The organism is Muricauda sp. MAR_2010_75, from assembly GCF_000745185.1.
In the GTDB taxonomy this organism is placed as follows: Bacteria; Bacteroidota; Bacteroidia; order Flavobacteriales; family Flavobacteriaceae; genus Flagellimonas.
Genome location: NZ_JQNJ01000001.1, coordinates 1 through 57,671, shown reverse-complemented (window position 1 = coordinate 57,671; position 57,671 = coordinate 1). Strand labels below are relative to the sequence as shown.

General features: G+C 43.4%; 64 protein-coding genes and 1 pseudogene (1 of these 65 running past the window's edge). 19 read left to right on the top strand and 46 right to left on the bottom strand.

Translation table 11 applies throughout. The features are described from left to right. Positions 1-870, bottom strand: the 5' portion of a protein-coding gene (locus FG28_RS19945; protein ID WP_081894154.1) for a helix-turn-helix domain-containing protein. 57 nt of this gene lie to the left of the window's left edge; 870 of the gene's 927 nt are visible here — the first part of the coding sequence; the start codon lies at positions 868-870; its stop codon lies beyond the left edge, outside the window. 18 nt (positions 871-888) lie between these two features. Then, on the bottom strand, positions 889-1,275 hold the full coding sequence (locus FG28_RS00310; RefSeq protein WP_036379027.1) for a hypothetical protein: 387 nt from the start codon (positions 1,273-1,275) through the stop codon (positions 889-891). Between the two features lie 198 nt (positions 1,276-1,473). On the opposite strand from FG28_RS00310, the gene FG28_RS00305 reads away from it, so the two are divergent. From FG28_RS00305 to FG28_RS00210, 19 genes are all read left to right on the top strand, one after another. Then, a complete protein-coding gene (locus FG28_RS00305) occupies positions 1,474-3,879 on the top strand; it encodes an aminotransferase class I/II-fold pyridoxal phosphate-dependent enzyme (RefSeq protein WP_036379026.1) in 2,406 nt (801 codons plus the stop codon). A 12-nt stretch (positions 3,880-3,891) separates the two neighbouring features. Continuing rightward, the gene (locus tag FG28_RS00300; RefSeq protein ID WP_036379025.1) at positions 3,892-4,731 is read left to right on the top strand and encodes an RteC domain-containing protein; all 840 of its coding nucleotides are present in this window, start codon (positions 3,892-3,894) and stop codon (positions 4,729-4,731) included. Between the two features lie 284 nt (positions 4,732-5,015). Beyond that, a complete protein-coding gene (locus FG28_RS00290; RefSeq protein ID WP_036379020.1) occupies positions 5,016-5,294 on the top strand; it encodes a helix-turn-helix domain-containing protein in 279 nt (92 codons plus the stop codon). After that, entirely contained in the window at positions 5,245-5,835 is a 591-nt protein-coding gene (locus FG28_RS00285) for a hypothetical protein (protein WP_231562580.1), read from the top strand. Before FG28_RS00290 ends, FG28_RS00285 begins: the two co-directional genes overlap by 50 nt. Further along, on the top strand, positions 5,832-6,494 hold the full coding sequence (locus tag FG28_RS00280; RefSeq protein WP_036379016.1) for an ATPase: 663 nt from the start codon (positions 5,832-5,834) through the stop codon (positions 6,492-6,494). The genes FG28_RS00285 and FG28_RS00280 overlap by 4 nt, the downstream gene beginning before the upstream one ends. A 291-nt stretch (positions 6,495-6,785) precedes the next feature. After that, complete coding sequence (locus tag FG28_RS00275; protein WP_036379014.1) at positions 6,786-7,073, top strand: hypothetical protein; 288 nt, start codon at positions 6,786-6,788, stop codon at positions 7,071-7,073. Further along, positions 7,073-7,351 carry a hypothetical protein gene (locus FG28_RS00270; protein WP_036379012.1) on the top strand — a complete coding sequence of 93 codons (279 nt, stop codon included), beginning with the start codon at positions 7,073-7,075 and terminating at the stop codon, positions 7,349-7,351. The genes FG28_RS00275 and FG28_RS00270 overlap by 1 nt, the downstream gene beginning before the upstream one ends. Continuing rightward, a complete protein-coding gene (locus tag FG28_RS00265; protein WP_036379009.1) occupies positions 7,344-9,755 on the top strand; it encodes a TraG family conjugative transposon ATPase in 2,412 nt (803 codons plus the stop codon). The genes FG28_RS00270 and FG28_RS00265 overlap by 8 nt, the downstream gene beginning before the upstream one ends. Beyond that, positions 9,752-10,357 (top strand): conjugal transfer protein, encoded by a 606-nt coding sequence (locus FG28_RS00260; protein ID WP_036379007.1) that lies wholly within the window; start codon positions 9,752-9,754, stop codon positions 10,355-10,357. The genes FG28_RS00265 and FG28_RS00260 overlap by 4 nt, the downstream gene beginning before the upstream one ends. Beyond that, positions 10,357-11,196 carry a hypothetical protein gene (locus FG28_RS00255; protein WP_036379004.1) on the top strand — a complete coding sequence of 280 codons (840 nt, stop codon included), beginning with the start codon at positions 10,357-10,359 and terminating at the stop codon, positions 11,194-11,196. The genes FG28_RS00260 and FG28_RS00255 overlap by 1 nt, the downstream gene beginning before the upstream one ends. Positions 11,197-11,206: 10 nt before the next feature. Further along, positions 11,207-11,833 carry a conjugal transfer protein TraK gene (locus FG28_RS00250; RefSeq protein WP_036379002.1) on the top strand — a complete coding sequence of 209 codons (627 nt, stop codon included), beginning with the start codon at positions 11,207-11,209 and terminating at the stop codon, positions 11,831-11,833. Next, positions 11,814-12,746 carry a conjugative transposon protein TraM gene (gene traM, locus FG28_RS00245; protein ID WP_036379001.1) on the top strand — a complete coding sequence of 311 codons (933 nt, stop codon included), beginning with the start codon at positions 11,814-11,816 and terminating at the stop codon, positions 12,744-12,746. The genes FG28_RS00250 and traM overlap by 20 nt, the downstream gene beginning before the upstream one ends. Beyond that, positions 12,743-13,528 carry a DUF4138 domain-containing protein gene (locus tag FG28_RS00240; RefSeq protein WP_036379000.1) on the top strand — a complete coding sequence of 262 codons (786 nt, stop codon included), beginning with the start codon at positions 12,743-12,745 and terminating at the stop codon, positions 13,526-13,528. The genes traM and FG28_RS00240 overlap by 4 nt, the downstream gene beginning before the upstream one ends. A 339-nt stretch (positions 13,529-13,867) precedes the next feature. Next, positions 13,868-14,542 carry a response regulator transcription factor gene (locus FG28_RS00235; protein WP_036378998.1) on the top strand — a complete coding sequence of 225 codons (675 nt, stop codon included), beginning with the start codon at positions 13,868-13,870 and terminating at the stop codon, positions 14,540-14,542. 30 nt (positions 14,543-14,572) lie between these two features. Beyond that, complete coding sequence (locus FG28_RS19940) at positions 14,573-16,252, top strand: efflux RND transporter permease subunit (protein ID WP_226789937.1); 1,680 nt, start codon at positions 14,573-14,575, stop codon at positions 16,250-16,252. Positions 16,253-16,272: 20 nt separating this feature from the next. Continuing rightward, entirely contained in the window at positions 16,273-16,518 is a 246-nt protein-coding gene (locus tag FG28_RS00225) for a patatin-like phospholipase family protein (protein WP_036378995.1), read from the top strand. Positions 16,519-16,525: 7 nt separating this feature from the next. Next, entirely contained in the window at positions 16,526-17,299 is a 774-nt protein-coding gene (locus tag FG28_RS00220) for a zinc-dependent peptidase (RefSeq protein ID WP_036378992.1), read from the top strand. 106 nt (positions 17,300-17,405) lie between these two features. Continuing rightward, entirely contained in the window at positions 17,406-17,672 is a 267-nt protein-coding gene (locus FG28_RS20745; RefSeq protein WP_036378989.1) for a transposase, read from the top strand. 20 nt (positions 17,673-17,692) lie between these two features. Beyond that, on the top strand, positions 17,693-18,523 hold the full coding sequence (locus FG28_RS00210; protein WP_231562579.1) for an IS3 family transposase: 831 nt from the start codon (positions 17,693-17,695) through the stop codon (positions 18,521-18,523). Between the two features lie 489 nt (positions 18,524-19,012). Here FG28_RS00210 and FG28_RS00205 read toward each other — a convergent pair whose 3' ends face one another. The 44 genes and pseudogenes from FG28_RS00205 to FG28_RS20730 all read right to left on the bottom strand — a co-directional run. Next, positions 19,013-19,465: a pyridoxamine 5'-phosphate oxidase family protein gene (locus FG28_RS00205; RefSeq protein WP_036378982.1), complete on the bottom strand. Its 453-nt coding sequence runs from the start codon at positions 19,463-19,465 to the stop codon at positions 19,013-19,015. Positions 19,466-19,643: 178 nt separating this feature from the next. Continuing rightward, positions 19,644-20,825 (bottom strand): phosphatidylserine/phosphatidylglycerophosphate/cardiolipin synthase family protein, encoded by a 1,182-nt coding sequence (locus FG28_RS00200; RefSeq protein ID WP_051947120.1) that lies wholly within the window; start codon positions 20,823-20,825, stop codon positions 19,644-19,646. A 2-nt stretch (positions 20,826-20,827) separates the two neighbouring features. After that, positions 20,828-22,087 (bottom strand): MFS transporter, encoded by a 1,260-nt coding sequence (locus tag FG28_RS00195; protein WP_051947119.1) that lies wholly within the window; start codon positions 22,085-22,087, stop codon positions 20,828-20,830. Then, entirely contained in the window at positions 22,087-24,234 is a 2,148-nt protein-coding gene (locus tag FG28_RS00190) for a copper-translocating P-type ATPase (RefSeq protein WP_036378979.1), read from the bottom strand. The genes FG28_RS00195 and FG28_RS00190 overlap by 1 nt, the downstream gene beginning before the upstream one ends. Before the next feature lie 12 nt (positions 24,235-24,246). Then, a complete protein-coding gene (locus FG28_RS00185) occupies positions 24,247-24,978 on the bottom strand; it encodes a PPK2 family polyphosphate kinase (protein WP_036378977.1) in 732 nt (243 codons plus the stop codon). An 11-nt stretch (positions 24,979-24,989) separates the two neighbouring features. After that, positions 24,990-25,283 (bottom strand): hypothetical protein, encoded by a 294-nt coding sequence (locus FG28_RS00180; protein WP_036378974.1) that lies wholly within the window; start codon positions 25,281-25,283, stop codon positions 24,990-24,992. A gap of 3 nt (positions 25,284-25,286) precedes the next feature. After that, entirely contained in the window at positions 25,287-25,940 is a 654-nt protein-coding gene (locus FG28_RS00175; RefSeq protein WP_051947118.1) for a hypothetical protein, read from the bottom strand. Beyond that, positions 25,937-26,830 carry a ribose-phosphate pyrophosphokinase gene (locus FG28_RS00170; protein ID WP_036378972.1) on the bottom strand — a complete coding sequence of 298 codons (894 nt, stop codon included), beginning with the start codon at positions 26,828-26,830 and terminating at the stop codon, positions 25,937-25,939. Before FG28_RS00170 ends, FG28_RS00175 begins: the two co-directional genes overlap by 4 nt. Before the next feature lie 8 nt (positions 26,831-26,838). After that, a complete protein-coding gene (locus FG28_RS00165; protein ID WP_036378969.1) occupies positions 26,839-28,341 on the bottom strand; it encodes a thymidine phosphorylase family protein in 1,503 nt (500 codons plus the stop codon). Positions 28,342-28,344: 3 nt separating this feature from the next. After that, a complete protein-coding gene (locus tag FG28_RS00160) occupies positions 28,345-29,721 on the bottom strand; it encodes an MBL fold metallo-hydrolase RNA specificity domain-containing protein (protein ID WP_036378967.1) in 1,377 nt (458 codons plus the stop codon). A gap of 15 nt (positions 29,722-29,736) precedes the next feature. Beyond that, positions 29,737-29,991, bottom strand: a complete 255-nt coding sequence (locus FG28_RS00155; RefSeq protein ID WP_036378966.1) for a hypothetical protein — start codon at positions 29,989-29,991, stop codon at positions 29,737-29,739. A gap of 27 nt (positions 29,992-30,018) precedes the next feature. After that, positions 30,019-30,858 carry an ATP cone domain-containing protein gene (locus FG28_RS00150; protein WP_036378964.1) on the bottom strand — a complete coding sequence of 280 codons (840 nt, stop codon included), beginning with the start codon at positions 30,856-30,858 and terminating at the stop codon, positions 30,019-30,021. Next, the gene (locus FG28_RS00145) at positions 30,851-31,405 is read right to left on the bottom strand and encodes a potassium channel family protein (RefSeq protein WP_051947117.1); all 555 of its coding nucleotides are present in this window, start codon (positions 31,403-31,405) and stop codon (positions 30,851-30,853) included. Before FG28_RS00145 ends, FG28_RS00150 begins: the two co-directional genes overlap by 8 nt. A gap of 13 nt (positions 31,406-31,418) precedes the next feature. Then, entirely contained in the window at positions 31,419-32,249 is an 831-nt protein-coding gene (locus tag FG28_RS00140) for a universal stress protein (protein WP_036378961.1), read from the bottom strand. A 25-nt stretch (positions 32,250-32,274) separates the two neighbouring features. Further along, on the bottom strand, positions 32,275-33,270 hold the full coding sequence (locus FG28_RS00135; RefSeq protein ID WP_036378959.1) for a 2-hydroxyacid dehydrogenase: 996 nt from the start codon (positions 33,268-33,270) through the stop codon (positions 32,275-32,277). Positions 33,271-33,292: 22 nt separating this feature from the next. Continuing rightward, entirely contained in the window at positions 33,293-34,573 is a 1,281-nt protein-coding gene (locus FG28_RS00130) for an MgtC/SapB family protein (protein ID WP_036378956.1), read from the bottom strand. Beyond that, complete coding sequence (locus FG28_RS00125; RefSeq protein ID WP_036378954.1) at positions 34,573-35,655, bottom strand: site-2 protease family protein; 1,083 nt, start codon at positions 35,653-35,655, stop codon at positions 34,573-34,575. The genes FG28_RS00130 and FG28_RS00125 overlap by 1 nt, the downstream gene beginning before the upstream one ends. Next, entirely contained in the window at positions 35,652-38,009 is a 2,358-nt protein-coding gene (locus FG28_RS00120) for a hypothetical protein (protein ID WP_147378302.1), read from the bottom strand. Before FG28_RS00120 ends, FG28_RS00125 begins: the two co-directional genes overlap by 4 nt. 7 nt (positions 38,010-38,016) lie before the next feature. Then, on the bottom strand, positions 38,017-38,985 hold the full coding sequence (locus tag FG28_RS00115) for a 6-phosphofructokinase (protein WP_036385910.1): 969 nt from the start codon (positions 38,983-38,985) through the stop codon (positions 38,017-38,019). Between the two features lie 126 nt (positions 38,986-39,111). Continuing rightward, on the bottom strand, positions 39,112-40,410 hold the full coding sequence (locus FG28_RS00110) for an acetate/propionate family kinase (protein WP_051947116.1): 1,299 nt from the start codon (positions 40,408-40,410) through the stop codon (positions 39,112-39,114). 14 nt (positions 40,411-40,424) lie between these two features. Further along, complete coding sequence (locus FG28_RS00105) at positions 40,425-40,646, bottom strand: hypothetical protein (protein WP_036378951.1); 222 nt, start codon at positions 40,644-40,646, stop codon at positions 40,425-40,427. Positions 40,647-40,670: 24 nt separating this feature from the next. Continuing rightward, positions 40,671-43,211, bottom strand: a complete 2,541-nt coding sequence (gene glgP / locus FG28_RS00100) for an alpha-glucan family phosphorylase (RefSeq protein ID WP_036385906.1) — start codon at positions 43,209-43,211, stop codon at positions 40,671-40,673. Between the two features lie 43 nt (positions 43,212-43,254). After that, positions 43,255-44,148: an alpha/beta fold hydrolase gene (locus FG28_RS00095; protein WP_036385904.1), complete on the bottom strand. Its 894-nt coding sequence runs from the start codon at positions 44,146-44,148 to the stop codon at positions 43,255-43,257. A 46-nt stretch (positions 44,149-44,194) separates the two neighbouring features. Next, positions 44,195-45,886: an alpha-amylase family glycosyl hydrolase gene (locus FG28_RS00090; RefSeq protein WP_036385900.1), complete on the bottom strand. Its 1,692-nt coding sequence runs from the start codon at positions 45,884-45,886 to the stop codon at positions 44,195-44,197. 10 nt (positions 45,887-45,896) lie between these two features. Further along, positions 45,897-47,267 (bottom strand): dicarboxylate/amino acid:cation symporter, encoded by a 1,371-nt coding sequence (locus tag FG28_RS00085; RefSeq protein ID WP_036378947.1) that lies wholly within the window; start codon positions 47,265-47,267, stop codon positions 45,897-45,899. 16 nt (positions 47,268-47,283) lie between these two features. After that, the gene (locus FG28_RS00080) at positions 47,284-48,345 is read right to left on the bottom strand and encodes a class I fructose-bisphosphate aldolase (protein ID WP_036378945.1); all 1,062 of its coding nucleotides are present in this window, start codon (positions 48,343-48,345) and stop codon (positions 47,284-47,286) included. A 9-nt stretch (positions 48,346-48,354) separates the two neighbouring features. Further along, complete coding sequence (locus FG28_RS00075; RefSeq protein WP_036378943.1) at positions 48,355-49,368, bottom strand: type II glyceraldehyde-3-phosphate dehydrogenase; 1,014 nt, start codon at positions 49,366-49,368, stop codon at positions 48,355-48,357. Further along, entirely contained in the window at positions 49,365-50,675 is a 1,311-nt protein-coding gene (nhaA, locus tag FG28_RS00070; protein WP_231562577.1) for a Na+/H+ antiporter NhaA, read from the bottom strand. Before nhaA ends, FG28_RS00075 begins: the two co-directional genes overlap by 4 nt. A 22-nt stretch (positions 50,676-50,697) precedes the next feature. After that, positions 50,698-52,062 (bottom strand): NAD(P)/FAD-dependent oxidoreductase, encoded by a 1,365-nt coding sequence (locus FG28_RS00065; RefSeq protein WP_051947539.1) that lies wholly within the window; start codon positions 52,060-52,062, stop codon positions 50,698-50,700. A 119-nt stretch (positions 52,063-52,181) separates the two neighbouring features. Beyond that, positions 52,182-52,640 (bottom strand): universal stress protein, encoded by a 459-nt coding sequence (locus tag FG28_RS00060; RefSeq protein ID WP_036378941.1) that lies wholly within the window; start codon positions 52,638-52,640, stop codon positions 52,182-52,184. Between the two features lie 28 nt (positions 52,641-52,668). Next, complete coding sequence (locus FG28_RS00055; protein WP_036378939.1) at positions 52,669-53,382, bottom strand: lycopene cyclase domain-containing protein; 714 nt, start codon at positions 53,380-53,382, stop codon at positions 52,669-52,671. Between the two features lie 4 nt (positions 53,383-53,386). After that, positions 53,387-54,181, bottom strand: coding sequence for a helix-turn-helix domain-containing protein (locus FG28_RS00050; protein ID WP_051947114.1), 795 nt, complete (start codon positions 54,179-54,181; stop codon positions 53,387-53,389). A gap of 145 nt (positions 54,182-54,326) precedes the next feature. Next, complete coding sequence (locus tag FG28_RS00045; RefSeq protein ID WP_036378938.1) at positions 54,327-54,602, bottom strand: DUF5676 family membrane protein; 276 nt, start codon at positions 54,600-54,602, stop codon at positions 54,327-54,329. A 156-nt stretch (positions 54,603-54,758) separates the two neighbouring features. Continuing rightward, the gene (locus FG28_RS20535) at positions 54,759-54,926 is read right to left on the bottom strand and encodes a hypothetical protein (RefSeq protein ID WP_156102165.1); all 168 of its coding nucleotides are present in this window, start codon (positions 54,924-54,926) and stop codon (positions 54,759-54,761) included. An 11-nt stretch (positions 54,927-54,937) separates the two neighbouring features. Continuing rightward, on the bottom strand, positions 54,938-55,126 hold the full coding sequence (locus tag FG28_RS20530) for a hypothetical protein (RefSeq protein ID WP_156102164.1): 189 nt from the start codon (positions 55,124-55,126) through the stop codon (positions 54,938-54,940). 39 nt (positions 55,127-55,165) lie between these two features. Next, entirely contained in the window at positions 55,166-55,270 is a 105-nt protein-coding gene (locus FG28_RS20895; RefSeq protein ID WP_231562665.1) for an SHOCT domain-containing protein, read from the bottom strand. A gap of 174 nt (positions 55,271-55,444) precedes the next feature. Next, positions 55,445-55,624, bottom strand: a complete 180-nt coding sequence (locus FG28_RS00040; protein ID WP_231562576.1) for an SHOCT domain-containing protein — start codon at positions 55,622-55,624, stop codon at positions 55,445-55,447. A 45-nt stretch (positions 55,625-55,669) separates the two neighbouring features. Continuing rightward, complete coding sequence (locus FG28_RS00035; RefSeq protein ID WP_231562575.1) at positions 55,670-55,846, bottom strand: hypothetical protein; 177 nt, start codon at positions 55,844-55,846, stop codon at positions 55,670-55,672. Positions 55,847-55,897: 51 nt separating this feature from the next. Further along, a complete protein-coding gene (locus FG28_RS20350) occupies positions 55,898-56,161 on the bottom strand; it encodes a hypothetical protein (protein ID WP_081894146.1) in 264 nt (87 codons plus the stop codon). Positions 56,162-56,191: 30 nt separating this feature from the next. Continuing rightward, positions 56,192-56,704 carry a hypothetical protein gene (locus FG28_RS00025; protein ID WP_036378936.1) on the bottom strand — a complete coding sequence of 171 codons (513 nt, stop codon included), beginning with the start codon at positions 56,702-56,704 and terminating at the stop codon, positions 56,192-56,194. 24 nt (positions 56,705-56,728) lie between these two features. Further along, entirely contained in the window at positions 56,729-56,905 is a 177-nt protein-coding gene (locus tag FG28_RS00020; RefSeq protein ID WP_156102163.1) for a hypothetical protein, read from the bottom strand. Between the two features lie 14 nt (positions 56,906-56,919). Then, the gene (locus tag FG28_RS20890; RefSeq protein ID WP_036378934.1) at positions 56,920-57,123 is read right to left on the bottom strand and encodes a hypothetical protein; all 204 of its coding nucleotides are present in this window, start codon (positions 57,121-57,123) and stop codon (positions 56,920-56,922) included. Continuing rightward, the gene (locus tag FG28_RS20885) at positions 57,120-57,287 is read right to left on the bottom strand and encodes a hypothetical protein (RefSeq protein WP_231562574.1); all 168 of its coding nucleotides are present in this window, start codon (positions 57,285-57,287) and stop codon (positions 57,120-57,122) included. The genes FG28_RS20890 and FG28_RS20885 overlap by 4 nt, the downstream gene beginning before the upstream one ends. A 176-nt stretch (positions 57,288-57,463) precedes the next feature. Further along, a pseudogene (locus FG28_RS20730) lies at positions 57,464-57,671 on the bottom strand (hypothetical protein); the annotation flags it as partial.

Here is a 57,671-nt window from a genome sequence, read left to right as displayed (position 1 = left end):
ATGGGTCTTGCTCTTAAAGCCGGTCATTTGGATGATTTGCTTTATCGTCAGGGTGCTGTGCTGGATTAGGGTCCTTGCCATTCGAAGACGTTCCCTGATCAGAAATCTAAAAATGGTCGTACCATAGATCTGTTTGAAGCCATATTTCAGTTTGTACTCGTTGGTGCCCTTCTGACGGGCAAGATCCTGCAAGGTGGGAAGATCCTTGTCCAGATTGTTGATGATCATATCATGGACGTCCCTGATGATTTGGATATCCTCTGGCGTCAATGTGACCTTATGCTCCTTGATGCCCTTGGTCACTTTGAGTTTATTTTTGGGCAGCCCTGTTTCAAAAGGTTCCCCCTTGGAAAAGAATACGGAGTTCAACAGGGTTTTTTGACCGCTCCCATCCAAGGCCTGGTACACCGATATTTGGCAATCCTTGGCCAGCAAAAGACCATCGTTGGTAATGAATTCCAGGAACAATACCGTTTCAGACCGCTCCCGTTTCAAATGTTTTGACATCTTCTTGTTCCATCTTTCACGGGACCTTTCCGTCATGAATTCAGAGATATGTTTTCCGAAAAGATCCTTAGGGGGATAGGACAATAGGGAGCAGGTGCCATTGGTGAGCAATTCAATGTGACCATTCCCATCTAAGATCATGGATAGTTGGATGACACATTGTGGGGTGTTGTGTGCGTTTGCAAAACCCTGATGGATAAAGGCCGCCCCTATTTCCTCATTGACCATGTTCAACATGACCACCAAAGAAGCAATATTGTCATTTTTATCGGAAGGCTCAATGGAATAGAAGAAATTGCCCTTGGCCATTTCCAAGAGCATCTTTTGTATCCGTTTTACCCTAAAGTCATCGCTGTTCGGCATATCCTTTCATTAAATTGGTTAGTTTTCATCGGTTTCCTTAATGCCCAAATAGGCCAAGGCCTCCGCTTTTCTGGTAAAGGATCGTGTAGGCACTTTCTGGGAATGGGTGTCCAAATAAATGGAGCTGATCATATCCGTAACCGGTGGATCGATCAAAAAGGCCAGTTTCTCGATCCAAAGGGAACCTTCCAAAGCCAAATAGTCCCTTGCGGCCTTATCGATATTTCTGACTTCCCGTATATCGCATAGCACCGGCATCGATTTACCTTCTTGTAATTCCATCCGATCCTTGACTATGAGTTGTGCCGCCTTACGGTTGATACACGGCACTTTCTTGTAGATAATATGTAAAAGATCATCAGTCAACAGATATATGGCATAGCTGTTTTCATGTGTTTTTTTCATCTCCGGAAAACTGGTTAGCGCAATCAATTTACAAAATTACTGCAATTGATTTTTTTACAGGAGAGCTATTGACGTTAATAAAAGGATTTTGGTTATCTGAAAAGGAGTATTTGTTATCTGAAAGGGATTAAATAGAATAAGTATGATTTATCAACTTACAAAATCCGTTTCTTTTTATCACAAATAATATCAAATAAAATGGCCAAGATCAAACACCACAATTTTTTGAACACTGTACATGAGGTATTCACTGATGCAAAACAAGCTGGGGTATTGCACCTTTATGCCGGCGGAAAGTCTTTTTCGGGAAGGACGATAGAAGTCGGGGGTAGGGAACTGTACCATTTTGGGACCACGGGTTATTTAGGGCTGGAACAGGATTCCAGATTGAAAAAGGCCGCCAAGGAGGCCATTGATAGCTATGGGACGCAATTTCCCTTATCCAAATCCTATATCTCCAATCCGTTATATGAGGAATTGGAAAACTCGATTTCCGAAATGTATGGCTATCCCATTGTCATTACCAAAAACAGTACCCTTGGGCACTTAGGTGTCATTCCAAGTGCCGTGGATGATGACGACGTAATCATTCTGGACCACCAGGTCCATTGGAGTGTACAGAATGCGGCCAAAATGCTAAAAACCCGGAGTGTTCCCATCGAAATGATCCGGCATAACCATTTGGAAATGTTGGAGGACAAGATTAAAAAGTACCAACATTCCAAAGGCAGGATTTGGTATATGGCCGATGGCATTTATTCCATGTACGGGGATTATGCCCCGGTTAAGGAACTGATGGGGTTGGCAAAGAAATATTCCCAATTGCATTTTTATTTCGATGATGTTCATGGCATGAGTTGGGTGGGAAGGAATGGTACCGGATATGTGTTGGACCAATTGGGGGAATTGCCCGAAAATGTATTGCTCTTCGGTACCCTGAGCAAGACTTTTGGGGCCAGTGGTGCAGTATTGGCCTGTTCCAACCCACAACTATATGATAAGATCAAGACCTTTGGTGGACCGTTGACCTTTTCTGCCCAATTGGAACCAGCCTCGGTAGCTGCTGCCATGGCCTCGGCACAAATCCATCTATCCCCGGAGATTTATGTGCTTCAACAAGAATTGAGGGAACGTATCGATTATTTCAATGATTGCCTTTTGATAACGGAACTTCCCTTGATCGATAGAAATGAATCACCGGTGTTCTATATCGGGACCGGTATGCCCAAGACCGGGTACAATTTTGTGAACCGTTTGATGGGGGAGGGCTTCTTTGTCAACCTCGGGATCTTTCCTGCTGTACCTGTAAAGAATACTGGTGTAAGGATTACGATTTCAAGGCATAACCAAAAAATGGAAATCCAAGCATTGGTGGAGGCCATGGAATATCATTTTCCAAAGGCATTGGAAGATACCCAGACCGATGCCCAAAGGGTATTCCACGCCTTTAATATGGAACCAAAGCCCCTAAATGGGCCGAAAGTATCTTCTGAGCTTACCATTGAAGTATTCGATACCATTGACCAAATTGAAAAGGAAGAATGGAACCAAAGATTAGGTGGGCAGGGGGTCTACGATTGGGAGGGGCTGAAGTTTTTGGAAGAGGTATTCCAGGATAACCCAGAGAGGGAACATAACTGGTTGTTCCGATATGTGGTCATCAAGGATGCTGATGGGATACCTGTATTGATGACCTTTCTGACCGTTTCCCTTTGGAAGGACGATATGCTGGCACAAGCACAAATTTCTGCTGCCATTGAGGAGGAAAGGAAAATCGATCCCTACCATTTGTCATCCATGGTCCTGTCCCTAGGTTGCCTGTTCACGGAAGGAGATCACCTGTATTGGAATGCATCACATGCATTGGGCAAGGAAGCGAGGGACACCCTATTGGAAACCATGGAAAAACTGGAGCAGCAGTTTGGGGCCAAAATGACAGTCCTTCGGGACTTTGGAGAACATTCACCATGGAACGAACCGCTTTACGGTCAGGGATTTTTAAGGGTGCAGATGCCCAACTCCTGTTACGTTGTCTTGAACGGGGTGGATTCCATGGAAGATTATTTGCAAAGATTGTCCTCCAGAAACAGAAGACATTTTCGAAAGGACGTCCAACCCTATCTCGATAGGGCAAAGACCCTAGTTCTTCCCAAGCTATCCAAATCTGAACTTGAACAGGTCAAATCCTTATTTGGGGAAGTACAGTCCCGGAATTTGGGGCTCAATACCTATTCATTTCCGGACTCCCTGTTTGAAAAGATGAACGAAAACCATTTGTGGGAGTTTATTGTCCTTTTTTCATTGGACGAACCTGAAAAGATAGTGGGCGTGATGTTCTGTTATACCAATTTGAACCAGGTCTATGTCCCTGCTTTTGTAGGTATGGATTATGATGGTCTGGAAGAATTTGCCATTTATCGCCAGTTGCTCTATCGGACCATTGAACGGGCCATTGGATTGGGCATTCCCAAAATCGATTTCGGGTTGACCGCAGCCTTTGAGAAACGGAAACTTGGTGCAAAGGTCGAGAAAAAATATGCCTATCTCCAGACCAATGACAATTTCATTTTGGAATTGCTCGGAATCATGGAAGGCCAGTATTAATGGAGAATCGTCATGAAATACCAAAAGCTGCTATCGGAATTTGAAGGGCAATTGGATGCCTTGGAAAGCGGGAACGGGGATATCCTTTTCAAAGCGGAAAAGGGAATCGTTCTCGTGGAGAAAAGTATCCGTAAACTCCAAAAACAGATTACCGGCAAGACCTTCGAGACCCAAGCAGACGAAATCTACTTCTTTAAGCATGTCAAACCCCAAATTTTTAGTAAGCTGATCTATTATGTAAAATTGTTCAATATCGAGAGCAAGCGGCCTAGGGGAAATGATACGGCACAGATCAAGTACCTACAACTTCAGATCGACAAGTTCCAGACCTTTTTTAACGATAATCTGGAGTTTTATAATTATTACCGTCGTGGGGCGATGTCCCTGGACGAACAATATTTTGTTAGGGGGAACCGAGATCTAAGGCTTCCCCTTGAATCCTTCCACTTTTTGATCGATGACCAGTTTTCCACCTGTCAGGATGGTACCGTGGCCACGATTATGGCCTATGACATGCTCATCGTGTACCTGAGAAAGGAGGTGGATGACCTACAAAACAATTTAGAACCCCAAAAGAACATGACCATGGAAAAACCTTCAAAACTCTTCTGGACCGGAAACAAGACCGATTTGATCGAACTTTTATATGCACTCCAATCCAGCAAATGCATCAATAGCGGTACCACGGACATCAAGGAGTTGGCCTCGCATTTTGAACATTTTTACAATGTGGACCTCGGTAACTACTACCACACTTTTATTGATATCCGGTCCCGAAAGACCAGTAAGACCCGCTTTTTGGACAAGCTCATTGAGATGCTCAACCAACGGATGGATTCCCTGGATGAATGAGTTTTAGTTTTTCCCAAGTTGGTACCAACTTGGGAATTTGCATTTTGATGGGCCATAGTGCCAGGATTATGGGTTTTCTGAGGTTTTCAATAGGTTTACAAAGGTCAAATTCAACCAAATACCATCAAATCCTATGCATTGAAAAAAACACCCACCTTGGTACCAACTTGGGAAGTTTTTTCAATTTTGTTTTTGAGTTTTGTCCCAGAAAGTCAAATCAGTGGATGGGTCACCAAATGACATAAAAATCATGCAGTGGCCCTTCCTATTAAAACACAAAACACATGGGAGCGACCATCATTACCACCGAAGATTTAAGGGAGTTCAAGATAGAACTGTTGGAGGACATCAAGGACCTTTTGCAGAACGAAAAGGGACAACGCAACAAAAAATGGCTCAAATCAAATGAGGTGCGGGACCTCTTGGGCATATCCCCGGGCACCCTTCAAAACCTAAGGATCAATGGGACCCTACCCTATACAAAGATAGGAGGGGTGCTCTACTATGAATACCATGAGATCATGGAAGTACTGGAGCAGAACAAGGTCCATAACCGCATCTAAGATGGAGGACATCAATTATATCAAACACCTGAACGGGGTGTTTGCCCAGTTTGCCAAGGACAACCGTTTGAACCCGACCCATATCAGCCTGTATATCGGACTCTTCCAATTGTGGAACCAAAACTATTTTGTGGCCGAGTTCTATATCAGTAGGGAAGAGGCCATGGCTTATGCCAAAATAGGCTCCAAATCGACCTATCACCGCTGCATCCGAGAGCTCAGCCATTGGAACTATATCCTGTACTCTCCATCCCACAATCCCTACAAGGGCAGCCGAATCAAGATGTTCGATTTTGGGACAAGTACTGGACAAGCCCTGGACCAGTACCGTACCAAATTCGGGACAAGCAGTGGACAAGCGTTGGTACCTATAAACAAACTTATACAAACAACTAAAAACATTACAAACGGGAAGAAACGGAAAAAAATGAAAAAGAAAGTTTTTGAGATCGAAGAAAACAATGCCAAACGCACCCCCACTGTCCCATATCTGGACAACTTGCGGACTAGCAAGGACAAGGACTACAACGAACCGCTATGAATTTTAAGGCCCCACATATCATCACTGAAGGTGCCATAAGCTATGAACTGGGCTCCTTGAAGGGCAGGGAGATCAAATACGATTTCGATAAGATCCTGGTCTACCTCGATGCCAAGGGAAAACTCCTGTTTGGCAAGAAGTTCAGGATGCACAGGGAGGACCGGGAGATGCTGTACAAGCTCAGTCTCTACTTTATCAGGGACAGGGAACGTTGCAAACAGTTCGGGATCGATGTGGATAAGGGCCTTCTCCTTTCAGGTCCGGTAGGCTGTGGGAAGACCAGTTTGATGAAACTGTTCAAGTTCATGGTGCCCCACCAAAGGCCTTATGAAGTCATTCCCTCCAGGAACATTGTCTTTGGCTTCAACCATTTGGGCTATAAGATTATTGGGGACTATGGAAACACCCAATCCTTTTGTTTTGACGACCTGGGTGTGGAACCTGATGGGGTCCATTTTGGAAAGGAGTGCAATGTCATGGGGGAGATCTTGCTGTCCCGCTATGAGCTGTTCACTGACCATAAGATCAAGACCCATGCCACCACCAATCTCAATGCACAGGAACTCGAATTAAGGTATGGGAACCGAGTAAGGTCAAGAATGCGGGAACTCTTTAACCTAGTGGGATTCGATAAGGACAGTAAGGACAAAAGAAAATAAGGTTTTGTGGCGGTGTAGCATGTAGCTTTGAATTTTGGCGAATTGCAACACTTTTTGATGGGCCGATCAGCCACTTTTGACGTTTTTCTGCTTTTGTGATGGGAACCAGATGGCACTTATGAACAAGGACTGGTCAAGGAACAATTAAATCTGTACGGATTCCTGACCAATTGAGCTTCTTTCTATGCAGCTAAAATGATATTCACAAATAATTGATAATCAGTTATTTGAATATATATTTATAATACTTTTCACATATCAAAAATCGTCTAACCCTTAAACGTTTACGATATGCGAAAATCTTTCTTCATCACCTTAATGTTGCTTTTTACCTCCAGTGCCCTTTTGGCCCAGATCGGAGGCATCGAGGATTCGGTCAACGATATTTCAGATACCATTCGGGCCATCTTTCCTATCATCCTGGGAGTTATCTTTTTAGTGGGTTTCCTGTTCAATGCCGGACATTTCTTTGGGGAAAATTCTGATCTAAAAAGGGGCATTACCCGGGTCTTGGTCTTTGTTTTGATTGCCGGTGCAGTTGTGGGCATATTTACCTATCTCATTGGAATCGTGGTCTGATGAAACGGTTCGAGGTCTATAGAAATATTAGAAAGCGGGCCATGATCATGGGGCTGTCCATTTCCCTGTTTGCCCTGATGATGGTGTCTATCATCGGTTCGCTTTTGATCATCATTTTTTCGTTTCAATTTGGTGTCATCGTGGGCCTACTGCTCTTCAATGCCCTTCTCTATGGGGCATTGTTGCAGTGGGTGAAGCAACCTTTCCAATGGAGGGTAGTGCAAACCTTTCCCAAGAACATAAGCCTAAAACAGTTAAATCCCATTGACTATGTCTAAGCTCAATTTCAATGCATTTCACCCAATCCTGGATATCCAAAACCATGTGGTCTTTGGGAGCAATGGCAATGTGGTGTTGTGTTATCAAGTGGAATTACCTGAGATATACTCCCTTTCTGAGACGGATTTTGAGGAGCTGCACGGGATGTGGTTCCAAGCTTTTAAATCCTTGCCCGTGGGTGCTATTATCCATAAGCAGGATAGGTATCAAAAGAAAGGTTATGATGCTAGGAACCTTCCAAGGGATACCTTTCTGGCAAAGGCTACCCATGATTATTTTGTAGGTAGGGAGCATTTGGACCATCAGAGTTATCTCTTATTTGTACTTCCTCTTGAGAAGGCATTCAATGCCACCAAATATGTCAATCCCTTTCGAAAAGTGGAGAATGGTCTTCACCGTAAACTGGATGTGCAGGTAGCGGAATTTATTACTTCGGTGAACGATGCGGTATCCTATGTCAACAACTCCAAAAGCGTGACCATGGTTCCCATGGAACCTGAAGCCATATTGAAGCATACCCATAATTATTTCAATGGGTTCAATCTTGATTTTGATACGGATATCCAGCTCGGAAAAGGCCCATTGGAAATTGGTGACCATTATTTCGATGTGATGGCCATCAATAATGAAAAATGTTTTGGAGAAACCGTGCAGAGCAGTGTGCCCAATGGGAAATTCAGTTCGGACGGATTCAGCTTTCATAAGGGTTTTATGGACGATCTGGGACTGGAATTGGGGGAAAACCATATCATCAACCAGATTCTTTTTCTGGACGATACCCATCAATGGCGCAAACGATTGGACAAAAAAATAGAGGAACTCTCCAAGAGCTCCAATTTTGGTTCCCAGAACAAAGTGGTTCGCAACAAGGTCCAACATATCTTGGACAGGATCAATGGGGATGATACCGCACGGATTGTTCGTGGCCATGTGAATATTGTTTTTTGGCATACGGAAGCTGGGGTGTTGAAGCGCATTGCTTCTGGCATCAAGGCGCAATTAAAGGAATTGGATATTCGACCCTATCATCCCAACGGAGAGGAGCGCAAACATTATTTTTTGAACTCCTATCCCAGTCATGCTTCCAACTTTTCCAATGAGGATCTCTTCGTGATGGATCTCAAAGCGGCCCTTTGTCTGTATATCAACAATACCAATTATCGCTCTGATGAAACAGGGATCGTTTTTAATGATAGACAGTACAATATTCCTGTGGTCAAGGATGTATGGGACGAGGGGAAAAGGCGTATCAAGGCCCGGAACTTTGCCATTTTTGCCCCGACCGGGGAGGGGAAATCCTTTTTGGCCAATAATATTCTACGTCAATACTTTGAGGCCGATGTACGACTGGTCATTATCGATCTAGGGGGTTCCTATGCCAAATTTGCCCAATTGTATCCCGATGATCATATCATATTGCGATACGAACAGGGGAAGAATCTGGGCATCAATCCCTTTTACATTTCAGAACAGTCCGATTTGAATCCCGAACGCTTGGAAGATCTGGCCCTGTTCCTTTTGGAGCTCTTGGCGGAAAGCCATGTGACCAAATCCAAGGAAGTGGCCTTGAAAAAAGTGTTGTTGCACTATTATAATAAGATCATGGAGGGGCATTCCTTGGCTTCCCTATATCAGTTCGTTGATAGGAACAAAGATACTTTGATCGAGGATACACGGGTTCAGGAATCGGATTTCAATGTCTATGGATTTTTGCACATCCTTTCCGAATATGTGGACGGGGGACTGTACAGTTTTCTGTTTCATATGGCAGAAGATCAGACCTATAAAATTGAGGACAAGCGTTTAATTGTCTTTGAGTTGGACGAGGTGCGCGACAATAGGGAAATCCTGTCCGTAATGCTCAAATTGATCAAGTCGGCCATCCAACGCACCATTTGGCGAAACCGTTCGGAAAGGGGCATTATTCTTTTCGATGAGTTTGCCAAGCAGCTCAAGTTTCCCAATGTCCTGGAGAGTGTGGAGTTCTATTACCAGGCCATCCGAAAACAGAACGGGGCCATTGGGATCATCCTGCAATCCATCAACCAGTTACCTGAAAATGCCACTTCGGCAAGTATCCTGGAGAATACCCAAGTAATTTATAGCCTGCGGAACGAGAAGGGCTATCATGAATTGGTTAGACGGTTGCACCTCTCCAACCATGATCTCAATCAATTAAAGTCCCTTAGAAACAATCTTACTGGGGAACGCAAATACACCGAGATCTTTGTCAAGATCGGGAAGGAAAGCAATGTCTTTCGCTTGGAGGTACCCCCAGAGGTCTATGCGGCCTATCTCACCGATGGGATGGAACATGGTCAGATCATGGAACTCTTTGCACAGTTCGGGGATATGGAACGGGCCATTACGGAATTTATAAATCAACAAAAGAAAATGATATGAAAATAGATTGGAAACAAACCTTATGGAACAATCCCCGATTGTGGATCTTGGCGCTGATCTTGGCCATTTCCTTGTCCGGCCGTGCTACGGCCCAGGGGATGCCGGTGTATGACAACACGAACTTTATCAGTATGACGAAGTCCTTGTTGGAATCGGCCAAACAGACCTCTGAACTGCTAAAGACCGTGGAGTTTTTAAAGGAACAGAAGGACAATATTGTCAAGGTCAATAACACCATCAAACAACTGAAGGCGCTTCGGGAATTGGCACGTAACAACGAGATTTTATTTCGAACGGTACAGAACGATCTTCGTGATATTCTGAACTCCCCCTATATCAAGGCGGGGGAAGTGGAACAGGTATCCAAAGCCTTTGAGCAGATCATGGATACGGCCATTGATGACCTGGATTTTGTATACCAGATCTTGTCTAGTGATTTTTTGAAGATGACCGATGCGGAGCGTACCGCCATTTTGATGGAAAAGAAAGTCCAGTCCCAGGAAATGGTGGCCGAGCTTGAGGTCAAGACCCGTCGCTATCGAGAGATCATCTCCTTTCGGAGGATGCAGGATATTATCAATAATCGGGAAACGGAATACTGATGGCGGGATACTTTTTGGGCATAGGATTGGAATATGTGGATGCGGTCTTTCAGACCATCAAGGACAGTGATTTCTCCCAATATACCATTGTGGGGATGAAGACCTTGGCCGTCCTGTTCTTTTTGATAAATATATTGAAGAAATACAATGAGGGCATCGCCACCATCGATGGCCATACCTGGGGATTGACCCCAACGGAACTGGCCAAGAATTTTTTGGTGGTGCTGCTGGTCATTTTCTCCACAGAGGTATTGGGAGTCTTCGATGGCATTTTGGTGGCCATTGAGGTCCAATACCGGGACACGGCTCCGGCACTCCTCCCATTGCAGCTGCAGGATGTAGATCTGGAACGGGATGTGGGTGCCTTGGAAGCCGCCAAAAAGGCCATGGCACTGTTGTATGAGGCCCTGGTGACCCCTTTGTACGGTTTGAAGGTCTTGGCCTTTATCATCGGGGTCATTCTTTGGTTGATGGACCTGTTCATCTATCCTTTGTTCCTTGCGGAGCGGTATTTCCTGTTGGGAATCCTACAGGCCTTTTTTCCCTTGGTCATCAGTTTGGCCGTCTTTGAGAAATTCAGGCCCTTGGCCTATCAGTTTTTTAAGTTGTATGCAGCTGTATATATGCTGGTGCCCGCCTTCTTTTTGGTCAATGTCTTCGTCAACAACCTTTATACGGAGATCAGTACCAACTTCTGGGGGAACCTCTTTGGTTTTGATTTTGGGAGTGAATTCTTTGCCCCGATCATTGAACTCGGGACCATTGGCTTTATTGTCTTGCTCAAATTTAAATTGTACCGAAGGGCGACCAGTTTTACCCTTCGATTGTTCACCGGTTAAATTGAAGTCTATGAAAACACCTTTTAAAAGTATTGTTCATGTGCTGCGGCTCAACCGTTTTGTGGTTCTTGCCGTGGTTATCGCCTCGGTTTTGGTCTGTATGGTTGCTATGGTCCTAGTGGGCAGGATATACCGTGAATCGTTGAACGGGGCCTTCGTGGTCAATGGGGAAGGGGAGGTCATACCGCTTTCCTGGGCCGAACAACGGGATCATCTGGAAGTGGAGGCCCTGGCCCATTTGGAACAGTTTCATAGGTGGTTTTATGGGGTGGATGCCGGCAGTTATGAGAAGAACATGGAAAGGGCCCTTTGGTTGGGCAATGCCTCCGTTGGTGCTGTCTTTCAACAGAAAAAGGCAGACGGTTTCTATAACCGGTTGTTGCAATATTCCCTTGTGCAAGAGGTCATCCGAATCGATACAGAGCTGGATTGGGATGGGTCTTCCTTTGCGTTTAGGACCCAATTGCATATACGGATCAATCGGGGAACCGTCACCGATACCTATGAACTGGTGACCTCGGGACATTTGATCCAGGTGGAACGGAATTTTCCCCATAATCCTCATGGATTGTTGATCACTGATTTTTTTGAAAACTCACTTCGTAAACTAGAAACTCATGAAAACACAGAAGAATAAAATAGTTTTTGTGCTGGTACTGGCATGTATGGTACTCTTTATCACCATATATAGCATCGTCACTTTTGGTAAGCCAAAAAAGGAAAGCCTTGATGTAGGGAGGATCCCCATGCCGGATCTGGAGGACACTTCGGTGGAGTTTGAAACCAAACTGGAAGCCGTGGAAGCCATCAAGGTGGAAAAACAATCCACGGCACCCCAAGTGTATCCCGACCACATGGTGGATGATAAAGGGTATTTCAATCCCGATTATATGGAATATGAAAAGCAGCGTATCATAGACAGCGTCTATGATATCAATGCCTTTACTGCAAAAAAAAATTCTGTATCGGATGCAGGTGTAATGCCCAAGTTGGGGACTGTAAAGAAGGTAAAGGTAGACGATGAAAAGTTGACAATGGGTTCCCCAAGGACGGAAACGGAGCTAGGATTGGTACATCAACTGTTCTTTGCCTCCAATCCAAAAAGGAACCGTTCCGATGGAAATTTACCAACTACTGCTGTGGCCAAGGTGTATGTGGATGGGGACCAGACCCTTCGGGATGGACAACGATTGGACTTGCGACTCGCCCATGACTATGTTGTGGATGGGAAAAGGATGCCAGGAGGTACCCGCCTCTATGGCTTTGTAAAGATAAGGCCCAACCGGGTGATGGTGGAACTTACCCGATTGGGGACAACCCTTATGGATATGCAAGCCTATGATGCCCAGGATGGGCAGGAAGGGATTTATGTGAAGAACCATCTGCGGGGTGAAGTGGTGGATCGGTCTTTGGATGAGGGCCTTGGAGAGATCAATGTGCCGGGTGTGCCCCAGTTCAATGGGATCAAACGCATATTTCAGCGTGATCAACGTACCGTTAAAGTTCAGATTTCCGACCATTATCAATTTTTCTTAATACCTAGATCATGAGAACACTAAACGTCATCATTGCAGTAATGCTAATGGCCTATGGGCACACCGTATCGGGCCAAAAGGTTTTGGACACCATCCAAGCCAATTCACAAATGAACGTGGCCCTCTTTTTTCCCAGTCCCATCAAACAGGCTATAACGGGAAACACTAAAGCGATCTTTACCTATAACCGGGAAGAAGCTCAATATTTTGGGCTATTGCAGGCCACAGCCAACACCATTACCAACCTTTTGGTGGTCACCATGGACGGACAAGCATATGAATTTAAGGTGGCCTATAGGGAAAACGTTGCCCAAACCCATTTTTTTGTGGACAAGGCGCACAGCATTGGTCCAGTACAGCCATTACCTGGTAAAAAAGGGGATTCCTTGGCTTCCCACACAGCTCGATTTGCTTTTTTAAGTGGATTGCTATCAAGTGATGGAAATGGTGCCTTGGCATCGGTGCGAAGAAAGGGAATCCGATTGCGGTTGAAAAGGTTGGTCTACCGAAACGCTCAAGTATTTATGGTCGTAGAGGTGCACAACCGATCAGGCATTGATTTTGAAGTAGGCACCCTTGAGGCCCTAAGGATAAATGGCAGCTTGAAACGGAGATCCTCGTATCAAGAAACCAGGTTGGAACCCCACTATATCTTTGAACGACCCAAAATTATTAAAACCGGGACTTCCCAACGATTTGTACTTGTGCTACCCAAATTTGTCCTATCCCATAAGGAGCATCTAAGACTGATTCTCTTGGAAAGCCGTGGAGGCAGAAGGTTGGAGCTCAACTATTGACCTATCGATAAAGAGAAGTGGAATCCCTTATAGGGTATATAATTTAACATGAAAACAAAATTTTGCCATAACAAAGGTTATAGTGTTGGCCAAGAAAGGAAATGAAATAGGAATGGTACACCTCAGGAAAAATGGAACTGGCTTCCAGCTGTATTAAAAGCATTGGCACATCAGCATATCATTGTCATCCAACCGTCCGATTCAAGTCATGGATAGTTTGTTAGTGAAGGAATGAAAGGGACATCAGTCGCAACAACCTGATCCATTGCTGGAAGTGTAGATGGCGACTTTAGAATTCCTAAAGATTTGAGATCTATTTTTATACCATAAATTTATGGTATGAAGATCCTTATTGCAGAAGACGAGACCGAACTCCAGAAATCCATTGCCACCTATTTGGAAAGGGATGGCAATGTCTGTGAAATGGCTTCAGACTACCACGAGGCCCTCTATAAGATTGACCTCTATGAATATGATCTGTTGGTCCTGGACATCAACCTGATCACCGGTAGTGGATTGGATATCCTAAAACTGTTGAAGCGCAACCGTTCGGAGACCCCGACCATCATCATCTCCGCCAACAATTCCTTGGACGATAAACTGGAAGGATTGGATCTGGGTGCCGATGACTATTTGACCAAACCCTTTCATTTGGCCGAACTCAATTCGAGGATAAAGGCGGTTTTGAGAAGGGGCAAGTTTGGGGGCAATGACCGTTTGGAGTTCCACGAGATTTCCATTGATACGCGCTCTAGGACCGCTTATGTCAATGAGCAAGCCCTTTCCTTGACCCGTAAGGAATTCGATCTCTTGCTTTTTTTTGTCACCAATAAGGGACGGGTGCTTTCCAAAGAGATCATCGCCGAACATTTATGGGGGGATCATAGCGATCTTGCGGATAATTTTGATTTTATTTATGTCCATATCAACAACCTGCGCAAAAAATTGACCGAAGCAGGGGCCAAGTATATCAAAACGGCCTACGGAAGTGGGTATAAGTTCGTGGAAGAGTGATCTATGGGGGATACCTTGAAAAAAATACGATTGATCAGAAAGACCTCCAAAACTTTTTTGGGGATCAGTGCCCTGTTGATGTTGGTCAGTACGGTGGCCCTTTATTTCTATCTGAGGAACCTGCTCCAGTCTGAAGTGGAGGAAGAGCTCCGTTCGACAGAGGCACGGATCGAAAGTTCCCTGATCGAAAATCCGGAGCCTTTTCAATTGTCCCCGGTGGTCGAGATCCAAAAGGTATCCCGGTTGGGCAATGAGGTGCTAAAGGATACCATCATCTATGATCCCTCCCAGGATGAAATGGAAGAGTTCAGGGAACTGTCCACCTTCTCCGCCATCAATGGTGAAAATTATAGGATCACGGTCCGCGCACTTGTGGTGGAATCGGAGAATATCCTGATCGCCGTGGTCATTTCCTATTTGGTGATCATCCTTTTGGTATTCCTGTTCCTGTTTTATGTGAATCGTTCGAGGAACCAAAAACTGTGGACCCCTTTTTTCCACAACCTGGAGCAAATGAAACGGTTTTCGCTCAGCTCCGATGCTCCCATCGCCCTGATGGACAGTGGAATCCTGGAGTTCTCCGAATTGAATTCAGAGATCAAGATCTTGACCAATAAGGTCCGTTCGGATTATCGGAACCTGAAACAATATACGGAGGATGTATCCCATGAGATGCAGACCCCCTTGGCCATTATACAGGCAAAGATCGAGAACGTGATCAATATGGAGGAACCATTGGACGACCAGCAGTTCGAACAACTCACTTCCATCCAAAGGGATATACAGCGACTCTCCCAAATGACCAAGCGCTTGACCTTGTTGACCAAGATCGAGAACAACCAGTTCGCCAATATCGAGCAACTGGAAACCCAGATCCAAGGGGTGGTCATCAGTAGTATAATTGAAAGGGAGCAGGTAGTGAATATCCGGTTGGTATTTCCCGGCACCAACACCAATTCGGTTTCCGATATCCAACAAATGACCCTGCAATTGCCCAGTGGGGATATTGTACCCTTACAAAAAGTGGCGAAAATTGAAATAGGGAAGGGAGTGGCAGAGATCAATCGGGAAAACCAAAAATCCATAGGGGTCGTTACGGCTCGCTTGAACAACAGGGACCTTGGGTCTACCTTGACCGATATCCGAAACAATCTGTCCACGAAGATCAGCCTTCCCCCGGGGTATCATATTGAATATGGAGGGGAATACCAGCAACAACAACAGGCTTTTAAGGAATTGATGCTCATTTTGATTGCCGCGGTACTGTTGGTCTTTACCGTCATATTGTTTCTGTTCAGAAAGATCAAGATTGCTCTTGCCATCATATTCATTGCCATTTTAGGGGTTGCAGGTTGTCTGTTGAGTCTATTATTGACAGGAACACCTTTGAATGTAGGAAGTTACACAGGTATCATTATGATAGTTGGGATTATCGGGGAGAATGCCATTTTTACCTATCAACAGTACCAAGAATGTGATGTTTCGTTATCACACCCACAAAAGATCGAATATTCCATAGCGCAACGATTGCGGCCCAAATTAATGACAGCCACTGCCGCAATCATGGCCTTGATCCCCTTGGCCCTGGGTATCGGAGCAGGGGCCCAGTTGCACCAGCCCTTGGCGATTGCCGTCATCGGAGGGTTGGTCTTCGCATTGCCATTGTTATTGGTGGTACTTCCAATTATACTTAAATTGTTGAAGGAGTAAAAACAATTTAAAAGATTCCATTGATTGGAATTGCTTTGTCAGGAGGAGGTGCAAGGGGAGCTGCCCATATAGGGGTCCTTCAGGCCCTTAACGACCACGGGATATTTCCGGAAGATGTTTCCGGATCCAGTGCGGGAAGTATCATCGCGGCATTGTACTGGTTTGGATATACCCCGTTGGAGATTCTAGACCTGTCGCACAAAAAGGAGTTTTTGAAGATCTTTAAATTGGGAATCTTCAATAAGAGATTCACTTTACTGAAGTAACACAAATATGATTTATGTTTTTGTATTAATAGTTATTCTTCTATTTTTTGTTTATAACTATAGAAAGTCGCAACGGCGTAAACCTCGGCCTTTTCCTGGTCACTGGCATGAGCTGGCAATGGCTTATGTGGTTTACTACCGAAATCTTCCTGGAAACAAGCAAATGCTATTTCAACGCAGAATGATGGAATTTCTAAGTGAAGTCTACATTGAAGGTGTGCGATTGGAATTACAAGATCTTGATAAGGTTTTGATTGCGGCAAGTGCAATTATACCTGTTTTTGGATTTGAAGAGTGGCATTATACCAATTTAAGTGGAATCTTGTTATATCCCGATTACTTCAATGCGGACATGCAATTCAATGGTAAGGCAAAAACACGGAATATTGGTGGAATTGTTGGTAACGGACGTTTTGAAAAACAGATGATATTATCAAAAAAGGCATTATACCATGGTTTTGTGAACCAAAGTGATAAAAGCAATACCGGCATACACGAATTTGTACACCTTTTAGATAAGCTTGATGATTTTGCAGATGGTATTCCGGAAAGATTATTAGAGCATCAATATACCATACCTTGGATAAATTTGATCCATAAGGAAATGGAAGCGATAAACAGTGACCATTCTGATATTCGAAAATATGGTGGAACAAACGCTGTTGAATTTTTTGCAGTTGCTTCAGAGTATTTTTTTGAACGTCCAGATTTACTCAAAAAAAAACATCCAGAACTTTATAACATGTTGGTTGTGTGCTTTATGCAGAATCCTGAGGCCTGAATTCATAATTGAATTATATCATTTGCAATTGATCAATTTGTAACCCTCCCAAAAAATCGGACTGGTTTGAATTAGACAAAAAGTTTAATTTTAACAGTCAGATATTATGAAGAGAACCAAGTTTACCGAGAGCCAGATCGTATCCTGCATCAAGCAGTACGAATCAGGGGTCAAAGTGGACCAGATCTGTAGGGAGATGGGCATCCACAAGGCCACATTTTACAATTGGAAGAAACGATATTCGGGGATGGACAGCCTCGAGCTCAAGCGCCTGAAGGAACTTGAGGAGGAGAACCGCAAGCTCAAGCAGATGTATGCGGACATGGCCCTTGACAACAAGATGCTCAAGGACGTGCTCTCAAAAAAGTGGTAGGCCCCGGTGAGAGGAAAAACATGGTGGCCTACCTGAGGGAATATTACAGGGTAAGCATCACCAGGGCCTGCAGGACATTGACGTTCCCAAAATCGATGTACTATTACCGCTCCGTGAAAGATGACAGTGAGGTGATCGACAAGTTGCTGGAGCTTTCCGTGGCCAAGCCAAGGGAAGGACAGGACAAATACTATCAGCGGATAAGACTGGAGGGCCATAAATGGAACAAGAAGCGGGTCAGGCGGGTATACCTGATGCTGGGCCTGAACTTGAGGAGAAAGACCAAAAAGAGGTTGCCCAAGCGGGTCAAGGAGCCCCTGGTGCTGCCCGATGGTCCGAACATGACATGGTCCATGGACTTCATGAGCGATTCATTGGTGCACGGGAGAAGGTTCAGGACGTTCAACATCATCGATGACTTCAACAGGAAGGCCATCGGCGTTGAGGCCGAGTTCAGTTTCCCCGCCATGGGCGTGGTACAGGTACTGAAGAGGGCCATCGGGGAACACGGCAGGCCCGAAAGGGTCAGGGTGGACAACGGGCCCGAGTTCCTTGCACTTGATTTCACAAGATGGTGCGGGGCCCAAGGGATAGACATCCAGTACACCCAGCCGGGAAGGCCCATGCAGAACGGGTTCATTGAACGGTTCAACCGTACCTACAGACAGGATGTACTTGACGCACATCTGTTCGAGGACATTTCACAGGTACGCATATTGACCGAGGAATGGATAAAGGATTACAACATGAAACGGCCACACGAGGCCTTGGGTGGGATCACCCCGGAATGCTACGAAAAGGAATTCTCTTCCAAGCAAGCTTGCTTGGAAGAACAAATAAAAGTCGTCTAACCAATGGTCCGAGAAAAGGGAGGGTTACAAATTTTAAAAGCTGATTCGTAGATGCCCCAATCTTTTTATGCTTACCTCCCAAACCAGGATCGTTTAATAGTATAATAACCTTAATTTTAAGCAGCAAGGGCAAATGTGATTAACAGTTAAGAGTGATTTCTCTAAATTTTGCGTGAATTTGGGTTCTGTTTGTGGTTATGAATCCTTTCAGGAGATAATAGGTCAGATTTGGTGTCGGGATCCAATATAATGTTCCGATCTATTGCTTTAGGGTCATTAAAATGTCCCAGAATGGTTTTGCCACAATACGCCGTGAGCTTAATTTTCTTCAATTATTAGATTAGAGATTACTTAGACCTTAAAAATCGTATTCCAATTTTAAACGAATTTTGGCCTTGTTTAATTTTTTTTAACCACGTTAAAATCTTTTCGTTTCTCATTTCGGAATCCTATGATTCAAAAAGATGGTCTCTTTTTGAAATCTATCTTTTATTTTTTTCTTCTTTTACCCGACATTTCTAGTATTTTGATTTGAAAGACGACTGGAATGCCATTAGCAGATGATTTACTGGAAAATTCATTGATGAACCCTACCTCTCTGTTTTCTTTTCTACGGATAATGTCCTTCACGCCTTCGGTGAATAGATGTAATTTTTGTTTGGCACTACTGCCTCGAATTTCTTCGAATGTACCTTGTAACATGACCGATTCCCAATTGGATATGGATTGCACTTGTTCGACTTGAACGGCAACCGATTTGTTGGCTCGCATCGCATCGATTTTATGGCCTTCCGAGGTATAGCTAATGATCGTATTGTCCGTAGGGTCAAAATAATAGGTAAAGGGAATCACATGGGGCTTCCCTTGCCATAGATAGGCCAAGTGGCCGAGGTAATTGTTCCTGAGTATGCGTTCGATCGCGTTTGGTGTTAAATCTGTCATTATTAATGTATTTCAATATTACTAATCGTTTTATATGTATGGTGCCTAGCGCAGTTACAGTTTGCATTCCGCCACTGATTGTATATTTCCTTATTTTAGGTTCTTGTGCCGTATGGTTTGCTGCTCGGGTCGTAAAGACAGATAAACGAGCCCAACCATTTAACCACTTGCCAACATATTATAACCTATAATTTTTCAAAAACCTTAAATGCGGAAGAAAGGTCAGAAAAAGCATAATCGTTCGTACCATTTGGTAAAAAATCCAATTACCCAACTTATTGAATATACCGGCTCTTTGTCTTAGACTCCCCTTTGTAATTTCGCTACACTCGCTTATAACTATTTCAAAGTCAGCCCGAAGGTTTTCGGCAAATTCTACTGAGTGAACCTCTACGTTCATTTCAATGCTGCCATAGCAACTAAGACTGTTCAAGTTAAATGAGCCTATGGTAGACCATTTGTTATCAACCACCGCAGCTTTACCGTGTACTACGGATCTGTTCCATTCAAAAATTCTCATATGATGGTCCAAAAAGGAGGAGTACAAATGTTCGGTTGCCCGCCGCACCAACGGCACATCGCTAATACCCGCTAAGATCACCGTTGTTCTTATTCCTCTTCTACAGGCCTTTTTCAAAGCCTTTGCCAATCTGCTTCCAGGCAAAAAATACGAGCCCACGATTACTATTTCCTTTTCGGCATGAATGAAGGCGTTCGTGTAGGCATCACAGACTTCTGTTTTTCGCTGCAGCCAGTCGTTTTGTAAAATTCCCACCAGTGCGCTACCGGCCGAATGTAACACTGGCGGTATTTTTTTTGAACTCCCCTTTTTGAAAAAGTAATCGCTACATAATATTTGTAGATTTTCAGCTGCCGGGCAGTTCAACTGAACGGCATAGTCCAACCAAGGTTCCGAACCTGTCGTTCCGTGGTATTTATCGGCAATATTGATTCCGCCTATCAATGCCATTTTTTCATCGGCGACCACAATTTTATGGTGCATCCGCCTACCGATATAAAAATTGTTCAGAGAGAATAAAGGCGAAAAAAAACGAAGTAAAATAGCATGCTGCACCAAATCCTGGGCAAAACTATTGGGTAATGCAGCGCTACCATAGGCATCCAATAAGACATATACCTTTACCTTTCGTTGAGCGGCTTTCTTCAAACAGGAGGCTATACGGTTTCCCGTATCATCGTTTTCAAAAATGTAGGTCTGTATATGGATTTCTTTTTCTGCCTTATCGATTAGCTTTTCCAGCCTTAAAAAATAGTCTTCTCCCGAACGAACCAATTCAACATATTTCGAATTGTCAGCAGCATTTTGAAGTGCTGTTTTACTACATTTTCTATGATCCATCCCTATAGTTTTTTATGCTGGTCAGCCAATAAGGGCGCGTCAATCCCTTTATTTGGTCGCTTCAAAAAGTAAACCAGTCCCATAGCACCAAAAATGGTTGCACCGGCAATAATAAAAGGGTAATAAAACCCACCAGCTATCAGCCAAGTCCCCAGTACCGGGCCCAAAATCTGTCCGATACTGTTCGTGGAACTTTGAATGGATATATTCCTTCCCGTATTATCCCGGGAAATCAAAGAAATTGCCGAAAGCAGGTTTGGTGTCACCATGGCTCCCCCAGCTGCGAAAATTATTATGGTACCGTAAATGTATAGTTCACCGCTCACAAAGGGGAAGACAATTAACGAAACACCGGATATTAATAACCCTAATGTTATTTGCTGTTTTGAGGTCAGCATTTTTTCGCCATAGGTCGCGAACACAGGCTGCAAAATGGCCATTACCGAACCACAGAGCATAAAACCGATACCCACCTGATTGGTTGTAAATGCCAACTCATCCTTCCCATAAATTGAAAACACGGTCTCAAACAGGGTAACCACAAACTGTATCGCAAAGGATAGGAGCAACAAAATGATAAAATAGTTACTCAGGGAAAAACTGAATTTGACCGCCTCAGAAACAATACGTTTTTTTATTTCGGTATTCTTCAGCCATTTTATGATTATCAGCAATACCACAAAGCCCAAAAGAGCAGCCAAAATAAAGGGAACCGAAAAACCGTCTAAGTGGAACACCCCAAAAGAGTATGTATAATGTAGGTTCGTTTGCGACAGAAATCCCCCCAGAACAGGGCCAAATATCACCCCGGAACTGATAGCGACCCCAGACCAGGCCATTATTTTGGTCCTTCGCTTTTCAGAGGTAATATCACTTAAATAGGCATTACTGACCGGAGTGACCGCTGACGTAAAGATGCCCCCTATGATACGGGCTATATATAGCATCGACAGAGAAGTGGAAAGACCGGTTAGCAAGTTCATCACGACAAAACCTACAAGCCCCAATAGTATTATAGGTTTACGGCCGTGTTTATCGGAAAGCTTGCCCCAGACGATAACGAACAAGAGTTGGAACAACGGATAAATACTGGTCAACATTCCGATATGGAAGTTGATAAGGTCCGTATCCAGATTGTCTTTTAAAGCCAGTTTTTCGGTATAATATGGGAGGGTAGGCAATAAAATGCCGTAGCCCAACATCACTACGAACAAACTCAATAAAACTAGAAATATTCTACCGAGTTTTTCTTTCCTGTTCATCAGTTGCTTCCGATTTTTCTTTTTAACAATTGAGCGTTTATGGCAACAATGATGGTACTCAAGCTCATAAATACGGCACCTACTGCTGGCCCCAACACAAATCCAGAAGAATATAAAACCCCAGCCGCCAACGGTATGGCCACAACGTTGTAGCCTGTTGCCCACACCAAATTCTGGATCATTTTGTTATAGGTGGCTTTACCGAACAATATCAGATTGGCGATATCTTTTGGGTTACTGTTTACCAAAATGATATCGGCGGTTTCCGCGGCAACATCGGTACCGGAACCAACAGCAATTCCTACATCAGCTTTTGCCAATGCAGGTGCGTCATTGACCCCATCTCCCGTCATGGCCACAAACTCTCCTTTGCTTTCCAGTTCTTTTACGATTTCCACTTTTTGATGGGGTAGCACCTCGGCATAATACCCATCCAAACCAAGTTTGTCACTCACAGCCTTTGCTGTTTTTTCATTATCGCCCGTAGCCATTAAGACTTTGATGTTATTCTTTTTGAATACTTTGATGGCATCGGCAGATTCTGGCCGTATTTCATCGGCCAGCGCAATATATCCTGCTAATTTTCCATCTATCAGAACAAAAACTACGGTCTCTGCGGCATCACTAAAGGCATCTTCGGTAATTTGGATTTTTTCATCCCGAAGATATCCCGGACTTACTACCTTGACCTTCTTACCCTCTACGATTGCCTCTACACCCTTGCCCGTTATGGCGTTGAAGTTTTTGGTCTTTGGAATCTCGATGTCCTTTTCTTTGACCTTTTTGATGATCCCCACGGCGATGGGGTGTTCGGAGCTTAGTTCCAGAGCACTGGATAACCTCAGAATTTCATCTCTGGTGTACAATTCGTTCACTGATTCAATTCGGGTCACCCCAAAATCACCTTTGGTCAATGTTCCCGTTTTATCAAACAATAAAGCCGATATTTTTCGGGATTCTTCAAAGGCCGTTCTGTTTCGGATCAATAAACCATTTTGGGCAGATACCGCTGTAGATATAGCGACAACCAACGGAATGGCAAGACCGAGCGCGTGTGGACAGGCAATGACCATGACCGTTACCATTCTTTCCAATGCAAAAACAAATGGGAAACCTAAAATCAGCCAAACCGCGAGTGTCCCAAAGCCAATGGCCAATGCAATATAGGTCAGCCATTTGGCCGCCCGATCTGAAAGGTTCTGCATCTTCGATTTCGTGCGCTGTGCCTCATCGACCATCTTGATCACCTTGTTCAGGTAACTGTCCTTTCCAGTATGCTCTACCTTTACCCTTAAGGTACTATTGCCATTTATGGAACCTCCGATGACCTTATCCTGTACTTCTTTTTTTACCGGTTTTGACTCGCCTGTCAGCATCGACTCGTTCAGGTAGCTAGATCCTTCGGTGATGATGCCATCCGCGGGTACTTTCTCGCCGGGTTTAACCAATATGATGTCATCTTTTAATAAATCCTCTAGTTTTACATCTTGAATTTTATCACCCACAACTTTATGGGCCTCAGCGGGCAGCATACTGACCAAAAGTTGGAGTGCCTTGGATGCGCCCAGCACCGATTTCATTTCCAACCAATGTCCCAACAGCATGATGACAATCAAGGTGCTCAGTTCCCAGAAAAAGTCCTCCCCAGGGAGTCCGAAAACTGTAGCGGCACTATAGAAATAGGCCACACTTATAGCCATTGAGATTAGGGCCATCATGCCCGGACCCTTGGATTTTATTTCATTATAAAATCCCTTTAAAAATGGCCAGCCGCCCCAGAAATAGACAAATGTTGATAGTGCAAATAGGATATACGGATTTCCGGGGAGCAATAGGTCATACCCAAAAAACTCCTGTATCATTGGCGATAAGAACAATATTGGGATGGTAACGATTAAAGATATCCAAAACCGTTTTCTAAAATCCTTGACCATCATTTTATGGTGGTCGTGCCCCATTTGTCCGTGAGCGGGGTTATGGCCCGAATGGTCTCCACTTCCGTGATCCATTTTAGAATGGTCTTCTCTTTGGTGTTGCTTTTTGGAGGAGTCCATCTTAGCATGGTCATGGTTACTGTGATCCATTTTTGAGTGATCCATCTTAGAATGGTCCATTTTTTTGTCCTTGTGCTCTTTGTGATTGTCCATAGTGTTCTATTTTTAGGTATTTGGATATGTTAAATTATGTTTTTTAAGGTGTTCCAATACTATTTTGGCAACGCAATAGTTGCGGTACCAACGTTTGTCGGCTGCAATAATGTGCCATTGAGGGTCGTTGCAGTTGTTCATTAACATATTATAAGCCTCTCTGTAAACTTCCCATTGGCTGGCCGCTTTTTCGTCTTCGGCACTATATTTCCAGCGTTTATAAGGTTTGGTCTGTCTTTCTTTGATACGTTCTTTCTGTTCTTCTTTGGAGATATGAAGAAAAAATTTGAGTACATGAATGTTATTTTGCCTAAGATGCTGTTCCATATATTTTAATAGCTTGCAACGGTGTTCAAGTATTTCTTCTTCGAGGGAATTGGTAACCTTGGGTACCAGGATATCTTCATAATACGAGCGGTTAAAAACTTGTATCATGCCCTTTTGGGGAAAGTGCGGATAGACCCTCCACAGAAAGTCGTGCCTGAGCTCCTCTTCGGTCGGCTTTTTGAATGATTTTACATGAACACCCTGTGGATTCATGCCCTTAAGCGCATTACGAATCGTACCGTCTTTTCCAGAAGTATCCATTCCCTGCAAAATAATCAACAAGCCAAAGCGCCCATCGGCATAAAATTTGTTCTGAAGCTCAAAAAGTTCTTCCCGTATCCCTAACAATCTTTTTTTGGATTGTTTTTTTGAGCTACCTGCGGGAGGAAGGGTTGAAATTGTATTTAAGTCTATCATAGGTTACAGTTTTATCGTAATTTTCTTCGCATTGCTTCCGAGATATTTTCAGCATAGACCCCATAGGCATCTACCAAAAGCCCCTTTATACCATCTTTTGATGAAATGGCATAAAGAACACTGTTATCGTCTGTACTGCTCATACCTTCAAAACGATGGGTTTCATCCACATCAAAATCTTCGGGCTGAATTTCCATTTTCAGTGAGGCACATTGCAAGCATTCTGGTTTCAAGTTGAAATCATAGGTATATCCCCTGATCTGTAAATCATTAATTGCTTCTGATAGGGTGTCATAGTTTCTCATAATTTATGGTTTGTATGTCATCGTAAAATAGCTGCCGTCTTTCTCGGTAAATTTCTGGAATGATAACAAGTTCTCATTTGTAAGTTTTTCACTTGCAACATAGTCCAATTGTTTAATTCGTATACCAATGGCGTAGGCTTTAATATTGATTTTGGATTTGATTGTTTTCCCATTACCATTGGATTCCAACACCCGGTCATAAATTTTTATTTTGCTGTTAGAACCAAAGAAATTCAACAATCCGGAGTCGAAACTCATTTCGAGTTCGACACTATCCAAGTTCGACAGATCATAGAGTTCCTTGAAATTTTCAGAGGTCGTACTGATTTCGGTTTCCTTGGATTTTGGGTTCGAAAACGGAAAGGCCATTACCATTATACTGGCTTCATCGGGCTTGCAGCGATACGTCATGGTGTATTTGTCAGTAGATTTTTTGTCCTTGTCAAACAGTTCGGCAACCACTTCAACCTCATAATATCCATCGACTTCTTTTAGCTTTCCCGCCTTAAAGGTCTGCTTGTTCAGAAAGTCTCCATTTTTATTAAAACTTTCCCGTTCCACCCATCTATCGGACAATTGTCCGATCAACATTTTATTCTGTGCATATGCAGAAACGACCATAAAAATGAATACTGTAAAGTGCAATCCTATTTTCATTGATGGTGCATCAGTTCGTTTACTTCCTTGGCTATGGTATCGCTTAAATCAATTTTATTTGACTGATGTGGAATTGTATTGCAGGTAATGATATCCTTGACATGGGCATCCCAGAGATCTTGATAGGCATTCCCTGAAAATACGGCATGAATGCCAATGCATATTGCAGGTTTCATTCCCGTACTCTTCAAATGCTCCGTAGTATCTATCATGGTACGGGCCGTAGAGATGATATCGTCCACCAAAACAGGGGTCGCGTCCTTAAATTTGTCAACTTCAGGCACGGAGACTTCAACATCACGGTCACCATGGCGAGTCTTTTGTAAGACCGTGAAAGGTGCTCCCGCTTTTTTTGCCACATCTGCAACCCACTGCTCGCTTTCCGAATCGGGCCCGATCAGTACCGGATTATGGATATTTTCCTTGATGTATTTTGAGATTTCGTCAGCGGCATGGATGACTCTGTTCGGAATTCTATATACTTCGCCCAACGAATGTATCCGATGCAAATGGGGATCAATGGTGGTGATGCTATCTGCGAAACCCGAAATCAATTTCCCAAAAAAACCAGAAGTTACACCTTCACCTTCATTAAAAATCTTGTCTTGCCGCATATAGGCAAGATAGGGTGCTACCAAACAGGTACACATCGCACCAAGTGATTTTGCTGTTTGGCTTAAAAAATAGAGCGGTAATAGTTTTTCATCTGGTTCGTGTAAGGTACAGACCAAAACTACACATTTATCTTTTACATCGGAAAGTATGCGTGTATAGGATTCACCGTCCGGAAATTTTCTTATGTTGCATTCCCCGATTTCCGCTTTCATTTTTTTAGCCAACAACTCGGTGAGTTCCTGATTTCCGGGAAGACTGAATAATATAGTTTTCATTTTGTTTTTTATTTAATGGTTATGATATCGTTATGGCGATTTTTGTATTCTAAAGCATAGTTTAGCTCACCTTGTGATTCTGCAAAAAGCGTGTATAGTAAGCCGTCTTTTTCAACTTTATCATTTAAATGGACATTCAATGAAATTCCCGCAGATTTAGATTGGGGTGCACCTGAAAGTTTTGCGAGCTTCGCTATCTTTCTATTGTCAATACGCTTCAAAATCCCCGAAGTCTCCGCTCTGATTTCTGTTTTAAAAGGTGCCAAAACAGGTTGTGTAAAACGCCCCTGGGCTTTACAAATGGCAAGAAATTTTTCGTAGGCCTTACCAGATATAAGTACCTCTTTGGCGGTTTCCATTCCTTTTTCTTTTTCGACCTTTCCTGAAAGTTCTAACAGTTCTCCAGCCAACAGCACAACACGTTCCTTTAAGTCTTTGGGTGCATCTTCTTCATTTTTTAGCACATTCAATATGTCGATAGCTTCCAATGTTGGGCCGATGCCATAGCCTACAGGTTGAGAGCCATCTGTTATGATTGCTTTTACCTTCAGGCCGACAGCCTTACCGACATTTTCCAAATGATTTTTCAGCTTTTCAGCCATTTCCATACTACGAACTTTGGCAGTTTCACCTACAGGGATATCGATAACAACGTGAGTAGAACCAGCTGCAGCTTTTTTTGATAGTACGGAAGCTATTAGCTGCCCTTCACTGTCAATATCCAATGCTTTTTCAATTTTAATGAGCACATCATCTGCGGGACTTAGTTGGGCAGTACCGCCCCAAACAAAACAACCACCTTCTTGATTTACTACGTTCTCTATCTCGTCAGCAGAAAGCGCAACGTTGGTGAGAACTTCCATTGTGTCCGCCGTACCTGCTGGTGATGTAATGGCTCGGGACGATGTTTTGGGCATTGTAAGCCCGTAAGCGGCAACTATAGCCACTACCAAGGGGGTGGTTCGGTTTCCAGGCAATCCACCAATACAATGTTTATCCACAACTATTTCTTTGTTCCAGTTTAGTTGCTTTCCTGAAGCAATCATCGCTTTTGTTAGGTCGGATATTTCATCAATATCCATTCGGTCTCCTGCACAGGCTGTGATAAATGCTGAAAGATGGATATTTGAATAATCTCCCTCCACGATGTCTTTTATGATCTGATTATAGGCATCGTAATTGAGCTTTTGATTATAAATTTTTGCCCTTACGTGACTCAACGATTCAATAGGTTCCAAATGGGAAACATACAGCATATCATTTGGGGAAACATTCAGTTTTTTTGCAGCAGCGTCTGATAGACCTATCTCATTGGGCAACAGAATATCTGAATTTATGACATTGAGGCTTGCCACTATTGAACGGGTTACTTTAGCAACCCTTATCCTTGTGAGTGCCTCAAACCCTTCCGAAATACACACGAGGCAATCATCACGCATATATACCACATTTTCGTTTTGGGTATAGATACCAAGATGTTTATATTTTAAAATATTTGAATGTTGTTCCATGGCCTATACTATTTCTTCAATGCTGTATAATTGCGGTATTTCTGCTTTCCAGCTATAAGTTCTCTCAATGTCGTTTTTCAATGCCTTTGCACCTTCATTTTCACCGTGTACAATAAAAATCCGTTCAGGCGTGTTCTGTATCTTACTCATCCAACCCAAAAGTTCTTTATGGTCTGCATGCGCTGAAAGCCCTTCAATTTCAACAACTTCCATGTTAAAAGGAACCCATTTTCCATAAACTTTGAGTTCCTTGTCACCTTCCAGTAACTTCCTGCCACGTGTACCTTCGGCCTGATAACCTACAAATAGAAGGGTATTATTGGAGTTTTGAGCTTGGGTTTCAAGATAGTTAAGCATTCTTCCTCCAGTAAGCATTCCGCTTCCGGCAATGACAATTTTTGGTTTATTATCAGTCCGCAATTCCATAGTTTCACGATAACTGCTTACAACGGTAAAGTGCGAGCACATTTCATCACATTCATTGTCTTCTAATCTGTGCCAATCCCTTGTGCGGTGGAATAGTTCTAGTACATTAGTCCCCATAGGGCTGTCCATTATCATTTGCACTTTTGGTATTTTATTTTCCTTGAGCAATCTCCAAAAAATAAGCATCATAAGTTGGGCACGTTCTACCGAAAAGCTTGGGACAAATAGACTGCCACCTCTATCAAGGGTGTCATTGACCAGTTTTTCAATCTGTGGAATGGCTTCTTCTTCCTCTGGATGAAATCTTCCGCCATAAGTGGATTCAATAAACAGTACATCGGCCTTTTTCGGGTTTAATGGTGGGTATAACAGTAAATCATGGGTTCTACCTATATCTCCTGAAAAGACATAGCGTTTTCCATGTACATCCAAATCGATATAAGTTGCTCCCAAAATATGTCCATTGTATTGGAAACGGGCTTTTACGCCATCAAACAATGGAATCCATTGTGATTGCGGAACGCCCTTAAAATGTGGAACGGTTTTTTCAACATCCTTTAAGTCGTATAGTGGCTCTGCTGGGCTGTGCTTGGAATAACCTTCTTTATTGGCACGTTCGGCTTCCTGTTCCTGTATTTTAGCACTATCGTTCAGAATGATTTTGGCAATATCCAAGGTTGGATTTGTACCGTAAATAAAACCATTAAATCCTTGTTTGACCAATCTTGGTAGATAGCCTGTGTGGTCCATATGGCCGTGTGTGAGCAAAACCACATCAATCTCTGAAACGTTCACAGGGAGATATTCCCAGTTTTTGAGACGTAACTCTTTTAAGCCTTGAAACAATCCACAGTCAATCAGTATTTTTTTGTTTCCAGTATCCACTAAATATTTGGAACCGGTTACTGTACCAACCGCTCCCAAAAAATGGATGTTTATTTTATTATTTTTCATTTTTATAATATTTTTTTAGTGGCCACCACAGCAAGAAGGTGTGTTACTTTTGTCTTGAGTCGATTTGTACAACTCTACTATTTCATTATAAAGATTTCGCGAATCCTCTTTGATAAAAAGGGCTAACTTTTTAATGGATAAAGGTTCAAAGTTTACCATTTCCAATAGTATTTCCAAGGCTTCTTCAAGCAGTTTTGGGTCATCTTCCAATGCTTCGTAAAATGGTTCTAAATCAATACTCTTTTGTTTCTTTAATTCTTCTGTTTTCATGATAGTTATTTTTAAGATTTTATTTTTTTAATGGTTTTTGCACAGTGCTTCGGAATCCTCCAAAATCTTTTTGTGCCTTGTTTTATCTATTCCGATTTCATTTAGCAAAGTAGGTGTTTCGTGAAGCTCTTTGCAGAGCACAATGCCTTTATCCAATAATTTGGATTTCTCGGCCTTCGTCAAGGTTGTTAAAGAGGTTAAGGGATGTAGGCCGGATTTGTCTATGCGTTCTTTCAGACCGTTTCCTTCCGGATAATCCCAACTTGTAAGCATCAGCCCAACACAGGTGCCATATTGTATAGCATCAGTTGTAAAACGGGTGTTGGTGTACACTCCACCCTGATGAAACTTTGTTTTGTGGCCTTGCTGTTTTTCCCATTGTTTTTCGACATCCAAAAATCTTGAATGTATATATAGTGGAATCTTGACATTGCAAAACCTGCCTTGGTCGCTATGGTATTTGCATTCAATCATATAATGTTTCTTATCCTTTTGGGCAATGACATCTACTTCATGGGTCACACAGCTTCCCTGTATGATGCTACTGACTTGTGTCTGAAATCCTTCGTGTTCCAGCAATTTGCCGACAAACTTTTCAAAGGGGTAGCCTGAAGGCCCCAGTTCCATCAGCGCTTTTTTGAGTTTGTATTTTGATGCGCTTACCCGAGATTTCCTTTTCAACATCTTAAAGGCCATTTGATATATCTTCTTGGTGGTCATTCCGTCGAAAACGATGTCCTCAATATTTTTGACAATCTCATTAATTGTTATTTCATTCGCACCGGCCCGTTCCAATGACCGCCTTACTTTTTCCATTTGAAAAGGTGCCTTCTCGCCGCTTGCTTTTATAATTGTTATCTTATCCATTAATGTGTATTTTTTTAATATTGGCCAAAGCAAAGACGACCAAGAAAAAGCTTAGGAATATTTCGAGCATGACAACAAATCTGGCTACGTCTGAAGTAGGAACAATATCGCCGTAGCCCACCGTTGAAAATGTGATCACACTGAAATAAAAAAAGTGATACAAATTGTAGAGATACGAGTTCGAATAATCAGGAACGCCTTCAAATGTGGTATGGTTAAATTGGAAAAGACAAGCATAGTCGGTCGCATAGGAGAAAATGCTAATGATGATAATCAATCCAAAAACCCAAAGCAATCTCTCCAATGAATGACAGATCTTGATCAATTTTGACAAGCGTTTCAGGGTAGTTGCCGTTATCACAATGGTCTTTCCAAGTGCTGCCGCAACGATAATTATGTGGAATGGAAAAGAGGGGTGGTCTATCATCGACATCAAAACGACATACAGGATGCCTATTCCCAAAATGGTAACCAGGGGCAATACCGTTCTGTCCAACAATAATTTGTAGAAGGCTATTTCTCGTATTTGACCTAAGCTATCGGACATAGTGTTATACTTTTCAAATTTTGATAGTCATTACCGGCAGTGATGAATGGTTTGCAACCCCTTCAGCTATACTTTTTGAGAACAAACTCAAAAAACCTGTATTGCCATGTGTGCGCATGGCGATCAGGTCAGCTTTGTTTTGCTTCAAATAAGTGTTGATGCCCGTCTCCACCGTCATTTCGTTATAGACGTTCATAGAGAAATTCTTGAGTTTGGGAAAACCCTCCAAAAACTTTCGAATAGGGTCTAGGCCGAGGGCAATACTGTTACGGTCCGATTCTGTATTGATGCGCAAAAGGTGAATTTTTGCATTGCATTTTACTGCGATGGATAGTACCTCTTTAAAGGCATTGCCCACATCCTCCACAAAATCTGAAACGAAGACGATATCCTTGAAAGGAAACCTTACATCATCTTCTTTTACCACAATGACCGGAACATCAGATCTTCTTACCAAACGTTCGACGTTGCTTCCCAAAAGTTCCCGTACAATGCCCTTGGTGCCACTGCTGCCCGCAATAATGAAATCATGGTCATAATGGCCAGAATGTTTCAGTATGTTTTCCTGGTCCACCTGAAATTGCAAAAAGGTCTGACATTTCAGGTTTTCTTGTTCGGCCTTTTTTTCCAATGCACGTAATGAGGCTTTTGCTGCCCCAATTTTTTTGAGGGTCTCCGGATATCGCTTTTCTTTTTGCTTATCCAATTTTACCCAATCCACCGGTGTTTTCAGCAAATGGAAAAAATGGATTTCTGCCTCGAAGAGCTTGGCCATCTTGATTCCAAACTCCGCCGCCTTATTGCAGTTCTCTGAAAAGTCTGTGGGTACCAATATGTTTTTCATCTTAACTATGATTTTATGGGTTGTTTCACTTCGTTTTTATTTCATTTCCTGAAACGGTTCCATTTTCGAAACAATCAATGTTATAAATGGTGGTTTCAGCAATGTTGGTCAAAGCCGTATTGGTCAAAAAAGCCTGGTGACTGGTAATCAAGACATTGGGAAAGGTCATTAATCGGGCAATTACATCATCTTGTAAAATCTCGTCGGAGTGGTCTTCAAAGAACAGCCCTTCTTCCTCTTCATACACATCAATACCGAAATAGCCGATTTTCCTTGATTTCAGTCCCTCTATGACCGCTTTGGTATCGACCAGCGCGCCCCTGCTCGTATTGATAAGCATTACCCCTTTTTTCATGCGTTCGATTTGTTCGGCACTGATGATATGCCTCGTTTCGGGGGTTAAGGGAACGTGGAGGCTTATGATGTCCGATTCGCTGCAGAGTGTTTGGCAGTCAGTGAATCGTACACCATACATTTCTTTCAATTCCTTATCCTCCTCTAGGTCGTATGCCAGTATCTTACAGCCAAAACCATATAGTATTTTGACCAGGACCGCACCAATTTTTCCCGTGCCCAATACCCCGACCGTTTTGCCGTTCAGGTCGAACCCTGTGAGTCCGTTCAGCGAGAAATTCATATCCCTGACCCTATTGTGGGCCCTAACCAGTTTTCTGTTCAATGCAAGTATCAACGCTATGGTGTGTTCGGCAATGGCATAGGGGGAATAGGCAGGAACCCTAGCTACTTTTATGTCCAATTCGGTAACTGCTGCCAAATCAACATGATTAAAACCAGCCGAACGCAATGCGATATTTTCTACGCCAATGACTTTTAGTTTTTTTAGTACATTCTTTGAGGCATCATCACCTGTAAATAAGCTAACTGTTTTAGAACCTTTAGCTAGAACAGCCGTTTCTTCTGTCAATCGAACATCAAGTAGTATTAATTGATGTTTATTATTATTTGCTTGAATTAGATAATGTTCTTCAAACTTGTGTGTGCTATATACTGTTGTGTTCATTTTGGTTTCTGCTATTAAAATCTCAATTTATCCAAGAATTAAGTACAATATAAAGGATGCCAAGAAGGACGACCGCCCCAAAGGCATAGCCCACTAGTCGCCCTGTTTTTTGAGAGCCTTTGAAAAAGGCAATGCCCAATTTCACGGTCATATTGCTCAGGGTCGCTGCAATGATGACATTCGATGCCAAAATCAGCTTTTCATTCTGCAAGGCAAATTTTGCCATACTGATGGTTATGGCATCGGTATCGGCCAAACCTGCTATCAATGCCGAATAATAAAGACCACTTTCGCCAAAAAATTTGTTTCCATAAAAAACCGAGAACAGGATGGCCACATAGATGCCGCCAAAACCGATCGCATTCCAGATGTTAAGTGGATTTCCCAAATTGATGTCGGTGTTCGGCTGATCGTCATCCTTCCGTATCAAAAGCAGGGAAGCTACGAGACAGACCACCGTAAGCAGGGCAAAGGGAATTGTAAGATAGTTCAGGATAGCAATATTGAAAATATAGGCAAGAGCCGCAAGTCTAGGGAACATAATCGCCGATGCTATAATGATACCCGCTGCGTATTTTTTTGAAAGCTCGGGAGACTCCTTACTTCTGGAGGCATAGATCCAAGCTACCGCCGTACTCGATATTAAACCGCCCAGAATAGCCGTCAACAAGATTCCCTTTTTTGATCCAACATATTTGACCAAAAAGTAGCCGATAAAGTTCAAAAAGGAAACAATGACTATAATAGCCCCTATCTCAAAAGGGTTCAGAAGGCCCTCTGGCCCATAATCCTTATCGGGCAGAAACGGTAATATCAAAAGTGCAATGATTGAGAATTTGATAAAGGCAAACAGTTCTTCGGATGTGATATTCTTTATGAACGAGCGGAAGGTGGTCTTTAGGGATAACAACGTAACCACAATTACGGCCGTGGCAATAGACTCTTTGTACAAATGGCCCGAAACCATAACACCAAGAATAAATGTGGCAATCAAAGCGAGATTTGTGGTATTACCGGTCATGGAATGTTTCTGCACAATGGACAAATGGCTGATGGCAAAGAACAAAATAATGGTCGCCAAACTAACAATGACAAGCCAAGAGGTATAAGTCTCGTTCAAACTGCCCAACATAAAACCGATTATGGCCGTTATCGGAAATGTTCGAATACCGGCAAACCCCTGCTCATCCTTTAGCTTGTCATATTCCCTTTCCAGTCCAAGGATAAGACCTATACCCGTGCTTAGGAGTACCCCCAGAATGTAGGGGCTTAATAGCTCACTTATGTTTTGATGTGTTTGCATTATTTTTTTCTTTCCCTTGTAACTATTATCATTTCATTAATTCCTTTCAGGGTCACAATTCCTTTCAGCTGCCCGTCATCCAAGACCGTGGCAAACTGGGAATTGTTAGACATGAGCTTTTCGTACACCTGCTGTAGGGGCATATTTGTGTCTACTGTTACAAAATCTTTTCTCATAAGATCGGATACATAGGAATCATTGCCATATGAGGAAAGCCCCTTGATCAGGTCCTTTCGTGTCAGCACGCCATGCACATGATTATTTTCTGTGACCAAAAAAACCTCTTCTTGGGTACTTTGCAATATCTGCACCAGGTTTCCCAAGGTTTCCGTGGGCGATAAACAGGTATATTGTGCAATCAAAACATCCTTTACGGTAAATCCGACCAGAGCAGATTTGCCACTTTCGTGCATTTGCTCGACTCCGGCACCTAGATAGATGAACAGGCCAATAAAAACCAACCAGAAATTAGAGAAAAAACCAAGAAAAACGAATACTATGGCTAAAAACTGGCCTACCCGTGCGGCAATGGTCGTTGCTTTCAGCTTATCTAACCTGAATGCCAATAGTGCCCTCAACACTCTTCCACCGTCCATTGGAAAAGCTGGTATCAAATTAAAGACCGCTAGGATCAAATTCGCAGCCATGATGTTAAACCAGAAATCTTCACCGCTCATGTGGTCTATTTTCGAAATTGGCAACAGTTCATCGTTAACGTAGAGAAGAACAAAAAGGGTCCCGGCAATCACAATATTTACTACAGGGCCGGCCAGTGCCACCACCAGTTCCTGGGCAGGTTTATCCGGCATTCTATTGAGACTGGCGACGCCACCAATGGGATAGAGCGTAATATCACGCGTTGGGATATTATATTTTTTGGCCGCGAGCGCATGGCCAAATTCGTGTAGGACAACGCAGGCAAAGAGAACGATGATGAAAAATGCTCCCTTTATGCCTTCTGTCCAACCATGGCCCATTTCAAAATGCATCATGAATATCCATCCGACAATGATCCAAAACGTCCAGTGGACGAAGACCTTGATGCCCGCATAGCTTCCAATAAAGAGGGACCATTTTTTCATGTGTTCTGTATTTTAAGGGTTTTTGATCTGTACGCCAGCACTATCACCAAACCGTATCCTAACAGGGCAAGAAGGAATACAAATCTATAACCGTAAAGGATGGAAATGACAACGGCAAAGATCGAGGCGGCAACGCCTGCCACGCTTGATATACCCAATAAATAGGGAATGCTTTTCTTCTCTTTCAGGGAGGAGGCCTTTTTCAGCAATACCGGAAAAGGGATTCCTATAAAGAAAGACGGAAGCAGCAAAAATAGGGCGATCCAGAATTCAGATAGTTGTTTATACCATATAGGGAGCAGTACGTAAACGGTTAGTAAGGAAACCAAAATAACCAAGACCGTGTATGTGATGAGCTTTCGGGAAAGATTTTTTTTGAAAGCCCCCGTCACAAGGCTGCCCAAGCCATTGCCCAACAAAAATGTAAAAAGCAGCAATGAAAAAGACTGTGATGGATTGGAAAGTTTTAAGTTGAGTACCTGAAAAAGATATCCCTGTACGAGGATATATGAGAACCCCAACAAAAAGGAAACGAGTGCCCAGGCCCTAAATTTTCTTCGTATATATAAAGAGGTGCTTTCTGAAAAAGAGACCGATTTCCATCCGTTCATATGATTGAAAATGAACCACCCGATGATGAACAGACCAAGCCATAAAGGGGTGGTCATGGCATCGGGTAGGCCATTGTTGTAATTAAAAAAATAGGGGGAATCATCGGAAACCGGACTCAAGTTTATGGAAGCGGCTTTCCAAAGTTCATCATACGCATAAGATCCGTTGGAGATATCGTACAACAGTTTGTCGAACATGAACCATTGATAGTTTACGTTCTGCACGATGGTGTCCAAACTTTCCTGTCTGATATACGGAAAATAAAACGGCTCCTTGTCCAATCCATAATAGTGTGCGGTATTATGTGCCTCCTCCATTGTTTTTTGTTCAAAAGGGTTCTTTTTAATGACCAATACAGGGTTCATTTCGTCGGAATAGATATACACCTTTTTTAACGCCTCTATTTGATTGACCCCCATCCGATCCTGGAGCTCCAAAAAGTTCGCCAACATTTTATATACCTCCTGCCTTCCGTGCATCGTAAAATAGATGGCCCCGTCTTCCGTTAAACCATCCAAATAATCGGCAAGTGCCTCCATGGTGAACAGATAGTTCTCGGTAAGTCCATAAAAATCGGTGCCCCTTGAACTTTTGGTCACCGGAATGGTCAATATGATGGCATCAAATTTTCCCTTGTTCTCAATTATGAAATTTCTTCCTTCGTTCACATGTACCTTTATGTTCTCCTTATCGAGGAAGGTAGAGGGATTGTATTTTTCCATCAATGCTACAAAGGAAGGGTTGACCTCTGCTGCCTCGATATATTTAAAGCCCATGAAGTATGTTGTGGCAATATCTATTCCACCACCGGGACCTATTATCAGCACCGAATCCTTTTCCTTTTCGCTTAAAAAGTTCAAAGCAAATACGGCCGGAAATCCGGATAATACTTTTCTCATTTTAACAGTATCCTTTGCAAGTTCATCGATATCGATAACTTTGGTTCCCGCAGCAGCATCTATAAACATTGATTTGGACACGGTACCATCAGGATATGTGAACTTTACAAGATCCGTCTGACCAAAAGCACTCCAGCGGCTTTCGATTTTTTCGCTTTTAAAAGCGGGGTTGGCCATCAATCGGTACAAATCCTTGGACGGGTCTTTGGCAACGGGTATAGTGAAGTTCAGGGCATCTTTTGCAAATCCCATTAGAAAAATAACGCCAAGCACTAAGGGGGCCAGTATTTTTGAATAACGGTTCTTGTGTGCTATCAAGGCTACTACCAGGGCCAGCAGCAGTAACCCTATAGCAATCGCCACCACCTGTGCCAAGCCAAACGTGTTGAGCAAAAAAACGGAGGTGAGTGCACCTGTGGCCGCCCCTATAAGGTCTAAGGCATATAAGGTTGACAAGTGCCGATTATCCGTTTCAAAAATATGGGCATAGACTATTCCGATGGCCATGAACGGAATAGTTGACAAGAATATAAAAATGGGCAGGCCAAAATCAGTGGACGACGAAACGCCCAGTTGTGAAAGGCTGAGCAAAAGGGCAAAACTGAGAAACATCGTGACGGACGGTAGTGCCATCCACCAAAGCCATGAATGATTAATCATCTTGGAATATTTGGCATACGTGATCTGGCCAATACCCAAACCCAGTATGGAAAATGCAATGATAATGAGGACGAAATGAAAACTAAGAAGGTACGAGAACAGTCTTGACAGACTTATCTCGAAGACTATGGTAGCCGCAGTCAGCAAGAAAATAATCGCTATGTTGGTCGACGCTCTTTTCATTGTAATTTTAGCTTCCGAAAATTTTCAAGAGACTCCGCAGTTCATCGTTCACTTGATGTTCCTTTACCACTTGGTCAAACGGGGTAAGGCTCAGTTGGTTGTTCAAGATTCCCGCCATGACATTCTTTCTTCCATGTAAAAGTGCCTCTACGGCAGCAGTGCCGAGCCGTATGCCCAACATTCGATCAAATGCCGAGGCGTTTCCACCGCGTTGTACATGGCCCAGTTTGGCAATGCGCAAGTCCACTTCAGGGTTTATTTCCTTTATCTTTTTGGCTGCCGGCTCGACCCCTAGTTCATCCCCTTCTGAAACAATCACAACAAAGGCCTCTTCACGATCGTAGCTTCCCGCCTTTTCCAACAATTGAGTAAAGTCATGCCCACTTTCAGGTATCAAAATGGCATCTGCACCCGTACCCAATCCGGAATGGATGGCAATATACCCGCAGTCCCTGCCCATTACCTCTATCAGAAATATTCGATTATGGGACTCCGCCGTATCCCTGATCTTATCAATGTTTTCAATTGCGGTGTTCACTGCAGAATCGAAACCGAGTGTAAAATCGGTACCTGCCAGATCATTATCGATGGTGCCGGGAATGCCCAAGAACGGCAGGTCACAGATTTCTGAAAATGCCAATAGCCCTTTGAAGGTGCCATCACCACCAATAGCAATCAGGGCATCGACCTTGTTCGTTTCAAGAATTTGCATAGCTCGTTGTCTTCCCTCCAGCGTCAAAAACCGCTTGCTCCTTGCTGTTTTCAACAATGTGCCGCCTCTGTGAACGTTCTTTTTCAGTTGACTGGAATCCAACTGTACTAGGTCACCGTCGATTAGGCCTTCGTAACCTTTTTTAAAACCGCTGAGCCTTAGGTTGTTCATCTCAGCCGTTTTGGCCACCCCGTGCAAGGCGGCGTTCATTCCCGGGGAATCGCCCCCAGATGTGAATACGCCTATGTGTTTAATAGTCTTCATACTCTTATTCTTCATAATTTTTTACAGGTATATTACAAGAAAATCACCCAGCCCGGTTTTCAACGCTTCGTTCTGACAAACGGATATTTAGCACCGGACCGGAACAGGGAAACCGGAATATTCTTTTTACCCATCCCATATGGTGAATTTGTCAATATTTTTTCGAGTGGAAACCCTTGGCCTTTTTTGCCCTCCCCTCTTTTGGGGTGAAATTACTTTATCATAACTTTTATCTTTAAAATATTGATTGGCCAAGCTCTCTGCAATAACCAATTCTTCATCGGCATGAATTACCATGACCAGCACTTTACTTTGCTCTTTAGAGATTTTAGATGAATTTTTTCTGTTTTGTCCCTCATCGAGCCCAATACCTAAAAAGTCAAGTCCTTGACAAATCCTGGATCGTATTATTGGGGAATTTTCACCGATGTCACCCGAGAAAACCAGCACATCCAAACCGCCCAAGACAGCGGTAAACGCCCCGATCCACTTTCTTACTTGATAGCAGAAGGAAGTTACAGCTTCCGCTGCCCTTCGGTCAACATCTTCTTTTAAAAGTAAATCAAGCATATTCGTACTTGTTTCGGAGATTTTTGGCGAACCGCCCTCATCATCTGTTAAGCTGTTGGGCTGTTTTGACCCCATCCGTTCTTTTTTCAGTAAATGCGCAAAATCGCCAAGATCTAAATCTCCGCTTCTTGTACCCATGACGAACCCCCCCAGTGGTGTAAACCCCATGCCGGCATCTATGCTCTTGCCCTCCTTGACGGCAGTTATACTGGCCTCTTTGCCAAGATGTGCAAGAATGAGCCTTCCATCGGCTTTTTGAATACCTATCCTTTTTTTAAGTTCCATCATGATATGGGAAAACGATTGCCCATGAAAGCCATGCCCGTGCGTGCGTGCCCGTTCAAAATGCCTTGGAATGAAAGGGGGTATCTTGGCAGCCTTGGGCAGGTTCACCAGAAAACTGGTATCAAAAAAAGCTACCTGCTGTAATGCCGGAAATCGCATTGTGAACGTTTCAACAATCTCAATCTCAGTTGAAAGACAGTTAGGAATATTATAGTCGGCAATCTGTTTCAGTTCGTTCAATAGGGCGGTATCGATTACTTTCGGCCCAGGATAGTTCAATCCATATGTTATCTTGTGTCCTATGTAACCAATACGATCGAAGCCGGGTTGGTTTTTTAGCCAACCTATTAAAAAAACGGTCGCTTGATAAAAGCCAGGAGCGTATATCCGTGAATTTTCCCTTTCATTGCCTTTAACATGGGTAACCCTGAAAACCTCTTTGCCGGATCCGAGGTGACGAATATCACCAAAAAGTTCCTTCACGGGATTTTCTGCCATTTCATACATTGTGAACCTAATATTTGATGGTCCGGCACTGATTGTTAAAAGGAGTGGGTTTTGCAGGTACATTTTAACTTGTGATTTTATTGGTTATCGTTATCTTCAAAAGCACAGCTCTTGTTTTCCATAAATTCGGCGGCCATCTTTTTGTATTCCTCGCCAAGGTGCTCTCCGCACCATTCAAGAAGGGCCGGCTGTTCGAAAGACGTGGTATTGCGGACCGCCTTTTTCAGTTCCATCCTCAACAACCTCTTGTCGAAGCTGACTTTTTTTAATATGGTTTCGTGATATTCCAGTGTTTTCATTTGTCCGATTATTTGAAATTTGATTTAATGCTGCCATAATATCAAGTTATTCTCCAACGGTACGGATACACCTTCGTAGTTCGGTGCAATACGAACCGTGTAGTGATCAATTGGCCGGTCAGTAATTACCTGTGCGTAAAAGTTATGTTCCCCTTCTTCGCCCATCCAATCAAATTTCATCGTGTTTCTTTCGGGCGTTTTGCCGTTAACACCTTCTGCGAAAAGTTCTACCTGAATATGCTTGGGGTCAATACCATTCAGCCAAATGGGTGCTCTAACATGATGTTTATGGCGCTCACTTTCAATCTGAACTTTTCCGAATTTTATGGTATCCCATCTTTTCATAAGTTCGTTTTGCGTGTCTAAAATCCTTTTTCCAGCAGCTCCCTTTTTTGCCGCACGCCTCTTGTATTTTTCTGCTGCAGGCAGATAAAATTGTTCTGTGTACTCCCTTACCGTTCGATTGGTCGAAAAACGGGGCGTTAGGGTCGCCATACTTTTTCGCATTCTCCCTACCCACTGTTCAGGGATGCCTTTTTTGTTACGTGAATAAAATTCGGGTACTATTTGTTGCTCCAGAATTTCATATAAAGCTATCGCCTCGGCAGCATCCAAAGCAGGGTCATCACCATGTTCTTGTCCATCACCCAATGCCCAGCCCACTTCTGGGGTGAATGCCTCGGCCCACCAACCGTCCAGTTCCGATAAGTTGAGGCCACCGTTTACAAGTACTTTCATGCCACTGGTACCACTGGCTTCCCAGGGCCGTCTCGGGGTATTGAGCCATACATCAACGCCCTGGACCAAATTTTCCGTCAACAGCATGTCATAATCACTTAGAAAAAGGACATGCCTGTACAAATTATGTTGTTGGATGAACTGCGCCCACTTTTGTATCAACCCTTTTCCCGCTTCATCAAATGGGGGCGCTTTGCCGGCCAAAACCAATTGTAACGGATGTTCCGAATTGGTCAGAATTCGGACCAAACGTTCGGGATCGTACAATAAGAGATCCGGTCTTTTGTAAGGCACAAACCGGCGGGCAAAGCCCAAGGTCAATGTGTCCGGGTCAAGAACTTGGTCGGCGATTTCGACCACTTCAGATGGTAGGCCCGAGACTATTGCCTGTCTCTCAAACCTTTCCCTTATAAAATCGACAAGACGATTTCTGGATTGGTTCCTAAACTCCCAAAGTTTTCCGTCGGATAGCTTAGAAATATGTGCCGAATGGTCATCGAGTTCGCCCCGCCAGCGATCTTTTCCGCAGGCTGCTGTCCATACCTTGTCCGCATATTCAGAATCCCAAGAGGGCATATGAACCCCGTTGGTGACATGGCCAACAGGTATTTCTTGTATCGGCCATCGCTTAAAGAGATTTCGAAAAAGATTTCTGCTAACCTCGCCGTGTAAACGACTGACGCCGTTCACCGCACCGCTACCGCGAATGGCCAGATAGGCCATGTTGAAGCTCTCCCAATGATTATTGGAATCTGCCCTGCCCAAGGCCATCAGGTCATTGAAATCGATACCCAATTCGTTTTTGGCGTATTGGCCAAGAAACTGTTCCATTAGCATTGGACTGAAATGATCAAAACCGGCAGCAACCGCTGTATGGGTGGTAAACAGGTTGCCTGCCCGGGTAACGGCAAGTGCCCGTTCAAAAGAAGTTCCATTCATCTTCATAAAATCGCTGGCACGTTCCAGCACGAGAAAGGCTGCATGGCCTTCGTTCATATGGCACACTTCTGGCTGGATATTCAGGGCCTTAAGTAATTTGTAGCCCCCGATACCCAGAACAATCTCTTGTTTTATGCGATGGTCGGGGCCACCTCCATATAGCTCGTCGGTAATACCACGATGGAGGGGCAAATTGGCGGCATCGTTGCTATCCAATAGATATAGCTTTGACCTTCCTACCTGTACCTGCCATGTCCTTAGCCATAGCGGGTGACCGGGCAACGATACCTTTATGCGAAGCCACTCCCCGTTGGGTAGGCGTAAGGGCGTAACGGGCAATTGCCCTGGGTCATTGTGCGGGAACAAGGCATTTTGTGAGCCAAATTTGTCGATTTCCTGACGGAAATACCCTTTGGCATAGAGTAGCCCCACGGCCACGACCGGTACGCCCAGGTCACTTGCCGATTTCAACTGATCTCCGGCCACGTTGCCCAGGCCGCCTGCATAAATGGGCAGTGCCTCGCTCAGCATATACTCCATGCTGAAATAGGCAACACACTTAAGCTGGGTCTTGGCATAGTTTTGTTGAAACCAGTTCGGGGCCGATAGTGCTTTTTCGTTCTCATTCAAAAGGCTTTTGATTTTCGCCCGGAATTCTGGATCGTTCAAATGCCCCTCAAGCCGGTCGCGTGAAACGGTCTGCAAGATTACCCATGGATTTTGGGTAAGTTTCCAAAGTTCGGGGTCTAATTGTTGCCATAGTTTATCCGAGGCATGGTTCCATGACCAGCGAATGTTCAGGGCAAGTTCCAAAAGGTCATCGATTCCCTCGACATCAGTGTGTATCAATCCGTAGAGTTGATCAATATGATTTTTTTGTTCTTTCATTTTCATTTTGTCCTTACATTTCTTCCAATATTGTTCATTGCGGTTAATGATCAAAAAAATCGCTTATCGCTTTCCAAACCTTAAAGGGCTCTTTTAGAAAGAGTTGGTGGTCACCATTCTCCACACGCATTAACTTACTCTTGGTAAATAGACTTGCAAAATTCTCTACATTTACGTAGGGTGCCAATTTATCGACTGTGCCTTGGATAAAGAGGATCTTCCGGTCACGTATGTTTTTGGCAAGTACAAATAAATTTGTGTTGAGAATTACTTCGTTCAACGAATTGTAATAGCTCTGCCAAGTATGTTTTTTTGAGTCCTTAAAAACGTCATCGGTCAGATTTTCGGGCTTGAACCATTTAACAATGTATAAGGGGTGTAGCATACAGAACAATTTTCCATATCGGCCTACGGCGAGCGTATCAAAATAAGAACCATCGGGCATCTGTTCCAAAAATTGATCCCTGCTTTCAAAGACGGGAAAGCCGATTACGGTCGCTCCCTTAAACCAGTTAGGATGTTTTTCGAATAATGCCAGCGATATTATGGCTCCCATGGAATGACCGACAATAAGGCTCCCTCCTTTGTCAAACCCCTCTGCCGAGATGACCTTTTCAAGGGCCGTAAGTTGAATTTCGAGGGTATATTCGCTTTGGGGCTTGGGAGAGTCGCCAAAGCCCAACAAATCGACCAAAAGAAGTCTATGCGTTCCGGTAATTTGTTCCAAACCCCTTTTCCAATAGTTTTTTGAACCTGCCAGACCATGGATCAAGACCATGTTTTTATCTCCCGAACCCACTATTTCATAGTTCAAGGGCATGGTTTCTGGATCATATTCAGGAGCTACGGCGACCGTAAGGTATTGGTATCCCGCTACCGACATGATGAGTGCCACAATCGCCAATACTGCCCAAAAGGTCTTTTTCGCTATTTTCATCATTGCATGTTTCATTATCCTATGTCGAACCCGACCTCGTTTTTTCTTACACCCAATTGTTCTTGAAGATCAAAAACTCCATGGGTCTTAGTTTTACCTTGATGAAAAGGCGATCGGTTTCTAAAGCTGTGTTTTTTTCGATTTTGACTTTTTTCTTGTTCCCATAGATACATTCCATTAGAAGATTTTCTTTGTTGATAGCGTTATCTATGGTTACGTATCCTTCTTTGGTATTCTTTGGAGAAGAATTATAGACGACAAGTATCTCGCCCTGATAAAGGATCCTTGAAAATGCCAAAAGACATTGTTCACAATCTGGAAACCGAAAATCGAGCCCATTTTCTGAAGTTTCCCTAAAATACATTCTACCGAATTTTAGAATGGCTTCCCTTTGCCTAAGATGTGCCAAGAACGAAATTCTCTTGAATAGCCATGACCCTTGGTTCAATACGTTGGTCTCCTTATCATCGGGATTGAACATGCCCTCCCTGATATACCGATCATCAGTACCGTTGCCCTCAAAACCTTGTTCGGTACCGTAATAAATACATGGAGCGCCAAGGGCACAAATGAGAAAGCCCATGCCCGCAACAATTTGCTCGGGAGCGGCATTGTGGCCAAAGCGGTGCTTAAAATCCATCCCAACCTGGTCGTGGTCGTCGATATAGGTCACCAGAAATTCGCCATACTCGCCACGGTGAAGGGCATTCTTTCGCAGTTCTTCATAGCGCCGTATCAATAGGTTCGGTGATGAATTGCCCTTTATCACTTCCGCCAGGACACTGTGCAGGGGGTGATCTAAGATAGAATCAAGCCCATAATAGATGTTACGGTCTTCAGGCAGTACTTTAGGGCCTATATAGGGATTGCTCATTTCATCGTTGCCGATAATTTCACCGAACAGGAAAAAGTTTCTTTTGCCCAAAGAGTAAGCATATTCCCGAATCCTCGAACAAAAACGGCTGGTATCCTGCCCTTTCATATGTTTGACAGCATCCAAACGAAAACCATCAACATCCACCTCACGTATCCAGTAACAATGGATTTTGGCCAGTAGCTCCTGTAAGTCTTCACTGGCGGGGGAACCATCGTTCCGAAATGTTTTTAAGGTAAAGAAGTCGCCTTCCTGGGTCTCGGGATACGCATCGAAATTCTTGATCTGCCCTTTACGGTTATACATTTCGGGATTTCTCAGTTCAAGGGGTATCGGTCTGTCCTTTTCTCGCCAATCACCCAACGGAAAACGCTCTCCTTTGAAATAATAATAGCTGTAATCAAAGGGATAGGACCAATTATCGCCAGAATGATGCAGAACGATATCCAAAAAGACCCGTATATCAAGCCCGTGTGCCTTGTCAACGAGTTTTTCCAAGTCTTTCTTTGTGCCCAAGCGTTTGTCCACATCCATATAATTCTGAATGGCATAGCCATGGTAGGACTCTGGATTGTTTTCAAACACGGGGCTTAGCCAGATGGCCGTACAGCCCAAGTTTTTGATATAGTCAATGTTGTTGATGATCCCCTTAAGAGTACCGCCAAAGGGCTTTCGCAATTGATCTTCATTCCCGAAACCAGGGTGCCGGATATCGAAATTCTTTGAGTGCCGTGCATTGCTATCATGAAACCGGTCAACCATAAGAAAGTAAATGATCTCCTCACGCCATTCCCTATGGCAGTTTACCCAATATTTCTTGTCTGGGCGTGGTGAAAGTTCTATTTCCTCAATTGATTTTAACATCATCTCGTTTTTAAACATTCACATTGGAATATGGTGTATTTGTAGTTATATCTACCTCTTTGCTTTCTTGTGATCTTGCTCCATAAAAACGGTTGAAAACCATACAGGCCGTTAGGTCACCGGTAACATTGACCGCAGTTCTGAACATGCCGAGCAAGCGCTCCACCCCTATAATTATGATAATGCCTTCAGCCGGTATTCCGGCACTTGACAAAACGGAAGCCAAAATCACCACACCGCCACCGGGTATGGCAGGGGTGCCGATGGAGGCGGCAACTATGGTGACCACGACAACAATAATATTCAGAAGGCCCATTTCAAGGCCATAAGCCTGAGCGATGAACAAAGTCGTTATGGTTTGGTAAAGTGCTGTTCCATCCATGTTCACGGTAGCCCCTATCGGAATAATGAAATTGCTGATGGAGCCGTTCACTTTGAGCTCTTCTTCCGCTGTTTTTAAGGAAAGGGGCATTACTGCGGCAGAACTCGTGGTCGAGAATGCCAATAGTTGAACATCCGTGATCTTTTTCAAAAATTTAAACGGATTGCTCTGGCCCAATAGACTTACCAATAACAGGTAAACACCGACCAAAAGGAATAACCCTATCAGTACCACGAGCACATAAAAGCCCAAACCTGAAAGGGAGTTTAGACCAACACTGGATGTAAGTTGCGCCATTAAACCAAATACTGCGATGGGTACCAACAACATGGCCCATTTGACCACGGTCATGCAGATTTCCTGTACGGCACCCAAGAGCAGCTTGACAGGTTTGAGCAAATCGTCAGGCAGCGACAATACGGCAACCCCGATTATAATGGTAAAAATCACAATGCTCAACATTTCACCACTGACCATCGAGGCCAATGGGTTTTCAGGCAGTAGATCGGTAATGACATTCGGTATATCGTTTATTCCAAACGACAGTTCCGTACTTTCGTCCGTATTGGCCAAAGCATTTGCATGATCGACTTCCGCCTGTTGGTGGAGAAACTTTCCCGGTCTAAAGATCAAGGCCAGAACCGTACCTATGGTTACCGATATAATCGTTGTCGATATAAAATATAAGAGTACGCCCCCGCCCAATCTTTTCAGATTTTCCTTGTCGTTACTCGCTATGCCGGTGATGATGGAGGCCACAATCAGTGGTATCATGATCATCTGGACCAATTTCAAAAAGAGCATGCCCGGCAGGGCCAGCCAATTCCCCAGAACATCGGCGGTGCTTTTGGTGATCCAACCGTTTTGGGGACTTAACAACAGGCCTACTCCAACACCAAGAAACAAAGCAATGATAACTTTGAGCCAAAGCCGGTTCTCAACCAACCTTTGTAGGTAGTGGTTTAATGATTTTAATGATTTTATTTCCGTATCCAGCATTCTTTTATCAGATGACTTATGCTATTGTTATTCTTTCTTCAAGGTAAACGCCCTGCACGGCATGCAATAATTCCACACCGTCCTTAAAAGGTCTTTGAAAGGCCTTTCTCCCTAAGATCAATCCTGCTCCGCCTGCCCTTTTGTTGATGACCGCAGTTCTGACCGCATCCGACATATCTGACTCGCCTTGTGAACCGCCACCTGAGTTTATCAAACCTATTTTGCCCATGTAGCAATTGGCCACCTGCAACCGGCATAGATCTATGGGGTGCTCCGTGGTCAGTGTTTCGTACATGGCATCATCAAACTTGCCGAATTTCAGGTTCTTGAAACCAAAATTGGTCGTGGGCAACTTCTGTTTGATGATATCGGCCTGTATCGTTACCCCTAAATGGTTGGCCTGACCCGTTAAATCCGCGGCGGTGTGATAGTCCTCTTTGTCTGTTTTGAAAGCATCGTTGCGGGTGTAGCACCACAAAATTGTGGCCATACCAAGGCTATGGGCCTCGGCAAAGGCTTCCGCAATCTCCCTTATCTGTCGATTGCTTTCCTGGGACCCAAAATAAATGGTAGCCCCGATTGCAACCGCGCCCATGTTCCACGCTTCCCTGACTTTTCCGAACAGGTTCTGGTCATAAGTGTTGGGATAGGACAATAATTCATTGTGGTTTATCTTGACAATGAAGGGGACTTTATGCGCATATTTCCGAGAACAAAGGCCCAACACCCCAAAAGTGGAGGCCACACCGTTGCAACCGGCTTCGATGGCGAGCTTTACAATGTTCTCGGGATCAAAATAATCGGGGTTCTTGTAAAAAGAAAATAAGGCACTGTGCTCGATTCCCTGATCTACCGGTAAAATGCTGAGATACCCCGTACCTCCCAGATTACCATGGCCATATAATTGCGAAAGGCTTCGGAGTACTTGTTGATTTCGATTACTATTGACGAATACGTTGTCCACAATATTCTTATCGGGCAACTGCAGTTCATCTTTGGTGACCTTCTGGCTTACATGATCTAAATAGAAAGATGCTTTGTCCCCTAAATGCGCGACTATGTTATCATAAGTTTTCATAATGAAATTTTATCCGATTCCTAAACTTGCATTGGTTTTTTCGATGGATCTGTGTGCATCGGTCTCAATACCCGTGAGGGCCCGAATGGCATCAATGGTCTCAGGGATTACAATCGCTTGGTTATCGACCACGTAGGCATAAAAAAGTTCATCGCCCACAACCTTGAGCATGTCTTCCCATAGGGCCACCTCGTACATATCGCCCCAAGGCCTACCCATATCCAAAAACATTTCTTTGATGGTATTGTTGGAGACCAAGCCTTGATCATAGTGAATGAACTTGATTCTACTTGAGGTTTTGAGGGCGTTCAACACCTCTTCCTTTGAGGCTTTTTTTCGTAGCTTAACGTTCCAGTAATGCATATGGCTCAAAGTCTCGGGAACTTTGACCGCAGAAGTAATGACATCCAAATCCGGATCGACACTTTGCGCGTCGGGACCTTGATGGCTCGGGATGTCCTTTTCCGGCACCATGGTGTTCATGATGCCGCCCAAGTGGCTTTCCCATGGGTCGGTCGCCCTTCTTAATAATGTTCCCCGTGCATAATCCAATAGATCTGCCTTTTTTAAAGCGGTCAATGTCCTTAAGATAGATGTGGTGTTACAGGAAACCACCCGGGTAGCATCTAGATTTACCGCAGTGCTATAATTGTTCTCGGCACTAAAGGAGTGGCCTGTGGTCTTGTGTTTTTCACCTCCCTGTACGATAAACTTGATCCCTTGCCCTTTGTATATTTCCACATTTTTCGCGGCGATGTTCTTTGGCGTACAGTCCACTACAAGATCTACTTTTTCTAAAATGTCTTGCATACTTCCTTCAATGGCAATATTGGCTGCTTTCATTTCTTTTTCGGCTTCGGGTGTGGCCGCATAAACTGCATACCCTTTTCGCACCGCATTTTGTATGCGCCAATCGCTGATGACATCACAAACCCCAATAAGGCTCATATCATCTTGTACATTAATGGCATCGGCCACTCTTTTCCCGATAACTCCGTATCCTACTACTGCAATGTTTTTCATGTTCTTTTATGTTTAACTGTTCTTAATTGTTTTCTGTTTCTGTATAATAATAGAGCACCCATTACCCCCGCTGTCAATGAAGCGAATAGGATGCTTACCTTGGCCGTAAATATTAGGGACTCGTCCGTAAAAGCCAGTTCGGTTATAAACAACGACATGGTAAAACCGATACCGCCAAGAAAACCTATACCATAAATCATTTTCCAATTCACGTTTTCCGGAAGCTTGGCGAGTTTAAATGCAACGAGTAGTCTTGAAAAAGCAGTAATACCGATAAACTTGCCAAAAATGAGACCTAGACCAATCCCCAAGCTAACCGGGCTGGATAGTACTTTCAGCAAATCTCCATGAAGATGTATTCCTGCATTTGCCAAAGCGAACAAGGGAAGAATTACAAAGCCCACTATTGGGTTTAAAGTCCTTTCCAATTTTTGGAGTGGAGTTTCGGCCTCGGAACTTGCAGTCTTTATATCCTCCAATATCTCCAATTGCGTTTTTGAGATAAGCGTCCCCTTTATGGACTTGGTTTCTTGAAATCTCTTATGTAAACGGTCTAAACGCTCTAAAAAGGTAGTCTCCTTAATTTTTACCCTACCAGGAATGGCAAATGCGGTCAGAATCCCGGCAATGGTTGGATGTACCCCTGAAAAAAAGAAGGTCAACCAAACACCACCGATGCCAATAATGGCATAGAACCATGTGCTTCTTACTCCCGCATAATTACCAATTATCAAAGCCGCGAAGAACAATAGTCCATGGAGTAGATCCATCTGCGAGATACCTGAGGTATAAAAGAGGGCAATGACCAAGACACCACCTAGATCATCCACAATAGCCAGTGTAATAAGAAAAACCCTCAAGGTCGAAGGAAGTCTTTTTCCGACAAGGGCCAGAACCCCTAATGAAAATGCAATATCCGTGGCCATGGGAATGCCCCAACCATTGGAAGCCTCGCCCGAGTTGTTGAACATAAAATAAATAAGGGCAGGGAGCACCATACCACCTATTGCTGCACCGATGGGCAGTATTGCATCCTTTGGGGACGACAGTTTACCACCGATTATTTCACGTTTCAGCTCTAGACCGACTTGCATAAAAAATAGTGCCATTAAGCCATCGTTGATCCATAACAGTAGCGACTCAGATAGCTGAAATGTACCCACACTAAAGGCAAATTCGGTTTGCATTAGGCCGACATAATATCCCTTCCATGGCGAGTTGGCCCACACCATAGCAATAACAACAGTGATAAAGAGCACAATGCCATAGTTGTGCAGTCTTTTGATCGAGCTGCCGAAGAATTTCATAATACTGTTATTTGAATAATGGCTAGGCATCAATGCTGGATTTTTTGGGATTTACATCCTTTTCCCATTCATTATTGGAACTATATTTTAAGGAGGCTTTCATATAAGCATCACGTTTGAAACTTCTTATGATTACCCGGTTGCTTTTTTCGTAGGTAAAATAACTGATGGCCCAATTGAAGCCCACCAAAAATTTGTTTCGAAACCCGCTGATGGAAAGCAAGTGAACCACGGACCATAAAAGCCAGGCAGCATACCCGCCGAAGTGGAGCTTTCCTAAATCAGCGACCGCTTTTCTTTTACCAACTGTGGCCAATGAACCTTTATCTTTATACCTAAATGGTTTGGAAGGCATTGATTGAACGGTGTTCAATAGCACTTTGGCCAAATGACCGCCCTGTTGAATGGCGGTTTGGGCTACCTGTGGATGGCCCTTAGGGGTCTCGTCGGTGATTACCCCGGCAATGTCCCCAATGGCAAAAACATTATCCATGCCTTCCACTTTTAGATGGGTATCCGTTTTTAGACGGTTCCCATTAATTATATGTTTTTGATTGATGCCCGCTGGAACCTGGCCTGTTACACCTGCCGTCCAAATCAGGTTTTTCGCCATGATTTTCCTTCCACTTTTGGTAGATACCACATTACCGTCGTAACCGCTCACGGCCTCGTTCAACAACACTTGCACATTTAGATTTTTTAGATACCGAAGTGTTTTTGTCGAGGCTTTGTTGGACATTGAGGCTAATAGTTCGTCCGATGCTTCGATCAGGTAGATGTTCATTATGCTATTCGGATACTCGGGATAGTCTTTTGGAAGGATGTACTTACAGAATTCCGCCAAGGCACCTGCCATTTCGACACCGGCCGGGCCACCGCCCACAATCACAAAATTGGTCAGCGCATCGCGTTCTTCATCATCACAGGTTATGGCTGCCTGCTCCAAGTTTTGCAACATCATATGACGTATGTTTAGCGAGTCCTTGATGTCTTTCATACCAAGACTGTTTTGTTCCACCTCTTTCATGCCGAAGAAATTGGTCTTGGTTCCGGTGGCCAAGACCAGATAATCGTAGGTGAGCTTGCCTTTGTCTGTTACAACTGTGTTGGAAGCGGGTTCGATTTGCGTCACTTCGGCAAACCTAAAGCTCACATTACCATAGCCCTTGAACTGTTTTCTGAAGGGAAATACGATACTGTCCGGTTCAAGACCGCTGGTGGCCACTTGATAGAACAAGGGCTGAAATTGATGGAAGTTGTTACGGTCTATCAGCACGACCTGTACCTCCTTGTTTTTAAGGCCTTCTACCAGGGCCAGCCCTGCAAAGCCACCACCCACAACCACTATACGCGGCAAAAATGTTTTGGGCAAACAAACAGACTCCATCACTTCACAGTTGGCATCGGTATTGTTCTTTGATATGCAGGTATTCTGATTTCCCATGATCTGCTCTTTTATTTTTCTACGGACAAAATTTATCCTGTCACATTGTAAGTGGCCATATTTTATTTTTGATGTTTTTTTCTGACAATCAAAACAGAACAATGCGCGTGCATGGCAATGGATTGGGCGACCGAACCAAGCAAAAAGCGCGAGAATGCGCCATGGCCTTGTGATCCCAATACGATAAGATCCACCTCCAAATCAGTTGCCTTTTCCAAGATTGCATTTTTGGGAAACCCTTCTACAATATTGGTCGTTATCGACAACTTGCCGTTCTTTTGTTTTAACGACTTTGCAGCATTGTTAACGATGGTTTCAGCCGATTTTTTCGCATTTGACATGGCTTCTTCTTTATAATGGCCGATACCACTTAAGGGGAAAGCCCCTGGTACAGTTAACATTGGATTTTCATAAACATTTAGAACATGTATTTTAACTAATTTTGGCAGCGACATTGCCGCTAGTTCATCGATGGCATCTTTGCTGAATTCAGAGCCGTCAATTGCGAGTAATACTTTCATCTTCTTCGTTTTTATTTATAGACTTAACTTAAAAATTTTGATTCAAAACAATTGGGTTGATTAATTTTCTCCAATACAAATGCTCATAGAGGCCTGACCAATACATGCCAAAAGTGAAAGCGAACAAAAGCTCTTCGATTGGTATGCCGGCCACTAGAATATCACTCAGGTTTTCCAGATTCCAAAACAATGTTACGTAGTCGGGGTAAAACGGGAGAATACTTCCAAAATAAACAAAGTACAATGCCGTGAACAGAAATCCACTTATCCAGATTTTGGTCTTAAGGTCTGGGCGGCAGTACAGCGTGGCCATTCCACCCAAGAACATGGCCAATATTCCACAGTAAATATGGTTCATGGGAGTGAAAAGGGCCAATATCAAAAACACGACCGCCGGTACGAAAAGGATATATAGATGCAACCTATGTCTATAATGGTTACGCTCGGTATGCGGTATTTTAACATACCTTCGCTTGAAAATAAGATTGTAAAGTACGGTGCCAATACCCCCGATGGCAAAAGAGAAAATGATGCTTTCAATATCGAACCCGGTCTTTATCGCCAAATCGAAGAGCGATGGCGGGTGCCAATATTCGGGAACGAACAGCGGCTCGGTTAGCCCAAAGGGCATGGTTATCCAACTCATCCTCAACATTTCTTTACGGGAATCCTTCTTCAAAAGATAGACCACGCCCCAAAGGGCCAGTATGATAAGGGACCATATAAACCAAACGTATTGCATAAGATTATAATTTTCTGGTTTCTAAATAATCAACCGCTTCCTTGACCGTCAAGGGGTAGGTGGCATTCCCCGTTCTGACATAAAAGGTTGTATTTTCGGTATCGCTGACATAGATTGGTTTTTTAGAAGGTTCGACAGCTATTACGCACACATCTTCACCATTTAATTTGTAAAATGAAATGTGATTGCTAAAACAAGCCTCGTGACCTAACTGTGTTGAAATTATCCTGAAAATTTCACGCTCATATCCATCTTTGTTCTTGTGCTTTAGGGTCTTGAAATCTTTTTCAAGGCCCACAATGTTGCCATCATCGTCAACGCCAATGATCAATTTTCCACCTTTTGCATTCATAAAACCAGTGATGGTCTTGGCAATGACCAGTTCCAGTTCGCGGTTCGTGGTTTTCCTAAAATAATCGTAACGAATAGATGACTTGAATTCTACCCGTTCATTCTCACCCGCCTCTATCAATTCTTCTAAATCACGCAGTAACAACTGCTGTTGTGTGCCTATAAGCTTGTTCTTTCGCCTGAGGGTTATGAAAAATAGACCGGAAACTATCCCTAGGAAAATGCCAAGGATTGTAAGCGAGACGCTCATCCCTCTCATATCAAAAGTGAAAGATTCTAAAAACTGCGACTTTAAGACGTCCCAAAACAGGGAAAATGAAAATGGTGTATTGCTAAATTCAAACCAATAGAGCACCATGGTAAAAGGATGGACAAGGAAATAGAAAATGCCCCCCCATATTGCCGTTTGGGTGAAAATTGTTTTGATATTTCTTGCAGTACTATTCACTTATTCTACTTTATATGGTTGTACTCTAGGTTCAATTCCGGGATTCTATTGTCAATTGCTCAGTTCTTTGGCACTTTCCGCAACAAATTGCCTGTGGTCGATGCGACACCGGTTCCTAAAAAGTCTCTCCGATCTTTTGTTCAGATTATCTACTCTTAATCTGTGTGTTGTAAAATGCTGCAATCAGGGCACCTGTGAGCCAAGCAATGATAAATGTCTGGACAATGCCAATAAGTGCCTCCCAAATTGGCACGTCTACCCGTATTATACTGGTAGTGTCCAAGCCGTGCAGCAGGCTGTTGAAAAAGGTTATGCTTCCTTCTTGTCCTGCTGTCGCCAAAACAATCATGCAGCCGGCGTAGAGGATTGCAGCGGTCAGCCCCATGGCAAAACCGAATTTTTTTACATTGATACGATTCATGATTCTTGTTTTAATGTTTATTGTTGTTATTATTCATTTATGAGTTTGTTCATGTGCAAAAACCAAAGTTGGAGTCAATGGTTGCGCTCAAGGCTCTTTTTGTATTCCATTTTATTGTGCATGGCCTTGGCGAGATCCTCGTGTTCTAACGTGTGATCACAAAAAAGAATCGGTCAAAAGGCTGTCCGAAGCAATGACCGGCATAAAATGGTGGGTGGTCAGTAGCATAAGGTCAGGATATCTAGTAATCATATCGCTCAATTTGTTCGCTAGTATGGTATCCTTTGCTGCTGCTTTTACGAGTTCGTCCACCATCATTCCCATGGCAATGGTCGTTATCCATCATGTTGGCAATGTATTTTTTGCCCAGATCGTGATTTCGACCAAGTGCGGACAATACCTCCTTCTTGCTGAGAGTGGTCCTCGAGCATATCCTTTACAGAACTACCCTGTTTTTGTGAGCAGGCCGAAATGAGTAAAGTAGCCAATACCATTATGCCTGTCTTATAAACTTTTATCTTCATTTTGACTTTTTTTAGTAATTAATATTTGCCCTACATTCCTTAATTTGATTTCAAGATCTTTTTTGATTCTTCATATTCCTCCTTAGAGATTTCGCCATTGGCGAAGCGCTTTTTTAGAACTGAAAGTGGTCTTCCTTCTTTGATTTTCTGTAAGGGATGTCATATGGCACCAAGAATATCCATATCAAGAGGATCAACCATATGACCCACCAGATGACGTGCATGCCGCCCCAATGTCCGTCGAAAAAATGCATAGTTTTAGTTTTAAAGGTTATACATTACTTGTTTTCGGACTATTTGTCCGATTGTAAAAGTTTCTTAGATTCGCTCGTATTCTTCTTTGGAAATCTCGCCCTTCGCGAAGCGGATTTTGAGCAACATTAGTGGGTCATCTCCCTCAATCTCTTCATAGGAGGAACTGGTTGGGCAAAGAAAATCCAGCCCAATGCCACAATCCAAATGGCCCACCAGATCAGGTGCATGCCCAAAAAACTCCATCTTTGTAAAACATATTTTTAATTTGAAGGTTTTTATGATTTGTAACTAATCTCCTGCTATGGTATAGCCCTCAAGTTTGTTGAGTTGCCCTTGCAGTTCTTCTACCGTAAGCTTCTTGTTCATTGTTACAATGGTTGCGCCCATAGCTGTAAAAAAACTTCTACTTGCTCTACGATTCAGGATGTTCTTCCAAGGTCTTCTTGATTCTTGTGATACAGCCACCGCAGCTTATTCCGTTAATTTGATATCTGTACTTCATTTCGAAAGTATATTTTAATGGTGCCGATGCCCCCGGTGATCTTCTTGGGTCTCAGTGGAATCTTGCTCTTTGTCATGATCATGGTATTTACTGTTATCAGATTTTCCATGATCACCATGCCCGTGACCACCGTGAGGTATGAAAAGGTGTATCAAAAACATCACGATGATAAAGGAAAAAAGCCCATTGTACCCTGTAATGCCAAATGCAGGCGCAAAAAAAATCAACAATAGCGGGAGACCACAACCGATGACCATCCAAATCCAATGTCCTTTCATGATTTTTATTTTTTCGTTACCTATTATGTGTTAATGGTGCTCAGAATGGTCATCTCCTTTTGATTTCATTGTACCATCATCCATCATTCCCATTCCTTCCATATCCATTCCCTTTTCCTTCATCATATTCATGCACGACTCCATACAATCATTGCTCATCATCCCTTTGTCTTGCATCATTTGCATCATTTCGCCCATCATCTCGCCATCCTTTATCATTCCGTTCATCATGGAATGCATCATTTGTCTGTTGCCCATCATTTGGTTCATTATGGTGCTGTCGCCCATCATCATTTGCATGCCTTGTCCCTTCATCATGGTGCCCATCATTTTTTTGTTTCCCTGCATCATTTGCATGGCATGGTCGCTCCCTTGCATCTGTTCCATGAATTCCATCATATAATCATGGTTTTGTACCAGATCTTTAAGGATCTCGCTTCTGGTTTCCTCGTTTTGAAGCAAGGTTTGTACATCGGTTGATTGTTTGCAACCGTTCAAGGACAAAAGCCCTATCACAGAAAAAATAATTACTAAATTTCTCATTGTATATGAATTAAGGATTAATCGTCAATTGGCTGATTTCAGAAAGGATTCGATTTTGGTGATCTCCTCTTCCGTCAGATTGGCCCTAACCCGCATGTGCAGGCTTATGGTTTCCCAATCGGTATCGTTGTAATCCGCGGGTGAAGGGGCAATATGACATCGGTTGCACACCTCGCCCCAGAGCTGCCCCGGATTTTTCAATTTTGAAATCCACTTCACCCCGCCACCTCGGTCGCGGTATCCGTCGCAATGGGTTTTTTATTGGAGGAGCAGGCGACCATGATCGATGCCATGACGGACAGGATTATTGCTGCTTTAAAATTCGTTGTTGTTTTCATTTCACTTTCTTTTTTTGATTTTAAAATCCAATGGCCCAATGCACAAACAATCCATGGTACGGGTCGTGCCATCACTGTCATGACCACCTTCCATCTTGGTGGTTTGATAGCTGAATTTGACCACGGAACGCCAACTCAGCCAATAGTTCAAACCAAAAGCGTACTGCGTTGACTTCTTCTTCCCACTCCGCTCCTTCAGGTGCGTTGAAATCGGAATATCGACCCACAAATTCAAGTTGTTTCATAAAGTCGCTTCCCGACATGATGGGGCGATAGCTCAATTGTGTATAAAAGGAGCTGCTTTGGTTGTCAAAGGAGTAAGGTTCGGAAATCCCATCTTCGATTTCATAGTAGTGGCGGTATCCACATTGGAACTGTTGTACTGGGCCTTGATGTCCACAACGTAAGGGGGTGATCGATTTTACATAGGAAAGATCCAGCGCCCAAAGAAAGCACCCACATCCTTGTAATCGGAGTCCTCTGCACCGGTACTGTTGGTGGTATAGGCGGAAATCCCCCATTCCATGGATGAATCCGAGAGCGGGAGTAGGCCGATCCTGCCACCCAAGGCCTTGGCCAGGTTCACATCTTCATAATAACCGAAATCCAGCATACCCGCTTCTTCAGGC

Excerpts from the sequence above, each read along its gene's own strand:
- FG28_RS00310 (WP_036379027.1), bottom strand. The coding sequence starts at position 1,275 with ATGAAAAAAACACATGAAAACAGCTATGCCATATATCTGTTGACTGAT.
- FG28_RS00305 (WP_036379026.1), top strand. The coding sequence starts at position 1,474 with ATGGCCAAGATCAAACACCACAATTTTTTGAACACTGTACATGAGGTA.
- FG28_RS00300 (WP_036379025.1), top strand. The coding sequence starts at position 3,892 with ATGAAATACCAAAAGCTGCTATCGGAATTTGAAGGGCAATTGGATGCC.
- FG28_RS00290 (WP_036379020.1), top strand. The coding sequence starts at position 5,016 with ATGGGAGCGACCATCATTACCACCGAAGATTTAAGGGAGTTCAAGATA.
- FG28_RS00285 (WP_231562580.1), top strand. The coding sequence starts at position 5,245 with ATGAGATCATGGAAGTACTGGAGCAGAACAAGGTCCATAACCGCATCT.
- FG28_RS00280 (WP_036379016.1), top strand. The coding sequence starts at position 5,832 with ATGAATTTTAAGGCCCCACATATCATCACTGAAGGTGCCATAAGCTAT.
- FG28_RS00275 (WP_036379014.1), top strand. The coding sequence starts at position 6,786 with ATGCGAAAATCTTTCTTCATCACCTTAATGTTGCTTTTTACCTCCAGT.
- FG28_RS00270 (WP_036379012.1), top strand. The coding sequence starts at position 7,073 with ATGAAACGGTTCGAGGTCTATAGAAATATTAGAAAGCGGGCCATGATC.
- FG28_RS00265 (WP_036379009.1), top strand. The coding sequence starts at position 7,344 with ATGTCTAAGCTCAATTTCAATGCATTTCACCCAATCCTGGATATCCAA.
- FG28_RS00260 (WP_036379007.1), top strand. The coding sequence starts at position 9,752 with ATGAAAATAGATTGGAAACAAACCTTATGGAACAATCCCCGATTGTGG.
- FG28_RS00255 (WP_036379004.1), top strand. The coding sequence starts at position 10,357 with ATGGCGGGATACTTTTTGGGCATAGGATTGGAATATGTGGATGCGGTC.
- FG28_RS00250 (WP_036379002.1), top strand. The coding sequence starts at position 11,207 with ATGAAAACACCTTTTAAAAGTATTGTTCATGTGCTGCGGCTCAACCGT.
- traM (WP_036379001.1), top strand. The coding sequence starts at position 11,814 with ATGAAAACACAGAAGAATAAAATAGTTTTTGTGCTGGTACTGGCATGT.
- FG28_RS00240 (WP_036379000.1), top strand. The coding sequence starts at position 12,743 with ATGAGAACACTAAACGTCATCATTGCAGTAATGCTAATGGCCTATGGG.
- FG28_RS00235 (WP_036378998.1), top strand. The coding sequence starts at position 13,868 with ATGAAGATCCTTATTGCAGAAGACGAGACCGAACTCCAGAAATCCATT.
- FG28_RS00220 (WP_036378992.1), top strand. The coding sequence starts at position 16,526 with ATGATTTATGTTTTTGTATTAATAGTTATTCTTCTATTTTTTGTTTAT.
- FG28_RS20745 (WP_036378989.1), top strand. The coding sequence starts at position 17,406 with ATGAAGAGAACCAAGTTTACCGAGAGCCAGATCGTATCCTGCATCAAG.
- FG28_RS00210 (WP_231562579.1), top strand. The coding sequence starts at position 17,693 with ATGGTGGCCTACCTGAGGGAATATTACAGGGTAAGCATCACCAGGGCC.
- FG28_RS00205 (WP_036378982.1), bottom strand. The coding sequence starts at position 19,465 with ATGACAGATTTAACACCAAACGCGATCGAACGCATACTCAGGAACAAT.
- FG28_RS00200 (WP_051947120.1), bottom strand. The coding sequence starts at position 20,825 with ATGGATCATAGAAAATGTAGTAAAACAGCACTTCAAAATGCTGCTGAC.
- FG28_RS00195 (WP_051947119.1), bottom strand. The coding sequence starts at position 22,087 with ATGAACAGGAAAGAAAAACTCGGTAGAATATTTCTAGTTTTATTGAGT.
- FG28_RS00190 (WP_036378979.1), bottom strand. The coding sequence starts at position 24,234 with ATGGACAATCACAAAGAGCACAAGGACAAAAAAATGGACCATTCTAAG.
- FG28_RS00185 (WP_036378977.1), bottom strand. The coding sequence starts at position 24,978 with ATGATAGACTTAAATACAATTTCAACCCTTCCTCCCGCAGGTAGCTCA.
- FG28_RS00180 (WP_036378974.1), bottom strand. The coding sequence starts at position 25,283 with ATGAGAAACTATGACACCCTATCAGAAGCAATTAATGATTTACAGATC.
- FG28_RS00175 (WP_051947118.1), bottom strand. The coding sequence starts at position 25,940 with ATGAAAATAGGATTGCACTTTACAGTATTCATTTTTATGGTCGTTTCT.
- FG28_RS00170 (WP_036378972.1), bottom strand. The coding sequence starts at position 26,830 with ATGAAAACTATATTATTCAGTCTTCCCGGAAATCAGGAACTCACCGAG.
- FG28_RS00165 (WP_036378969.1), bottom strand. The coding sequence starts at position 28,341 with ATGGAACAACATTCAAATATTTTAAAATATAAACATCTTGGTATCTAT.
- FG28_RS00160 (WP_036378967.1), bottom strand. The coding sequence starts at position 29,721 with ATGAAAAATAATAAAATAAACATCCATTTTTTGGGAGCGGTTGGTACA.
- FG28_RS00155 (WP_036378966.1), bottom strand. The coding sequence starts at position 29,991 with ATGAAAACAGAAGAATTAAAGAAACAAAAGAGTATTGATTTAGAACCA.
- FG28_RS00150 (WP_036378964.1), bottom strand. The coding sequence starts at position 30,858 with ATGGATAAGATAACAATTATAAAAGCAAGCGGCGAGAAGGCACCTTTT.
- FG28_RS00145 (WP_051947117.1), bottom strand. The coding sequence starts at position 31,405 with ATGTCCGATAGCTTAGGTCAAATACGAGAAATAGCCTTCTACAAATTA.
- FG28_RS00140 (WP_036378961.1), bottom strand. The coding sequence starts at position 32,249 with ATGAAAAACATATTGGTACCCACAGACTTTTCAGAGAACTGCAATAAG.
- FG28_RS00135 (WP_036378959.1), bottom strand. The coding sequence starts at position 33,270 with ATGAACACAACAGTATATAGCACACACAAGTTTGAAGAACATTATCTA.
- FG28_RS00130 (WP_036378956.1), bottom strand. The coding sequence starts at position 34,573 with ATGCAAACACATCAAAACATAAGTGAGCTATTAAGCCCCTACATTCTG.
- FG28_RS00125 (WP_036378954.1), bottom strand. The coding sequence starts at position 35,655 with ATGAAAAAATGGTCCCTCTTTATTGGAAGCTATGCGGGCATCAAGGTC.
- FG28_RS00120 (WP_147378302.1), bottom strand. The coding sequence starts at position 38,009 with ATGAAAAGAGCGTCGACCAACATAGCGATTATTTTCTTGCTGACTGCG.
- FG28_RS00115 (WP_036385910.1), bottom strand. The coding sequence starts at position 38,985 with ATGAAGACTATTAAACACATAGGCGTATTCACATCTGGGGGCGATTCC.
- FG28_RS00110 (WP_051947116.1), bottom strand. The coding sequence starts at position 40,410 with ATGTACCTGCAAAACCCACTCCTTTTAACAATCAGTGCCGGACCATCA.
- FG28_RS00105 (WP_036378951.1), bottom strand. The coding sequence starts at position 40,646 with ATGAAAACACTGGAATATCACGAAACCATATTAAAAAAAGTCAGCTTC.
- glgP (WP_036385906.1), bottom strand. The coding sequence starts at position 43,211 with ATGAAAGAACAAAAAAATCATATTGATCAACTCTACGGATTGATACAC.
- FG28_RS00095 (WP_036385904.1), bottom strand. The coding sequence starts at position 44,148 with ATGAAAATAGCGAAAAAGACCTTTTGGGCAGTATTGGCGATTGTGGCA.
- FG28_RS00090 (WP_036385900.1), bottom strand. The coding sequence starts at position 45,886 with ATGTTAAAATCAATTGAGGAAATAGAACTTTCACCACGCCCAGACAAG.
- FG28_RS00085 (WP_036378947.1), bottom strand. The coding sequence starts at position 47,267 with ATGCTGGATACGGAAATAAAATCATTAAAATCATTAAACCACTACCTA.
- FG28_RS00080 (WP_036378945.1), bottom strand. The coding sequence starts at position 48,345 with ATGAAAACTTATGATAACATAGTCGCGCATTTAGGGGACAAAGCATCT.
- FG28_RS00075 (WP_036378943.1), bottom strand. The coding sequence starts at position 49,368 with ATGAAAAACATTGCAGTAGTAGGATACGGAGTTATCGGGAAAAGAGTG.
- nhaA (WP_231562577.1), bottom strand. The coding sequence starts at position 50,675 with ATGAAATTCTTCGGCAGCTCGATCAAAAGACTGCACAACTATGGCATT.
- FG28_RS00065 (WP_051947539.1), bottom strand. The coding sequence starts at position 52,062 with ATGGAGTCTGTTTGTTTGCCCAAAACATTTTTGCCGCGTATAGTGGTT.
- FG28_RS00060 (WP_036378941.1), bottom strand. The coding sequence starts at position 52,640 with ATGAAAGTATTACTCGCAATTGACGGCTCTGAATTCAGCAAAGATGCC.
- FG28_RS00055 (WP_036378939.1), bottom strand. The coding sequence starts at position 53,382 with ATGCAATACGTTTGGTTTATATGGTCCCTTATCATACTGGCCCTTTGG.
- FG28_RS00045 (WP_036378938.1), bottom strand. The coding sequence starts at position 54,602 with ATGAATCGTATCAATGTAAAAAAATTCGGTTTTGCCATGGGGCTGACC.
- FG28_RS20535 (WP_156102165.1), bottom strand. The coding sequence starts at position 54,926 with ATGGGAATGATGGTGGACGAACTCGTAAAAGCAGCAGCAAAGGATACC.
- FG28_RS20530 (WP_156102164.1), bottom strand. The coding sequence starts at position 55,126 with ATGAAGATAAAAGTTTATAAGACAGGCATAATGGTATTGGCTACTTTA.
- FG28_RS00040 (WP_231562576.1), bottom strand. The coding sequence starts at position 55,624 with ATGGAGTTTTTTGGGCATGCACCTGATCTGGTGGGCCATTTGGATTGT.
- FG28_RS20350 (WP_081894146.1), bottom strand. The coding sequence starts at position 56,161 with ATGAAAGGACATTGGATTTGGATGGTCATCGGTTGTGGTCTCCCGCTA.
- FG28_RS00025 (WP_036378936.1), bottom strand. The coding sequence starts at position 56,704 with ATGAGAAATTTAGTAATTATTTTTTCTGTGATAGGGCTTTTGTCCTTG.
- FG28_RS20890 (WP_036378934.1), bottom strand. The coding sequence starts at position 57,123 with ATGACAGTGATGGCACGACCCGTACCATGGATTGTTTGTGCATTGGGC.
- FG28_RS20885 (WP_231562574.1), bottom strand. The coding sequence starts at position 57,287 with ATGAAACAACTTGAATTTGTGGGTCGATATTCCGATTTCAACGCACCT.